The 57,671-nt window shown below is 39.8% G+C and carries 52 protein-coding genes (2 of these 52 cut by a window edge); 22 read left to right on the top strand and 30 right to left on the bottom strand.

Annotation, left to right across the window (positions count from 1 at the left end; all coding sequences use genetic code 11):
- The 4 genes in view from HCZ11_RS11800 to HCZ11_RS11785 are tightly spaced (at most 54 nt apart) and all read left to right on the top strand, a layout consistent with a single transcriptional unit that may run on beyond the window.
- Positions 1 to 1,124: the 3' portion of a M48 family metalloprotease gene (locus tag HCZ11_RS11800; RefSeq protein ID WP_167658490.1), read on the top strand. 337 nt of this gene lie to the left of the window's left edge; only the last 1,124 of its 1,461 coding nucleotides appear in the window; its start codon lies off the left edge, out of view; it ends in the stop codon at positions 1,122 to 1,124.
- A gap of 54 nt (positions 1,125 to 1,178) precedes the next feature.
- Positions 1,179 to 1,526 carry an arsenate reductase (glutaredoxin) gene (arsC, locus tag HCZ11_RS11795; RefSeq protein ID WP_167658489.1) on the top strand — a complete coding sequence of 116 codons (348 nt, stop codon included), beginning with the start codon at positions 1,179 to 1,181 and terminating at the stop codon, positions 1,524 to 1,526.
- The gene (wrbA, locus tag HCZ11_RS11790) at positions 1,526 to 2,080 is read left to right on the top strand and encodes an NAD(P)H:quinone oxidoreductase (protein WP_130051893.1); all 555 of its coding nucleotides are present in this window, start codon (positions 1,526 to 1,528) and stop codon (positions 2,078 to 2,080) included. The genes arsC and wrbA overlap by 1 nt, the downstream gene beginning before the upstream one ends.
- Positions 2,077 to 2,532, top strand: coding sequence for a DUF2069 domain-containing protein (locus HCZ11_RS11785; RefSeq protein WP_130051894.1), 456 nt, complete (start codon positions 2,077 to 2,079; stop codon positions 2,530 to 2,532). The genes wrbA and HCZ11_RS11785 overlap by 4 nt, the downstream gene beginning before the upstream one ends.
- A gap of 82 nt (positions 2,533 to 2,614) precedes the next feature.
- Here the strand turns inward: HCZ11_RS11785 and HCZ11_RS11780 are convergent, their stop codons facing one another.
- Positions 2,615 to 3,952 (bottom strand): ankyrin repeat domain-containing protein, encoded by a 1,338-nt coding sequence (locus tag HCZ11_RS11780; RefSeq protein ID WP_167658488.1) that lies wholly within the window; start codon positions 3,950 to 3,952, stop codon positions 2,615 to 2,617.
- Positions 3,953 to 4,252: 300 nt separating this feature from the next.
- Positions 4,253 to 4,846 carry a phospholipid-binding protein MlaC gene (locus tag HCZ11_RS11775; RefSeq protein ID WP_167658487.1) on the bottom strand — a complete coding sequence of 198 codons (594 nt, stop codon included), beginning with the start codon at positions 4,844 to 4,846 and terminating at the stop codon, positions 4,253 to 4,255.
- Between the two features lie 265 nt (positions 4,847 to 5,111).
- Between HCZ11_RS11775 and HCZ11_RS11770 the strand changes: the two genes are divergently transcribed.
- The gene (locus tag HCZ11_RS11770) at positions 5,112 to 5,618 is read left to right on the top strand and encodes an acyloxyacyl hydrolase (RefSeq protein WP_130052309.1); all 507 of its coding nucleotides are present in this window, start codon (positions 5,112 to 5,114) and stop codon (positions 5,616 to 5,618) included.
- Positions 5,619 to 5,657: 39 nt separating this feature from the next.
- Positions 5,658 to 5,804 (top strand): DUF2897 family protein, encoded by a 147-nt coding sequence (locus HCZ11_RS11765; protein WP_130051897.1) that lies wholly within the window; start codon positions 5,658 to 5,660, stop codon positions 5,802 to 5,804.
- A gap of 33 nt (positions 5,805 to 5,837) precedes the next feature.
- Here HCZ11_RS11765 and HCZ11_RS11760 read toward each other — a convergent pair whose 3' ends face one another.
- Positions 5,838 to 7,205: a YjiH family protein gene (locus HCZ11_RS11760; RefSeq protein ID WP_130051898.1), complete on the bottom strand. Its 1,368-nt coding sequence runs from the start codon at positions 7,203 to 7,205 to the stop codon at positions 5,838 to 5,840.
- Positions 7,206 to 7,276: 71 nt separating this feature from the next.
- The gene (gene bamC / locus HCZ11_RS11755; RefSeq protein WP_130051899.1) at positions 7,277 to 8,338 is read right to left on the bottom strand and encodes an outer membrane protein assembly factor BamC; all 1,062 of its coding nucleotides are present in this window, start codon (positions 8,336 to 8,338) and stop codon (positions 7,277 to 7,279) included.
- 368 nt (positions 8,339 to 8,706) lie between these two features.
- On the opposite strand from bamC, the gene HCZ11_RS11750 reads away from it, so the two are divergent.
- On the top strand, positions 8,707 to 9,240 hold the full coding sequence (locus HCZ11_RS11750; protein ID WP_130051900.1) for a glycine cleavage system protein R: 534 nt from the start codon (positions 8,707 to 8,709) through the stop codon (positions 9,238 to 9,240).
- 10 nt (positions 9,241 to 9,250) lie between these two features.
- The gene (bcp, locus tag HCZ11_RS11745; protein ID WP_130051901.1) at positions 9,251 to 9,730 is read left to right on the top strand and encodes a thioredoxin-dependent thiol peroxidase; all 480 of its coding nucleotides are present in this window, start codon (positions 9,251 to 9,253) and stop codon (positions 9,728 to 9,730) included.
- Between the two features lie 143 nt (positions 9,731 to 9,873).
- Here the strand turns inward: bcp and queE are convergent, their stop codons facing one another.
- Positions 9,874 to 10,539, bottom strand: a complete 666-nt coding sequence (gene queE, locus HCZ11_RS11740; RefSeq protein WP_130051902.1) for a 7-carboxy-7-deazaguanine synthase QueE — start codon at positions 10,537 to 10,539, stop codon at positions 9,874 to 9,876.
- 121 nt (positions 10,540 to 10,660) lie between these two features.
- On the opposite strand from queE, the gene queC reads away from it, so the two are divergent.
- Positions 10,661 to 11,341 carry a 7-cyano-7-deazaguanine synthase QueC gene (queC, locus tag HCZ11_RS11735; protein WP_267894589.1) on the top strand — a complete coding sequence of 227 codons (681 nt, stop codon included), beginning with the start codon at positions 10,661 to 10,663 and terminating at the stop codon, positions 11,339 to 11,341.
- Between the two features lie 87 nt (positions 11,342 to 11,428).
- On the opposite strand, the gene HCZ11_RS11730 is transcribed toward queC, so the two are convergent.
- Together HCZ11_RS11730 and gshA are read right to left on the bottom strand one after the other, a co-directional pair.
- A complete protein-coding gene (locus HCZ11_RS11730) occupies positions 11,429 to 12,037 on the bottom strand; it encodes a transglycosylase SLT domain-containing protein (protein ID WP_130051903.1) in 609 nt (202 codons plus the stop codon).
- A gap of 136 nt (positions 12,038 to 12,173) precedes the next feature.
- Positions 12,174 to 13,748, bottom strand: coding sequence for a glutamate--cysteine ligase (gene gshA / locus HCZ11_RS11725; protein WP_167658486.1), 1,575 nt, complete (start codon positions 13,746 to 13,748; stop codon positions 12,174 to 12,176).
- Positions 13,749 to 14,140: 392 nt separating this feature from the next.
- Here gshA and HCZ11_RS11720 point away from each other — a divergent pair, with 392 nt between their 5' ends.
- Complete coding sequence (locus HCZ11_RS11720; RefSeq protein WP_167658485.1) at positions 14,141 to 15,688, top strand: methyl-accepting chemotaxis protein; 1,548 nt, start codon at positions 14,141 to 14,143, stop codon at positions 15,686 to 15,688.
- Positions 15,689 to 15,746: 58 nt separating this feature from the next.
- Here HCZ11_RS11720 and clpB read toward each other — a convergent pair whose 3' ends face one another.
- The 3 genes from clpB to rluD all read right to left on the bottom strand — a co-directional run bounded on the left by clpB (position 15,747) and on the right by rluD (position 20,127).
- On the bottom strand, positions 15,747 to 18,323 hold the full coding sequence (gene clpB, locus HCZ11_RS11715) for an ATP-dependent chaperone ClpB (protein ID WP_130051906.1): 2,577 nt from the start codon (positions 18,321 to 18,323) through the stop codon (positions 15,747 to 15,749).
- A 98-nt stretch (positions 18,324 to 18,421) separates the two neighbouring features.
- Positions 18,422 to 19,144, bottom strand: coding sequence for a peptidoglycan editing factor PgeF (pgeF, locus tag HCZ11_RS11710; protein WP_130052310.1), 723 nt, complete (start codon positions 19,142 to 19,144; stop codon positions 18,422 to 18,424).
- A gap of 5 nt (positions 19,145 to 19,149) precedes the next feature.
- Positions 19,150 to 20,127 (bottom strand): 23S rRNA pseudouridine(1911/1915/1917) synthase RluD, encoded by a 978-nt coding sequence (gene rluD / locus HCZ11_RS11705; protein WP_130051907.1) that lies wholly within the window; start codon positions 20,125 to 20,127, stop codon positions 19,150 to 19,152.
- Positions 20,128 to 20,256: 129 nt separating this feature from the next.
- Here rluD and HCZ11_RS11700 point away from each other — a divergent pair, with 129 nt between their 5' ends.
- Positions 20,257 to 21,015 (top strand): outer membrane protein assembly factor BamD, encoded by a 759-nt coding sequence (locus HCZ11_RS11700; RefSeq protein WP_130051908.1) that lies wholly within the window; start codon positions 20,257 to 20,259, stop codon positions 21,013 to 21,015.
- Positions 21,016 to 21,083: 68 nt separating this feature from the next.
- On the opposite strand, the gene HCZ11_RS11695 is transcribed toward HCZ11_RS11700, so the two are convergent.
- Positions 21,084 to 21,422 carry a P-II family nitrogen regulator gene (locus HCZ11_RS11695; RefSeq protein ID WP_054551748.1) on the bottom strand — a complete coding sequence of 113 codons (339 nt, stop codon included), beginning with the start codon at positions 21,420 to 21,422 and terminating at the stop codon, positions 21,084 to 21,086.
- Between the two features lie 139 nt (positions 21,423 to 21,561).
- Between HCZ11_RS11695 and HCZ11_RS11690 the strand changes: the two genes are divergently transcribed.
- Both HCZ11_RS11690 and HCZ11_RS11685 read left to right on the top strand, forming a co-directional pair.
- Positions 21,562 to 22,110 (top strand): GspH/FimT family pseudopilin, encoded by a 549-nt coding sequence (locus HCZ11_RS11690; protein WP_167658484.1) that lies wholly within the window; start codon positions 21,562 to 21,564, stop codon positions 22,108 to 22,110.
- 71 nt (positions 22,111 to 22,181) lie between these two features.
- A complete protein-coding gene (locus HCZ11_RS11685) occupies positions 22,182 to 22,709 on the top strand; it encodes a GspH/FimT family pseudopilin (RefSeq protein WP_167658483.1) in 528 nt (175 codons plus the stop codon).
- 3 nt (positions 22,710 to 22,712) lie between these two features.
- Here the strand turns inward: HCZ11_RS11685 and HCZ11_RS11680 are convergent, their stop codons facing one another.
- The 14 genes from HCZ11_RS11680 to murJ all read right to left on the bottom strand — a co-directional run bounded on the left by HCZ11_RS11680 (position 22,713) and on the right by murJ (position 41,361).
- Positions 22,713 to 23,138 (bottom strand): type IV pilin protein, encoded by a 426-nt coding sequence (locus HCZ11_RS11680; protein ID WP_130051911.1) that lies wholly within the window; start codon positions 23,136 to 23,138, stop codon positions 22,713 to 22,715.
- A gap of 159 nt (positions 23,139 to 23,297) precedes the next feature.
- Entirely contained in the window at positions 23,298 to 26,435 is a 3,138-nt protein-coding gene (locus HCZ11_RS11675; protein ID WP_233786798.1) for a pilus assembly protein, read from the bottom strand.
- A gap of 589 nt (positions 26,436 to 27,024) precedes the next feature.
- Positions 27,025 to 30,072 (bottom strand): PilC/PilY family type IV pilus protein, encoded by a 3,048-nt coding sequence (locus tag HCZ11_RS11670; protein WP_239977733.1) that lies wholly within the window; start codon positions 30,070 to 30,072, stop codon positions 27,025 to 27,027.
- A gap of 14 nt (positions 30,073 to 30,086) precedes the next feature.
- A complete protein-coding gene (locus tag HCZ11_RS11665; RefSeq protein WP_130051913.1) occupies positions 30,087 to 30,569 on the bottom strand; it encodes a pilus assembly protein PilX in 483 nt (160 codons plus the stop codon).
- Positions 30,557 to 31,552 carry a PilW family protein gene (locus tag HCZ11_RS11660; RefSeq protein ID WP_167658482.1) on the bottom strand — a complete coding sequence of 332 codons (996 nt, stop codon included), beginning with the start codon at positions 31,550 to 31,552 and terminating at the stop codon, positions 30,557 to 30,559. The genes HCZ11_RS11665 and HCZ11_RS11660 overlap by 13 nt, the downstream gene beginning before the upstream one ends.
- A gap of 1 nt (position 31,553) precedes the next feature.
- The gene (pilV, locus tag HCZ11_RS11655; protein WP_167658481.1) at positions 31,554 to 32,108 is read right to left on the bottom strand and encodes a type IV pilus modification protein PilV; all 555 of its coding nucleotides are present in this window, start codon (positions 32,106 to 32,108) and stop codon (positions 31,554 to 31,556) included.
- A gap of 175 nt (positions 32,109 to 32,283) precedes the next feature.
- Complete coding sequence (locus HCZ11_RS11650) at positions 32,284 to 32,994, bottom strand: LytTR family DNA-binding domain-containing protein (protein ID WP_175580442.1); 711 nt, start codon at positions 32,992 to 32,994, stop codon at positions 32,284 to 32,286.
- Positions 32,991 to 34,016 (bottom strand): sensor histidine kinase, encoded by a 1,026-nt coding sequence (locus tag HCZ11_RS11645; RefSeq protein ID WP_130051916.1) that lies wholly within the window; start codon positions 34,014 to 34,016, stop codon positions 32,991 to 32,993. Before HCZ11_RS11645 ends, HCZ11_RS11650 begins: the two co-directional genes overlap by 4 nt.
- 37 nt (positions 34,017 to 34,053) lie before the next feature.
- Complete coding sequence (gene ispH / locus HCZ11_RS11640; RefSeq protein WP_130051917.1) at positions 34,054 to 34,983, bottom strand: 4-hydroxy-3-methylbut-2-enyl diphosphate reductase; 930 nt, start codon at positions 34,981 to 34,983, stop codon at positions 34,054 to 34,056.
- Positions 34,983 to 35,423, bottom strand: coding sequence for an FKBP-type peptidyl-prolyl cis-trans isomerase (gene fkpB / locus HCZ11_RS11635; protein ID WP_130051918.1), 441 nt, complete (start codon positions 35,421 to 35,423; stop codon positions 34,983 to 34,985). Before fkpB ends, ispH begins: the two co-directional genes overlap by 1 nt.
- On the bottom strand, positions 35,420 to 35,920 hold the full coding sequence (lspA, locus tag HCZ11_RS11630) for a signal peptidase II (protein ID WP_130051919.1): 501 nt from the start codon (positions 35,918 to 35,920) through the stop codon (positions 35,420 to 35,422). Before lspA ends, fkpB begins: the two co-directional genes overlap by 4 nt.
- A 9-nt stretch (positions 35,921 to 35,929) precedes the next feature.
- Entirely contained in the window at positions 35,930 to 38,755 is a 2,826-nt protein-coding gene (ileS, locus tag HCZ11_RS11625; RefSeq protein ID WP_130051920.1) for an isoleucine--tRNA ligase, read from the bottom strand.
- 25 nt (positions 38,756 to 38,780) lie between these two features.
- Entirely contained in the window at positions 38,781 to 39,707 is a 927-nt protein-coding gene (ribF, locus tag HCZ11_RS11620; protein ID WP_130051921.1) for a bifunctional riboflavin kinase/FAD synthetase, read from the bottom strand.
- A gap of 73 nt (positions 39,708 to 39,780) precedes the next feature.
- On the bottom strand, positions 39,781 to 41,361 hold the full coding sequence (gene murJ, locus HCZ11_RS11615) for a murein biosynthesis integral membrane protein MurJ (protein ID WP_276319779.1): 1,581 nt from the start codon (positions 41,359 to 41,361) through the stop codon (positions 39,781 to 39,783).
- Positions 41,362 to 41,605: 244 nt separating this feature from the next.
- On the opposite strand from murJ, the gene rpsT reads away from it, so the two are divergent.
- Positions 41,606 to 41,866 carry a 30S ribosomal protein S20 gene (rpsT, locus tag HCZ11_RS11610; protein WP_054561913.1) on the top strand — a complete coding sequence of 87 codons (261 nt, stop codon included), beginning with the start codon at positions 41,606 to 41,608 and terminating at the stop codon, positions 41,864 to 41,866.
- Positions 41,867 to 41,966: 100 nt separating this feature from the next.
- On the opposite strand, the gene HCZ11_RS11605 is transcribed toward rpsT, so the two are convergent.
- Positions 41,967 to 42,350 (bottom strand): response regulator, encoded by a 384-nt coding sequence (locus HCZ11_RS11605; protein ID WP_054561914.1) that lies wholly within the window; start codon positions 42,348 to 42,350, stop codon positions 41,967 to 41,969.
- Between the two features lie 151 nt (positions 42,351 to 42,501).
- Here HCZ11_RS11605 and HCZ11_RS11600 point away from each other — a divergent pair, with 151 nt between their 5' ends.
- The 3 genes from HCZ11_RS11600 to smrA all read left to right on the top strand — a co-directional run bounded on the left by HCZ11_RS11600 (position 42,502) and on the right by smrA (position 44,021).
- Complete coding sequence (locus HCZ11_RS11600) at positions 42,502 to 42,945, top strand: hypothetical protein (protein WP_130051922.1); 444 nt, start codon at positions 42,502 to 42,504, stop codon at positions 42,943 to 42,945.
- Between the two features lie 100 nt (positions 42,946 to 43,045).
- On the top strand, positions 43,046 to 43,291 hold the full coding sequence (locus tag HCZ11_RS11595; protein ID WP_036969134.1) for a hypothetical protein: 246 nt from the start codon (positions 43,046 to 43,048) through the stop codon (positions 43,289 to 43,291).
- 148 nt (positions 43,292 to 43,439) lie between these two features.
- A complete protein-coding gene (gene smrA / locus HCZ11_RS11590; RefSeq protein ID WP_167658480.1) occupies positions 43,440 to 44,021 on the top strand; it encodes a DNA endonuclease SmrA in 582 nt (193 codons plus the stop codon).
- A gap of 223 nt (positions 44,022 to 44,244) precedes the next feature.
- Here the strand turns inward: smrA and HCZ11_RS19725 are convergent, their stop codons facing one another.
- Both HCZ11_RS19725 and HCZ11_RS11585 read right to left on the bottom strand, forming a co-directional pair.
- Positions 44,245 to 44,379: a hypothetical protein gene (locus HCZ11_RS19725; RefSeq protein WP_256854724.1), complete on the bottom strand. Its 135-nt coding sequence runs from the start codon at positions 44,377 to 44,379 to the stop codon at positions 44,245 to 44,247.
- Positions 44,380 to 44,472: 93 nt separating this feature from the next.
- Complete coding sequence (locus tag HCZ11_RS11585) at positions 44,473 to 45,393, bottom strand: glyoxylate/hydroxypyruvate reductase A (RefSeq protein WP_167658479.1); 921 nt, start codon at positions 45,391 to 45,393, stop codon at positions 44,473 to 44,475.
- A 123-nt stretch (positions 45,394 to 45,516) separates the two neighbouring features.
- On the opposite strand from HCZ11_RS11585, the gene HCZ11_RS11580 reads away from it, so the two are divergent.
- Positions 45,517 to 47,235 carry a lysophospholipid acyltransferase family protein gene (locus tag HCZ11_RS11580; RefSeq protein ID WP_167658478.1) on the top strand — a complete coding sequence of 573 codons (1,719 nt, stop codon included), beginning with the start codon at positions 45,517 to 45,519 and terminating at the stop codon, positions 47,233 to 47,235.
- A 52-nt stretch (positions 47,236 to 47,287) separates the two neighbouring features.
- Here HCZ11_RS11580 and dapE read toward each other — a convergent pair whose 3' ends face one another.
- Positions 47,288 to 48,466 (bottom strand): succinyl-diaminopimelate desuccinylase, encoded by a 1,179-nt coding sequence (dapE, locus tag HCZ11_RS11575; protein WP_167658477.1) that lies wholly within the window; start codon positions 48,464 to 48,466, stop codon positions 47,288 to 47,290.
- A gap of 70 nt (positions 48,467 to 48,536) precedes the next feature.
- Positions 48,537 to 49,955, bottom strand: a complete 1,419-nt coding sequence (locus HCZ11_RS11570; protein ID WP_167658476.1) for an MATE family efflux transporter — start codon at positions 49,953 to 49,955, stop codon at positions 48,537 to 48,539.
- Between the two features lie 234 nt (positions 49,956 to 50,189).
- Between HCZ11_RS11570 and HCZ11_RS11565 the strand changes: the two genes are divergently transcribed.
- The 4 genes from HCZ11_RS11565 to HCZ11_RS11550 all read left to right on the top strand — a co-directional run.
- Positions 50,190 to 50,843: an OmpW family protein gene (locus HCZ11_RS11565; protein WP_130051927.1), complete on the top strand. Its 654-nt coding sequence runs from the start codon at positions 50,190 to 50,192 to the stop codon at positions 50,841 to 50,843.
- A gap of 329 nt (positions 50,844 to 51,172) precedes the next feature.
- Positions 51,173 to 53,386, top strand: a complete 2,214-nt coding sequence (locus tag HCZ11_RS11560; RefSeq protein WP_167658475.1) for a CapA family protein — start codon at positions 51,173 to 51,175, stop codon at positions 53,384 to 53,386.
- Between the two features lie 9 nt (positions 53,387 to 53,395).
- Complete coding sequence (locus tag HCZ11_RS11555; protein WP_167658474.1) at positions 53,396 to 55,291, top strand: hypothetical protein; 1,896 nt, start codon at positions 53,396 to 53,398, stop codon at positions 55,289 to 55,291.
- Positions 55,291 to 57,671 carry the 5' portion of a poly-gamma-glutamate biosynthesis protein PgsC/CapC gene (locus tag HCZ11_RS11550; RefSeq protein WP_167658473.1) on the top strand. Its footprint extends 733 nt past the window's final position, so only the first 2,381 of its 3,114 coding nucleotides appear in the window; it begins with the start codon at positions 55,291 to 55,293; the stop codon falls past the right edge of the window. The genes HCZ11_RS11555 and HCZ11_RS11550 overlap by 1 nt, the downstream gene beginning before the upstream one ends.

Raw genomic sequence — 57,671 nt, 5'->3', positions numbered from 1 at the left:
ATGTAGGTGTGCATACAGGCCTCATCGCACAAGCCGATAACGAAAGCCAATTTGCCTCAGTACTTGGACACGAGATAGCTCACGTCACACAACGCCACTTAGCGCGCCGTATTCAACAGCAACAAGACAACAGCGCATTAACCATCGCAGGCATGATTGCTGGTATTTTGGCTACAGTTGTTGCACCTGATGCCGGTATTGCGATTATTTCAGCGAACCAAACACAAGCGGCATTTAGTCAATTAACGCATAGCCGTGCTGCTGAGCAAGAAGCTGACCGTATTGGTATGCAAACCCTTAATAACGCAGGATTTGACCCCCGCCAATCAAGTGAGTTTTTAACTAAGCTTGCTGCACAAATTCGTTATAAGTATAAGCCGCCAGCATTTTTACTGACTCACCCATTACCAGAAAGTCGTGTATCTGATGTACGCTTACGTGCCGAGCAATACCCAAAAAGACACTATGCTGACAGCCTAGAATTCAATTTGGCTAAAAGCCGAGTGATTGCTCGTTATCAGCAAAAGTCAAAAGCAGCGGAAGATTTGTTTCGTAAATTAATGCGTGCAAATACTGTTCACAACGACACAGCTCTCAAATACGGTTTAGGTATTAGCCTGTTGGATCAGAAAAAGCTTGATGAAGCGGCCGACGTATTGAATCCATTGCTTGAGCAAGATCCAAAAAACTTATTTTATATCGATACCCATACAGACTTACTAATTGCTCAAGGTAAAGCTAACGAGGCTGTAGAATTTTTAGCTAAGTTAGATATCGATAGACCTAACAATCAGGTGATTGCCTTAAACTATGCAAATGCCGCTATTGAAGCAAAACAATTTGACCTTGCGGAGCGTATTCTAAAATCTTACTTGTTAGCAAAACCTGAGAACAATCTAGCCAAAGAGCTCATTGCTGATGTCTATAAAAAGCAAGAAAATATGGCTTCCTACCATGAAGCTCATGCCGATGTGCTCGCTCAATATGGCGCTTATTTAAAAGCAGCCGATGAAATTCAAAAAGCACTAAACTTTGTTGAGCCTGAAGAATTAGTAAAACAACAACGTTTAAAAGCCCTACTTACACAATACCGTCAATTACAAAAAGAGCTTGCGAGACTTTAAGTCTCGCGGCGCTTGCCCTAAAATAAGCCAAAATATTAAATGTGAGAACACACCATGTCTGTGACTATTTATCATAATCCACGTTGTTCAAAATCGCGTGAAACACTTGCCCTATTAGAAAGCAGTAATATTCAACCAAGTGTTGTTGAATACCTAAAAACACCGCTTAATGAACAACAAATTGCGACTTTAATTAGTCAGCTAGGTTTTACTTCAGCGCGTGAATTAATGCGTACTAAAGAAGACATCTACAAAGAGCTTGAGCTTAAAAACGAACAAAATGAAGATAAGTTAATTGCTGCGATGGCTGCCAATCCAAAACTAATCGAGCGCCCAATTGTTGAAAATAAAGGCAAAGCTGCTCTAGGTCGTCCACCAGAAAACGTATTAAGCGTGCTTTAATGGCTATAAACATTGTTGTGCTATACCACTCAAGCCATGGCTCTGTAGAAGCTATGGCTCATGAGATAGCCGAGTCGATTGAGCAACAAGGTGCAACAGCCTTGTTGCGCACTTTTGTTAAGCGTCAGTCACACGATATTGTGATCAGCAAAGATGATCTTATTAATTGTGATGGCTTAGCCTTTGGCACTCCTACTCGATTTGGCATGATGGCCTCGCAAGCAAAGAGCTTTTGGGAAACCACCAGTGATCTATGGCTTAAAGGTCAGCTGATAGATAAACCCGCTTGCGTTTTTTCGTCATCAAGCAGCATGCACGGTGGTAATGAAGCAACCTTGTTAAATCTATCACTGCCACTATTACATCACGGTATGATGTTGCTAGGTGTGCCTTATGAAGTACCTGAATTACTAGCGACTGAAACTGGCGGTACGCCATATGGTGCGACTCATGTAGCCGGTAGCAATAACAGTAATGTGTTAAGTAAAGACGAAATTAAAATATGTCAAAGCGTTGGTAAGCGCCTGACACTAATTGCGAGTAAATTACAATGAGCTTGGAACCTGAGTTAAATCAGCCTGTTGCCAAAAAACCAATTACAAAACGATTCCAACGTTTCGCACTGATTGGTTATATCGGCTTATTAGTTTTAATGCCAGTTTGGTTGTTTTTAATTGCCCCAAGAGAAGGCCATAGTAATGCCTTTATCTTTGTTGTATATATCCTGCCTCTGCTGCTACCGCTAAAAGGTATCATTCAAGATAAGCCTTATACCTATGCATGGGCGAACTTTATTGTCATGTTTTATTTCATCCATGGTTTTACATTACTTTGGGTCGCGCAAGAACAGCTGATTTGGGTATTACTTGAATTAACCTTTGCGAGCCTAATGTTCATTGGCTGCACCTATTATGCACGCCATCGCGGACAAGAACTTGGCCTTAAGATACGTAAATTAAAAGAAGAGCTGGCTGAAGAAAAAGCGGCACATGAGCACGACAAATAAACACTTTTATTTAGAAAAATGAAACAAAAAACGGCAACCTAGGTTGCCGTTTTTTATGTCACTTTATATAGTTTTTATGTCTTCACACCAACTCAGCTAAGGTGGCTAGCGCGACAATACTTGCTAGACCCACTTGGCCAATTAAGCTAAACAACGAAAACAATCTTAAAATAAAAAGTCCCCGAGGATGGCGTATATGTGGGTAAAGCGCACATCGTTTCAAGCTTGTCGCAAAGAAAAAACATAAAATTGAAATTAGCGTAAAGCTAAGTGTTAGCTCACTTTTAATCGAAATACTGTCATCAAAAAAGAAGAACAGCTGCACAGGAAGTAACAAAGTTACAATCGCATGTAATAAATGTACCTTTTTAATGCGATCAAACTGCCCTTCAGGTGAAAGCTCTTTGATGCCAAAGTCATGTTCAAGGCACTTCACTAAGCTATCCGCTTTGATGCTTACTGCTAATCGGTAGCAACTTAAACCATCATTGTTACGAACTCTAAAGTCATAACCTGCTTTTAGAAGCAGCACAAGTAACGGTCCATTCTCGGCTAAAACTGCATAATGTAATGCCGTATTGCCTTTGTTGTCTTGGGATTTTTTATCTTGATACTCAAGCAAAGTCTCAACAACATTCACATAGCCTTTTTCGGTAGCCCACATAAAGGCTGTTTTACCGTTTGCGTCAGCTAATGCACCGGTTGCACCTTGCTCAATAAACCGCTTTGCCATTGTTTGTTTAGCATTTTCATGGCTTAAGTGAGCAAGTAAAGCTTGTTCAAGTAACGATGCAGAATCAACGTCTGGTGACACAAGCTTAAGCAGCGTGAAATAATCTTCGCCATGGGCTACCTTTTCTGCTGCTAGCACAGTTAAAGGTTCAAGATCTGCAACAGACTCTGGAATAAAACCACTAAAGCGTTCTCTAAAGTCAACTTCAGTCCAGAGCTCCAGCACATCGTCCGCAGACATTTTCGCACCTTGATTAAGTACATGCTCTATCACCGTGAAATAGCGACGATTAAATAACTGGTGAATGAGTGTAATAGGTGTTTTAACTGCCGACTGTGCAAATGCGCTGGCGTATTTCTCTAAGCGCTGGCACAGCATTAACACAAGACTCTCAGGGGTGTAATCGTTTTCTAAAAAGTGCGATTTCATAGCATTAACATAATGCAACGCAGCTTCATCAAACTCAGAAATGTGTTGGAAATAACACTCTTCAAACGGTTCAAGAGGAGTCAACCAAGTGAGGTAGTAAATAGGCGGAAGAACCGTCGTACACACACCGTCATCTTCATTAGTAGAACGACATGCCGGCCAAGCTTCTAAAGCATCTAAAATATAGGCCCCGTTTTGCTCAGCTAATCCTTTGATCAGTAACGGGTATTCCTTTGGCCAAATCAGTACATTTTCCATTAAAAAAACACAACTCCGCTGCACATTATTCGATGTCTTATTAAGCACTCAGTTATAGCAAAATTTAACTGACAGTTTGCTTAATATTGCAACCAATAACACAGTATCTGAACAGATACTTTGGTAAACAAGAAAAGTAGCATGATTCTACCACAGAGGGTTACAGGTGCTAGCGCAAAGTAGGTGATTTTTAAAGAAAATAGAAAAGCAGCGGCACATGGACGGTGCTCACTGCTTGGTTGGAGACTGAAAGTAGCTAAAATGCTCGATGAGGTGAAGGTAATCGAGCTTTAAGCTAACTTACTTACTTGCTAATTCGCTTGTGACTTCGTCGATACCCACTTGACTGATGCGTTGCAATACTTCTTTTTGCTTCGCGCTTAACAGTGAAATGCCTTCAGCAACGATATCGTATACTTTCCACTGCTTATCTTTGCCTTGGCGTAATTTAAAGTGCAAATCGATGGCTGGCGCATTGTCATCAACAATTTGCGTTTTAACTGTTGCATAACCACCGTCAATGAGTTGTGATTGATCAAAAATAACTTTTTGGCCTGTGTATTTCATCAGTGCGCCGGCATAAGTTACTGTTAAGTAATGCTCAACTGCAGCAATAAAATCAACAGCTTGGTCACGGCGTAGGCCTTTAATGTGCTTACCTAAAAGCTTATACGATACAAACTTAATATCCATGTGCGGCAATAAACGTTTTTCTACAATGCTTGCCATTGCTTCTGAACTTGCATCACCCTTCGCATTTACATTTGCGATATCAACAAATAAATCTGCTGTGACTAATTCTAATAGTTGCTTAGGCGAGCGGTCTTCACTGGCAAAAGCAGTTGCAGTAAAAAGCGCAGCTATAAGCAAAAATGAGTTAACTAGTTTGGTCATCGTATTCACCTCTCAACGAAAATTTTCGCTAATATACCGATATTAAATCCATAAAAAAAGAAACAATCCGACACCGTTTTAATGCCAATTAAGCACCAATCGGTTTTTCCCATAGTTTTCAGTCAATTGCTAAAAAATATGAAAATGTGCACAGCTTCTGTGTTTTTACGCACATTGAAAAGCCCCTACCCTCACCCTTATCTACTTGCTCACAGTCATAATGAGAAGTACCGAGATGAAACTAAAGCACCCACTAAAAGCACTTATGTTAAGTGTAGCCGCCCTACTAGCAACACCGACTTATGCCGCTTCAAACCATGGCTATGCGGTTGATTACATCCAAGGTGAAGGTGATGTGAAAGGCTTAAAGCTGGCCTACCAGTACCATATACCCAATGAAAAGCTGCCTTTTCAACACGCCCGTTTGTACTTCGAGTCTAGTTTTAATATTTGGCAGTATGGCAAAGACAACAAACATCAAACTAATATCGTGTTAGCTATGTCTCCGGTGATCCAATACCCTGTATTTAATCTGAAAAACATGCCTGTTTATGTGGAGTTTGGGATTGGTGTTTCATTGTTAGATGACACCCATTTTGCTGGCAAAAACGTTAGTACTCACTATCAGTTCGAAGATAGATTGGGTTTAGTTGCAGACCTAGGTGACGACTCAACCTTAGCAGTTAGATATTTACATTACTCAAATGCAGGCTTCAAAAGCCCTAACCCCGGCCTTGATTTTATTTCACTGTCTTATGCAAAACGATTTTAAGTGCTACTATATCGCTGTGTATATCGGCAGGATTTAAAGATGGAAACTTGGCAAATTATAGCCATTGTTGTTGCCGTATTTGGTGTGGTAGTTGGTAACCTTATGTTGCTAAAACATGCAGCAAAAATGGACTTCAAAGTGCCTAAAAGCGATGATAATGAAGATAAAAAAAGCCCTGATGAATAATCAGGGCTTTTCTATTTAAGTTTTTAGCTTTGTTTACACTAACCAATGTGCCATTAAGACAATCACCGGTAATGTTACTAAGGTTCTTAAAATAAAGATGAAGAACAATTCGATAATATTAACCGGGATTTTGCTACCTAAAAGCAGTGCACCTACTTCCGACATATAAATCAATTGCGTCACACTCATTGCAGCAATGATAAAGCGTGTTACATCACTTTCGATACTACCAGCCGCAAGAATCGACGGAATAAACATATCAGCAAAGCCAACCATAATTGTTTGTGCAGCAGCTTCAGCTTCTGGTACTTGTAATAGCTCTAAGAATGGAACAAAAGGTTTGCCCATATATTCAAAAATTGGCGTATATTCAGCAATAATCAAAGCAAATGTGCCCACAGCCATAACCACAGGTAATACAGCAAATACCATATCAAATGCGTTATGTAAGCCTTCTTTCACTGTACCAGCAAAACCCGGTGCAGTGCGTGCTTTAGCAAGTGCCACATCAAGTGAGTGAGAAACCAATGTTTTACCTTCAGGTACTGATTCTGCGTCTTTATCAGGCTCAGTTCCATCTACATAGAGATCTTTTTTAAAGCGTAGCGGTGGTAAGCGAGGCACAATTAGCGCAGCTGCTAAACCCGCTAAACACACCGTTAAATAAAACGGTGCAAATAGGTGTTCAAGCTTTACTTGACCAATAACAACTAAACAAAAGGTAATTGATACAGCTGAGAAAGTGGTACCAATAATGGCAGCTTCACGTTGTGTATAATGTTTATCTTCATACTGACGAGCGGTCATCAAAATACCTACACTACCATCACCTAACCAAGATGCCACACAGTTAACTGCACTTCGACCAGGAACACCAAAAAGTGGGCGCATAACCTTAGTTAATAACGTACCCACTAGCTCTAGGAGACCGAAATTTAATAATAACGGTAATAATAACCCCGCTAAAACAAACACAGAAAACAATACGGGCAGCAAGTCGTTTAATACTAACGCACCAGTATTCCCTGAAATAATCATTTCAGGACCTTGCTTCGTGTAAGTCAGAATAATAAATATCATGCCCAGTAACCGAACACTCAGCCACAGCCAACTAACATCAAATAAGTGTTTAATGATAAAAAACTTAAGTAATGGCTGTGGTTTAAACAGCTTTATTATCAAAGATAAAACACCGGTGATACAAACGATACTGGTGATTAAACCCAATGCAAATGGGGCAATCCACTCTTGCACTGCTTTTGCCATAACAGCAATCGGAATAGTCATTGCTTCACCTATGGGTACCGGCGTCATAAACAAAAAGACACCTATAAGTGAAGGAACGAAAAAGGTAAACAAGGTTCGCAAGTCACTGCGATTTGCTGTGTTTAAGTTAGACATATTTTCAACCTGTAAAAACCACAAAAAGAGCGGCGAAGCTCTTTTTGTGGTGGTTTTAACTTTTTTAATTATTAAATATTGATACCGCGTTGACGCAGTGCATTTTCTAATGCTTGCTGGAGGTCATTCATTGTACCAGGCTCTAATGTCGAACCTTCAGAGTCCATCCAAGTTAAACTTGTACCGCCATCATTGGTACGGCTAACAAGAATTTGATATTGGCCTTCTTCAATTGGTAGCTCAGCTAGTTCTTCACCCCAAATTGAATCCCATACGCTTGACTCAGGCTTTTTGTAATCAGCCGTAATCAAACCACGTTCTTGGTCAATCTCTACGATAGTGAAAGATAATCGCTCTAAGAAGCCAGAGAAACGATCAAACACCATGTTGTAATCTTGCTCAGTAACCAGTGCCGCATTACCTTTGTTATCAAAGCCCATTTCTAATGAAATAATGCCTTGTTGTTTACGCATTTCAACTTCAAGTTGACGGTAACGGTAATCAAACTCAGCAATCACTTGGTTTAAAGCACGTACTTCAAGTTGTTGCTGTAGTAATGGTGTTAACGGTACTGAGTCGCTTTTATAATCAGCAAGTTTAGCTGTTAAAGAAGCTGTACGCTGATGCGACTTTTCTTCAATAGTGAATATAAAACGTTGTTGTGATACTTCGGTTTCACTTTCCCAAAACCAACCTTCTTCAGGTTTAATAATCGCATACCAACCTGTTTCAATTGAATTTGATGCTTTATCTTCTTTCAAAGCTGCGGTATTTTTTTCAGCTAGAACGGCTTTTATAGAGTTCCAGATAAATACATCTAAATCTTCTATACCATCGTTTTTATCAAAATAGACCCGTGCTTCTGTATCACCTTCTTCAACCCAAGTACCTTGAGCAATGGTAATAACTTGCGCTGGCGGACGATAGTTTTTAGCTTCAGGATTATTGTCATATTGCGCAACATCCATTTTATATGTTGGATCTAGAGCTGGTTGCGCTAAACCTGCTGGTGCTTTGACCGGTTCATTTGCTCGATAATTACGTTTTTGATGTGCTTCGTCGGTAAATACACCACACCCTGTTAAACTTACCATTACGCTTACAGCAAGCGCCTTTGAGATCCAATACTGCACAGATATTTCTCCTTAGCAAACCCTTAATTTTTTTAACAAATATATGAGTGGGTAATGCCGATTTGGTTCACTGTAAAATCACTTTTAACTTTACATTTATAGTTTTTATGCAAAAAACCCGAATAGATTCGGCTAGCGTAACGTATTTGTTTGCTTGTCGCCTTGCAAAATTTTAACTATGGTACTTTCAGATGCCCCTAAAAACAAGAAAGAGCGCACTTTATTCACGGCTTAATTAATCGTCGCTATCGTTAACGATGCAAATTATGTTAAACTTCGCCGCCGTGCGGTATTAAACTCACGTGAAATCAAAGCTTACTCAAGCTTATATCCATTGGTATTGTTAATTACTAGGTATTTAAAATTCCATGACTGCTTTTACAAATCATCAGATAGTGCTCACTGCGATTGGCGAAGATAGACCCGGTATCGTTAGCGAATTAACTCAGTTAGTGAGTGATTGCCATTGCAATATAATTGACAGTCGCATTGCTATTTTGGGCAACGAGTTTACCTTTATCATGCTGTTAGCAGGTGATATGTCGGCCATTAGCCGCATTGAGCATACATTGCCAACTAAAGGCATGGAACTTGGCCTTTTAACCATGATGAAACGCACAGCAAGTCATGTTGCATGTGAATTTTGCGCCGGTTACACCCTCGAATACACAGGTATTGATACACCTGGAACATTAAGTAAAGTTACGCGCTTTTTTGCTGACAATAACATCAGCATTTGTTCACTTAAATCTGATACGTACGACGAAGGTGATGAGCTAAAAATGCGTTGTGAGCTAGAGTTTAATATTCCCGTTGAAGTCGATATTGATAACTTTAAAGTGAGCTTTGAAGATCTTTCTCGTAGTTTGAACGTAGATTATATTTTCAGACGCATTCGCTAAGGAGCAAAGCATGAAAACAATTAATCCATTACAGGCCGGTGATACAGCCCCTGCTTTTAGTTTACAAAATCAAAATGATGAAACAATCACACTCGCTGAGCTATTAAAAGAGCAGCAAGTGCTTGTTTACTTCTATCCAAAGGCATCCACTCCAGGGTGCACCGTACAAGCTGAAAACTTACGTGATGAAAAAGCTGAGCTTGCTAAATTAAACACACGTGTCGTGGGTATCAGCCCAGACCCAATAAAGCGTTTAAAGAATTTTGAAACCAAAAAAGAGCTTAATTTTGACTTATTAGCTGACGAAGATCACGCGATTGCTGATGCGTTTGGTATTTGGGGCTATAAAAAGTTTATGGGTAAAGAATACGAAGGAATTCATCGTATAAGCTTTCTTGTAGGCCAAGACGGTAAAATCAAGCATGTGTTTGATAAATTCAAAACCAAAGACCATCATCAGGTTGTGTTGGATTATTTAGCGCAGAATTAGTAGCGATAAGCTAAAAAGTAAAAAGCGTTGCCATGGTGCAACGCTTTTTTTGTTTTTAACTGGAAATATTAAACCCAGTGTCTACTTTATCGGGGTCAGATCAGACGGCTGACGGCTGACGGCTGACGGCTGACGGCTAAACCCTAACTAATTCCCAAATACTTATGTACTTGAACTGATAAACGCCAGTTCTTTGCAATACAGGTTTCAATGGCAAGTTTAGTTGCTGAGGTCTTTTGGCTAATTGGTTGAAGGTACACTAGACGCGGATTAACACCTGTTTTTAAGAATAAATCTTCTAGCTCTTCAACATGCTTTTGCATTGCCACTGGGTGTTTAATTTCATCAGCGCGCTGCATAGCGCTGCGTAATACTTTGTAACCGCCACGCATATTAATCTTCGGTGATACGGTCACCCATGTTTGTTCAGGGACTAAAATCTCAAATGTGCCGCTGGTTTCAATTTGAGTCGAATAACCATTTGCGTGTAATAACTCACACACTGGATTTAGGTCGTACATGCAAGGCTCACCACCTGTGATCACCACATGTTTTGCGTTGTAGCCACGTTCTTTAAATAGCGCTAACACTTGCTCCGCAGTTGCTTCTGCCCAATGATCTGAGTCTGCTTTTTTCTCAACCGTGTCATCAAGTGACACTTTATATACATTATCAACGTCCCATGTTTGTTTTGTATCACACCAAGCACAGCCTACAGGGCAGCCTTGTAAACGTAAAAAGATTGAAGGTGTACCAGTAAAACTTGCTTCACCTTGAATTGTTTCAAACACTTCGTTAATTTTGTACAAAAGAGATCTCACTTACGACGCAACGATATATAATGCATACCATCAAAAAACCAAAAACACGCGCAAAAATTGTTATTTAGGCCCGAGCCGTGTAGTATATCGCGCCCTGAAGTAAACCTCTATCAAAAGTAAGAGCAAAACAGATATGACGCAAAAAGTAGTTGTGATTTATTCCGGCGGTATGGACTCTTTTACCGTATTAAATAAAGCCCTGCAACAAGGCCACGAAGTATATGCCCTGTCGTTCGACTACGGCCAGCGTCATGTTAAAGAGCTTAAAGTAGCTGCTCAAGTGTGTGAAAAATTAGGTGTTTCTCACAAGATTGTTGATATTTCAGCAATCAATCAATTGATTGGGGGCTCATCACTGACCGATGATATCGATGTGCCAGAGGGTCACTACGAAGAAGAAAGCATGAAGAGCACAATAGTGCCAAACCGCAACATGATCTTACTATCACTTGCAGTGGGTTATGCGGTGTCTTTAAAAGCCAGCAAAGTTTACTATGGCGCACATTCTGGTGATCATGCAATTTATCCTGACTGTCGCCCTGAATTCGTTCAAAAAATGGATGATGTTTGCCGTATTGCCAACTACGACGCTGTTGAGATTTTCAGTCCATATTTAAACAATACTAAAATCGATATTTTAACAGACGGCTTAAAAATGGGTCTTGATTACAGCCAAACTTGGACATGCTACAACGGCCGTGACAAAGCCTGTGGCAAATGTGGTGCTTGTCAAGAGCGCTTGGAAGCCTTTGCACTTAATAACGTTACCGATCCTATCGAATACGAATAAACAAAAAAGGCTATCAAAGATTTGATAGCCTTTTTAAAGACACATTTGGTAAAAATTTAAAGTCCAAACGGTTGCGTCAATGCTCTATTAACTAAATAAACGCTCAAACCAGTTTTTATCTAGATCTGCTTCACACTTTTTAAGTTGCGCGCCATAACGGCTAGCTCGATGTTTAACTTTATTTGCAACACTCATTAACCACTTTTTACTTTTATAAGTACCACGCTTATAGCCGCCCCATCCTTCATGGTAATTTAGGTATTGTGCGTACGCGTCCCATTTCGATACACCATTTACTTTATGAGTTTTGTAAACAAACCACGCCATAAAGTCGATAGCATCATCAAAATCATCCCTGTCTGCACCGCTGTTGCCTGTTTCTCGGATGTAATCTGACCAAGTAGGTGTTTTCGCTTGTGAATAGCCATAGGCAGAACTGGCACGACCTATTGGAATAACCCATAAGAAGTATTCCATTGGCGGAGCAGCATCATGACGAAATGAGCTTTCTTGATACATCATGCTCATTAGCACATGTTTAGGCGATCCCCATTTTTCTTGAGCATCGCGGGCATCGTAGTACCAATCAGGCTTTTCTTCAAAAATCTTACAGATATCATGGGGTTGCTCTGGAGGAGCGGTTGCACATCCAGCCAATGATGCGGCCAGCGATAAAATAATTATACTTTTTTTCATTTTTTTTTGGATCTCGCTGAACTTTTTCTTATCAGGTCAGTCTGAACTTATGAATGCAGCAGTATAGCATTGTTTCATCCCTGAAGAATCTTTGACGCAGCCACCATAGGCTGCGTTTTTTTATGTCTTCACCTTACTAAGCTTTAGCAAAATAGTCATCTAAAAAAGCAGTAAACGTTTCGCTATCGGCAGCTTTAACTTCACGCTCTTTAAGCACAGAGTCAGCAGCTTGTTTCGCTAAAAATGCATGATCATAAAATTGATACTGTGACGCAAGATGGCTTTGCTTGTACTGCTGTGCAAGTGCTAATGCAAAATTACCATTATCTAGGTTCTCTTTTGCAAGTGTTGCTACGTATTTGCCAGAGTATGTTTTTCTAGGATCTTGTACCCAGGTTGCAAGCTCAGCAATAGTTTCACTGTAATAACTTACCCCGTATGCATTATCCATATAACGTGCAACGGCAGTTAAATTACTAAAAATTGTTTTAGCCCAATCTGTCAGGCGAACTATTTCGCCTTGCTTGTTAAGTGTTAATTCTGGATCTCGGCCTTCATTAACAACCGCATCGAGGTTGGTAGTGCTCAACTTTTGTTCTTGCCAATCCATCTCTGGAGAGTCATTTAATAAGCAGTAAGTTAGGAATACGTCTAAAAAGCGTATTTGCTGTAAGTCGATACCCGTTTCACTAAATGGGTTAACATCTAATGCCCTTACCTCAATGTATTCTATACCACCACGAAGTAATGCATCTGTAGGAGTTTCGCCTGATGCTGCGTTGCGCTTAGGACGAATTGGTGAATAAAACTCATTTTCGATTTGCAGAATATTTTTGTTTAACTGCTTTGGTTCAGCACTTGTGTAATCATCAATATGGTCATAAATATCAGATGGCGTATGAATCGCTTCTTTTAAACCTGCTACATATTCTTCTAATGAGTTGTACATAACACGCAAAGACGATTGCGCACTGTTGGTATAACCAAGGTTCCCCAAACGCAGCGCAGTGCCAACTTCTAAGTAAAGAGTACCTTTACCTAGTTTTTTAAATGGTAAGTCTGTTTCGCGCCCTTGCAAAAATGAACTACACAATGCTGGCGATGCACCAAATAAAAAGCTGATCAACCAAAGCTCACGTTTAAAGTTACGAATAAGTCCCAAATACCCATTCGAAATAGAATCAGCGAGTGTGCCTTGGCTGCCGTTTAAACTATACAAGCTTTGCCATAAGCTCTCAGGAAAAGAAATATTAAAATGCACACCAGCAATTGCTTGCATCATACTGCCATAGCGATTCTTTAAACCTTCACGATAAAGTGTTTTCATGCGGCCAATATTTGAGTCACCAAACTGTGCCAGTACGATGTCGTCTTGATGCTCAATAAAACACGGCATGCTGATAGGCCATAAGAGCTCATCATCCATCTGAGACAAGGTGAACTTTTGCAGATCTTTTAGCTGAGCTAAGGTTTGCTCTGCAGACGTACTTACTGGTGTAATAAATTCTAATAGCGATTCCGAAAAATCAGTGGTGACATGATCATTAGTTAAAGCGCTACCAACGCCTTTTGGATGACCTTGCTGTGAGATAACACCATTTGGTTTGATCCTTAATGCTTCTCGCTCGATACCACGTTTAATCCCATTAATTGCGTTAGGAAATTGTACTGTTAACGCCTCTAGCGTTTTATTTAAATCATGTTTTATCAAAAATGCTTCCTCGAGCCACGTGGCTGTAATCCTAAGTGTATGGGGGCAAAAAGTAATTACTCAAGTCAGAAAAATCAGTTTCATTTAGTACCCGTTCACTTGATGCTCAATCTTGCCATTGTGAGGGACAATATACAATTGCTTTGGCGGCACTTCATTGTTGCTAAAAACATTTAAAATACTATTTAGACTTATTTCTTGAGGATACTGAGCCTTTTAACTAATATAAAAGACTGAGGCTAAACATAATAATTCAAGCAAGATATTGTTTTAGATCAAAGGGAAGATGAAATTTTTAAAACTTTCATAGTTATCTATATGCACCCCCTTCCCTTACATTTTTCTGAGACTATAATCCGCACACCATAAAAAAGTATATTTCGAGGACTCATATGCGTCGTGGGCAAGAAATCATTAATCAAGAAGTGACATACTCTGATAATCAAGAGCTTGTCTCTACTACAGATTTACGCGGTGTCATCACATACGTAAATAAGGAATTTTGTACGATTGCAGGTTACACCGAGGAAGAGCTACTCGGAAAAAATCATAATATTGTTCGCCACCCTGACATGCCAAAAGCGGCATTTAAAGAAATGTGGGAAAAACTAAAGCAAGGCCATTCTTGGCGTGGCATGGTTAAAAATCTCTGTAAAGATGGTCGTTACTATTGGGTTGATGCATTTGTTACACCCATTTATGAACATGGTCAGTTGGTTGGCTATCAGTCAGTTCGAACTAAGCCATCTGAACAATTAAAAGACCGTGCAACGGCACTGTACACTAAGATTAATAATGGAAAATCAGTCGCGTCATTTCGTGAAAATATTTCGCTGAGACAAATTTTGTCTGCGGTTATTTTATTTGCAGGCATTGTCGGCTTAGCGTTTACTACTTCATGGATGGTTGCCTTAGCGAGCTGTGCCGTTGTAGCACTCCTTTTTGCATTAAATTATGACGAGCTCGTTGTAACCCCAAGCCATTTAAAGCAGCAACGTGCAGAGTTTGATTCAGTATCACGCTATGTGTATTCAGGTTCACACCCTTTTAGTATTGCTGCCTATAATCAGCAAATGCTGTTCGCTAAGCTTAGAACTGTATTAGGTCGTGTTAAAGACTCTACTTACTCATTCAAAGACATTGCTACCAACTTAGATAAACAATCGTCACTAACCGAGCAAGGTATTGCTGCACAAGGTCAACGTTTAAGTGATATTGCTACGGCAATGACACAAATGAGTGCAACTATTGGCGAGATTTCAGCAAATACTCATCACACTGCTGACAAGGTTAAAACAACTTACCAAAGCTGTAACGATATCAAACTGCATATTGAAGATAATAGCAGCATGGTGTCTGATCTAGCTAACCAAGTAGAGCAAGCAGCCACTACCGCTAACTCTCTTGCTAGTGAAGCTGACAAAATAGGCCAAGTAATGAGTGAGATTGAAGGCATTGCTGAACAAACAAACTTATTAGCGCTGAATGCTGCAATTGAAGCAGCACGTGCAGGTGAGCATGGCCGTGGTTTTGCGGTTGTAGCAGATGAAGTACGCGCACTTTCTTCACGTACTCAAAATGCGACAGCACAAATTCACAGCTCAATTAAAGAGATCCAAGATACGTTATTTAGCTGGTCTAAAGTGATGCAATCAACTAAAGCGCAAGCAGATAATTGTGTTGATACTACTGCTCACACTCAAACTGAGCTAGCGAGCATCTTCGCACAAATTGATGAAATATCAGGCCTTGCGACTGAGATTTCGACGGCTGCAGAGGAACAACAAGTTGTCAGCACCGATATACGCGAAAATGTAGAAAGCATAAAAGGACACAGCGAAGAGAACTTAAAGCTTAGCTACAACGTCGCTAAAGATGCAGCGGGGCTTGTTGAAGGCTCGCGCAAAGTTAACGATATGCTGTTAACCTTTAAAGTTTAAACTTAACTGATACAAAAAAGCCGCGTCAAAATGATGCGGCTTTTGTTTTTAGGGCTAATTAACGACTCGAGAAAACAAGTCCATTCTCATCAGCATCAATATGGATGATGGCACCCGGCTGGTAATCCCCACCTAATAATCGCTGTGCTAATGGATTTTCAATGGTATGTTGTATAGCACGTTTTAAAGGCCTTGCCCCATACACTGGATCAAAACCACTTTCAGCGATGCGGTCTAGGGCTGCATCCGTTACTTCAAGAATGTAGCCTTTTTCAGTTAATCGCTCACGTAGCTTACTTAACTGAATGTCAGCAATTTCTTTAATGTGTTCATTAGCAAGTGGATGGAATACCACGGTTTCGTCGATTCGGTTAATAAACTCAGGACGGAACTGACTAACCAATACGCCCATCACTTTTTCTTTTAAGCCTGCATAATCATTTGAACCAGCTTGCTCTTGGATAATGTCAGAGCCTAAGTTAGAAGTCATAATGATAACCGTATTTTTGAAATCAACGGTACGGCCCTGACCATCCGTTAAGCGGCCATCATCAAGTACTTGCAGTAAGATGTTAAATACATCAGGGTGCGCTTTTTCGACCTCATCCAATAAAATGACTGAATACGGACGACGGCGAACTGCTTCAGTTAAATAGCCCCCCTCTTCATAACCAACATAACCCGGAGGTGCACCCACTAAACGTGCCACCGAGTGTTTCTCCATAAACTCCGACATATCAATGCGCACCATGGCATCTTCAGTGTCAAACATGAAGCTGGCTAGTGCTTTGGTCAGCTCAGTTTTACCTACCCCTGTCGGGCCTAAGAATAAGAATGAACCGATTGGGCGATTTGGATCAGCAAGCCCTGCTCGAGAGCGACGAATTGCATTCGCAACCGCTACAACGGCTTCATCTTGACCAATCACTTTATGATGCAGTTCATCTTCCATCTTAAGTAGCTTTTCGCGCTCCCCTTGCAACATTTTGGATACAGGAATACCTGTCCAACGCGATAAAATCTCTGCGATTTCGTCTTCACCAACTTGGTTTTTAAGCAAGCTCATTTCTTGCATTTCGGCCTGTGAAGCAAGGTCAAGTTTACGCTCAAGTTCAGGAATACGACCATACTGGAGTTCAGACATGCGCTGTAAATCACTTGCACGACGCGCAACATCTAAATCAAGACGCGCTTGCTCAAGCTCAGCTTTAATGACTTGTGTGCCCTGTAATGAAGCCTTCTCAGCATTCCAAACTTCGTCTAGTTCGCGGTATTGGGCTTCAAGCTCAGTGATCAACTCTTGCATCTCAGTACGACGTTTTTGGCTCGCTTCGTCTTTCTCTTTTGCAAGGGCGTTATCTTCCAGCTTTAACTGAATAATACGACGCTCTAGCTTATCTAAAGATTCCGGTTTTGAGTCAATTTGCAAACGAATTGAAGAGCCCGCTTCGTCAATTAAATCAATCGCTTTATCTGGCAATTGGCGATCACTAATGTAACGGTGCGACAGCTGCGCCGCAGCAACAATGGCCGGATCGGTAATATCAACTGAGTGATGAAGCTCATAACGCTCTTTTAAACCACGTAAAATCGCAATGGTGTCTTCAACCGATGGTTCATCAACAAATACTTTTTGGAAACGACGCTCTAAAGCGGCATCTTTTTCAATATATTGACGATACTCATCGAGAGTTGTGGCACCCACACAATGTAACTCACCACGGGCAAGTGCTGGTTTTAGCATATTACCTGCATCCATTGCGCCGTCTGTTTTACCTGCGCCTACCATAGTATGGATTTCATCAATAAAGAGGATGACTTGCCCTTCTTCTTTGGCTAGTTCATTCAACACTGACTTTAAACGCTCTTCGAATTCACCACGGTATTTAGCACCAGCAACTAAAGCACCTAAATCAAGCGATAATACTCGCTTATTCTTTAAGCCTTCAGGTACCTCTCCATTGATGATCCGCTGTGCTAAACCTTCGGCAATCGCCGTTTTACCCACGCCCGGCTCACCAATTAATACCGGATTATTTTTAGTACGGCGTTGTAATACTTGAATAGTACGACGAATTTCGTCATCCCGGCCAATTACAGGGTCTAGCTTGCCTTGCTCTGCTCGCTCAGTTAAATCGATTGTGAATTTTTTTAATGCCTGACGGGTTTCTTCAGCATTCGGATCATCAACCTTTTGACCACCACGAATAGCTTCGATTGCTGCTTCAATTTTGCTAGAAGTAATATTTAGCGCTTTAAAAATGTCGCCTAATGGGCCTTTATCGTCACACGCGGCAAGAACAAATAACTCACTCGAAATGAATTTATCTTTTCGCTTTTGAGCATATTTATCACACAAGTTAATTAACGAAATCAGGTTGTTTGACAGCTGAACATCGCCACCAATACCTTCAACTTTAAACAGTTTTTCGATTTCTTGAGATAACTTGGTGTTTAACTCATCAGCACTCACACCGGCTTGTGCAAGTAGCGCACGCACACTCGAGCCATTTTGTTGAAGCAATGAATACATTAAATGCACAGGCTCAATAAATTGATGATCTCGCCCAAGTGCTAATGACTGCGCATCTGAAAGCGCAGATTGAAATTTACTTGTAAATCTATCTAAACGCATAAGGGTTTACCTATTAAAAAATCTAATTGCTTAATTAATGGGTATGGTTAGTGATTTGTTCAAGTAAGAGAAGAAAATTTAATCACAAAAAAGGCGTATTAATTGCGCCAGATCAAGCTAGCCATGCGACCAGTTTGTCCGTCGCGGCGATAAGAGAAAAATTGTGACTTATCACTGACTGTACAGTATTCACCACCTGAAATATTGGCCACGCCTAATTGCGCTAATTGCTGACGTGCTAATAAGTAGATATCAGCCATGTATTTTTCATGTTTGGCTGTAAATGCCAGTTCGTGAAGCGGGTTTTGCGAACAAAAGCAATCTTTAACCTCTTGCCCAACTTCAAATTGTAAGGGACCAATAGCAGGGCCTAACCAAGCAATAATATCGCTTGTAGGCACTTTGAAATGCGAAATGGTTTTTGCCAATATACCTTGTGATAAGCCACGCCAGCCACCATGCACTGCTGCAATTTCATTGCCAGAATTCGAGCAAAGTAACACAGGCAAACAATCAGCTGTCATTATCGCAAGCGGCTGTTTTACTATATTGGTATACAGCGCATCAGCAGAATGAACTAGGCTTAAATCACACCTTTCATCAACCACAACCACATCACTGCTATGAACTTGGTTTAACCAAACCGCGGGGTTTGGTAAGTGACTTGCTAGTAGCGCACGATTTGCAAGTACAGCTTGTTCATCATCACCAACATGTAAACCCAAATTGAAACTATCAAACGGTGCGAATGAAACACCCCCCTTTCGAGTGGTACTGATTGCGCTAACAGTTTTGGGTGCAGTCCATGCTGGTGTGATCATCACAATTAAAGCTCGATATTTGGGTTTGCTTTGGTATCTGCGCGTAATGCTTCTGTCATGGCAGCCATATCATCTGGAATTGGAGCTTGCCATGTCATCAACTCACCCGTAATTGGATGCGCAATAGAGAGCTTAACGGCATGTAAGGCTTGACGTTTAAAATCACGTAGCATTTGAAACAGCTCAGGTGTCGCCCCTTTTGGCGGACGCGGGCGACCTCCATATAGTTGATCACCAACCAATGGATGGTTCAAGTAAGCCATGTGTACACGAATTTGGTGAGTACGACCAGTTTCTAATCGTAAACGTAAGCGTGTATGAGCACGGAATTTTTCTGCTACACGGTAATGTGTTATCGCTGGTTTGCCCATTTCATGCACGGCCATGTGAGTACGTTTTGTTGCATGTCGACCAATTGGTTTTTCAACCATACCACCAGCAGTCATTGTGCCATTACAAATTGCTTCATATTCACGGGTGAAGTTTTCACGCTTTTGCAGTGCAGATACTAAATGTGTTTGTGCCGGAATAGTTTTAGCCACCACCATTAATCCTGTGGTGTCTTTATCTAGACGATGGACAATACCTGCACGGGGTACATTGATGATCTCTGGGTAATGGTGTAATAAAGCATTTAATACTGTGCCATCTGGGTTACCTGCACCAGGATGTACCACTAACCCCATAGGTTTATTAATTACCAAAATATCATCGTCTTCATAAACGATGTTTAATTTGATATTTTGTGCTTCATATTCACGAGGGGCTTCGATGGTTGTTTCAACACTCACCGTTTCGCCACCGAGTAGTTTTTCACGTGGTGTGTTTAAAATTTCGCCGTTCACAGTGATTTTATCATCCAAAATCCACGTTTTTATACGTGAACGAGAATAATCAGGGAACAATTGCGCTAATACTTGGTCTAGACGTTTACCGCCAAGGTCAATTGGAACCTCGGCTTGGAGAGAAATTTGCTCTGACATTAGTAACTTTACCCAATTTACCAGTGCAAGCTGTGCTCGACTGGGTTAGAATCGCTTTAATATAATACGTATAGTTTACTCGGTTTTCCTCACTTGGCCTAGCCGAAGACATCGAAGGTAAGAAATAAAATGATAAATAAAATAGGGAAACGTGCGTTCGCCATAGTTTTTTCAGTATCTGTACTTGGCTTAGGTGCCTGTTCATCAGCACCCGACCAAGAAGATATCCAACGCGTTCCTAATAAATCTGCGCAAGCTTTATATGAAGATGCCAAACAAACATTAGATTCTGGCTTATATGCTCGTGCAATTGAGCTATTAAGCGCTATTGATTCTCGCTACCCTTTTGGTCCTCTATCAAAACAAGTACAAATGGACTTAGTGTATGCACATTATCAAGCAGGTAATACTGAGCAAGCACTGGCAACTATCGACCGTTTTATTCGCTTAAATCCAAACCACAAAGATTTAGACTATATGTACTACATGCGTGGCTTAGTGAATATCAAAGCGGATGAAAACGCCTTCCAAGAATATTTTGGTGTAGACCGTGCAGACAGAGATGCAAACCGTACTCGTGTTGCATTTACTGATTTATCAACACTATTAAAACGTTTTCCTAATAGTGTTTATGCACCAGAGGCAAAAAGACGTGTTGTGTGGTTACTCAATAAAATGGCACGCTACGAGTTAAAAGTTGCTGAGTACTACTATGAGCGTGAAGCATACCTTGCTGCTGCTAACCGTGGCAAATATGTAGTTGAGCACTACTCACAAAGTAGTTACCTTGATCAAGCGCTTGAGATCATGGAAAAAAGCTACAATAAACTTGGCTTATCTGAGCTAAGTGAACACGCTAAAGCAACGCGAGAAGCAAACAAGCGTTAAAATAATTTAAAAAGCAAAAAAGGCGCCTAGGGCGCCTTTTTAATGTTTGCGATTAATCTAATATTTTATCAAATCGCGTCTTCATCTTCTTCCGCGGTACGAATACGCACTACTCGCTCAACATCAGTGACAAAGATTTTACCGTCACCAATTTTTCCTGTCTGCGATGTTTTAACGATAACATCAATTGCACGGTCAACATCTTCATCGCTTAAAACGATGTCTAATTTTACTTTAGGTAAAAAGTCCACCATGTACTCAGCGCCACGATAAAGCTCGGTGTGTCCTTTTTGACGGCCAAAGCCTTTAACTTCACTTACCGTCATCCCTGTGATGCCAACATCTGATAATGCTTCACGCACGTCATCAAGCTTGAATGGTTTAATAATTGCTTCGATTTTTTTCATTTTAAGGGTTACTTATTATTTCTCGATTGACTCGATTTTAGACAATCCAATTGCTGATGGCAAACAAAGCTATGAATTACGGTGATTAAATCAGCAATCATGATATTATTAAACAAAGTGATTCAGAATAGAGATAACAATGAAATCATTACAACGGGGTTTTACATTATTGGAACTAATGGTCACGATTGCCATTGTTGGCATCGTTGCTGTCATTGCGCTATGGGATAGCTCAGATATGTTAGAAAGCGACCGCGCCGAAAGCTACTTGCTTGAATTAAAAAGCACGCTCAGCTTTGCACGAGCAAAAGCGACGAGTAGTGATGAATTAGTCATTGTTTGCGCAGGCGATACAGAATCAATTGAACAAAATAAATCTATATTTTGTTCAAGAGACTGGAGCCTGGGAAGTATTTTTGTATTTGTAGATAAAAGCCCTAACGGTACTTTTAATCCTGGCCAAGGGGATATCATTTTGCGCGTAATGGAAGAGATACCCAATAATAGCTCGCTCAGTTTTTCTGGTGCAAGAGTTATAAGATTTGAAACTAGCGGTATGATTAGAACTGATCCAGGCACATTCGTATATTGCCCTTCAAGTAGCAATAATGATAACAATAAAGCCTTATCTATTTCACAGTCTGGCACCGCAATGTATGAAGGAACAACAACAAAAACATGTAATTAACTCTATTTAATTGACAAATACAAAGCTCCTATTACATTTTAATAAATAGTCGCGATTTGGAGTCTTCAAGGATGAAGACAAATAATTACTTGCGTAGCCTTAAAGGTGCTATGTTAATTGAAATCCTAATAGTCTTATCAATTTTTTCGTTTTTACTGCATTTCGCTTTATTTGAATATAAGCCACTCCTCGCCAATAACCGCTTAGAAAGTAATATGCATACAGTTAAAAGAGCACTACAATTTACTCGCCTCAAGGCACAAACTAATAATGCCTATGTGACATTTTGTGCTTTAGAGCTTAACCGTTGTAACAAGGCGATGTGGCATAAATCTTTAACTGTCTTTGTCGATAAAGGCGAGCTTGGTGTGTTTGAAAGTGGCGATACCAAATTATTGGAAGTTGAAGCAATAAATAAATTAGATATGCTGACTTATCCACGTCACTCAGTAACATTTAGCCCAACAGGTATGCCTGTGGGTTTAAACAATGGCACTTTTATATACTGCCCAGAATACATAAAAGCAAGCCTCAAAGGGCTTGCTATTAGGGTCAGTACAATAGGTCGAGTCAGAATGATTGATACTGATAAGTGCTAAAGCCTATTTCCCCCAACAAGTGCTCGAATCAGCAGAACCTTGAGATTTTTTAAGGCCTGTGTCTGTAATTATTAATTTAGTGCATTCTGAATCTTGTAGTGGCGGACCTGATACTGGTGTTGCCTCTAATTCAAAGGTACCGGCATTATTATTGACAGTCGCCTTTAACTTATAAAAATTGTTTTCTGTTGTTTCTGCAACACCTAGAGCAGAAAGTGAAGTTGTATACTCACGATTATCAACAAAGTATTGTTCTTGTTTATTAGCCGCGTCTAATAATGAGGTTATTGCCTCTGTTCTTGCTGTACGTTTTACATGTTCAAAATAACTTGGGATAGCAATGCTCGCAATAATTCCTAAGATTGCTACAGCAATCATCAGCTCGATTAATGTAAAACCTTTTAGGTTTTTTTTCTTTATTATATTCATACAATTAATACCTATGCTTTTGTTAATTCAGAGCATTCTTCGCTTTAAACTTATCATAGGTTTAGAGTCGCGATTATGCAATTAGATAAATACTCAATTCCATCATACAACGCTGCCTAAGTTAGTTTTAAACTGTTAAGCAGAGTCTTTGAACGGGAATTAATTACTGTTATCGTTTATTTCTTGCTTATAAATAAATGTCTGTTGTGTTTTAAATCCAAAGCCAATTGGCACTGCATCACTCACTAATTTGATTTTACCATCTTCAATTGTAAGCCCTGGACCTAAAATTTCTTGAACCTTAAACGGGTTTTGCTCACCTTTAATACCTGGTCCTATAGACAAGAATTGGCTTTGCTCTTTTACCTTTTCACTTGTATTGTCATCGCAGAAACCATCACTATTACCATCGACACAGCTATCGCCTATACCAAAGTAGAGCTGAGGTGTGTCAGGCACATCATTAGAAGTAGTGAATTTTAAGTTATCATATACCTTAGTGCCGTAATGTAAGTGGAAAGCATACAAGCTACCAGAGCCCCCGGTAAGTGAACATTGATTTACTAAATCAGTAGTGGATGCTGGTGAAAAACTTGTAAAGTAAGCAACGCCACCTATTACGGTACTTGCCGCTAGTGACTTTTCACCGGTAGTTGGTAGGTTATAATACCAACCGCTAAATTCACCCAGTTCTACTTCAAGCTCAGTAAATTTATCCAGGTCATCTAGTGCATTACCGAATGGATCTGACCCCACATCCATTAAATCAGCTTGAGTGATAGGCGCTGGTACATCCGTTCCCATAAATGACTGAGTTACCGTATTGATATCGCGTATCATAAAAAGCTGATCATTTGTTGCTGTTGATAACGGTTTTGAGCGATTCCCGCTACCTATTAATACGGCATCAAATGGAGTATCAATACGTGTTGTAATTGATTCACCTTGATAAGTTGTTTTAGATACTTTGCTAAACATGGTCCTGGCAATCATAGGCTTATAGAAAAAACGACGATCTTGGGTAGCTAATGTACTGCCTAAACTAGCTAACTTAAAATGTGTCCATGGCTCTGTTGAATCATTATAATTCTCAGATGGCATATCAATTCGCCAAATATCTCCACCTGTATCTGTTGCGTATAAACGATCAACATAACCATCGTAGTCAGAATCTAAAACCGTTATATCTGAGGCAATACTGTGATTACCTGTAAATCCATTTTCATTTGGCGTTAAGGCCCATATTTTCTTTCCTGTTTCGGCATCAACAATAAAAACGCCTCGTCCTTTACTATCGTTTGTACGAATAACATTATCTTTGTTGGTATCATAACCTGCACCAAATATAAGCACAGGTTTATCTTTGTATCCACTTAAGTTAATGTACGTCACCGTTGGCTTAGACCATGTTTGTGCCAGCTCTGAAAAGTCGCCTGTTCCACCTGTAATAGGCTCATCCCATAATAATTTGGGAGAATCAGGATTAGTAATATCAAGGCCATAATACTTGTTACCACCTCGTCTTAGGCCAAAAAATGCCCAAACACGATCTGAGTCATTAACTATCCCATCATTATTTTTATCATCAAAAAATATTGAAATTGGCCCGTCAACACCATAGACCTTTGTATCTGCTTGATTCTCACGAAGTGGCTTTATAATTTTATATAAGCTTCTAGGGATAAATGCCCAGCTTTCACTTAGTACATCATTTTTATCTTGAAACATATGCAAATAACCTGCATTAGTTCCGATTAAAATACGGATATCATCATTTCCATAATCAATCGTTACAGGTTTTGAATGTAGTGGATCACCAAAGATATCTTTGCGCGAATCAGTTGTTGAACCATCTTTATCTTCATCATCAATATCAAGACCTCTTGACCAATTTATAAGATCCTCAACTTCATTGGCGTCCGCTTCAAAATCGACTGCTGCTTTTGCTATTGTTCCATAATGAAAAACAACTCGGTAACGTGTGAAATTAAGTAATCGGCCATTAACATTGGTGATAACCTTTCTGCCTTGATTAGGAACGCTTGAAGAATTAGAAAGATATAAGTTCACGCCACCTAGCTCTACTGAATTGCCATCAGCATTTTCACCACTTGGTAACCAAAATGTTTTTGCATTTTTATCTATAAGACCATCTTCATTTAGAGCCTGTTTACCATCTTTATCAATAATTTGGTCACCAGACACTTTTAACTTTTTCAAGTTACCACGCCAACGAGCTCCTGTTTTAGGATAAAACATCGCATAATAAATTGATTCTCGGCTGCGTGTTTGATCTACGTTGTTACTCGCTACAGAGGGAGCTGTAAAACTGTCATTGACCTCTCGAATTTGAGTTATGGTATTTTTTAAAGCCTCTGATAATTGATCAGAGGTATTGGCATGAAGGTACTTACCACCTCCAAGGCGAGCGGTTTCAGACAACAAACGTTTACCATTGTCGCTCATTCCAGAGCCAAAACCTATGGTGTAAACCCGACCTGTTTCATGAATTTCGGAAGTATCTGGACGTAGATCAACTTCAACATTGTCAGTTCCATGGATAATTTTTGCAAGCTTGTGCAAATACACACCAGCAATTTTATCGCTATCTGATAGAGAGCTACCGAAATACGACTTGTGTAAACTGCTTATGTTTGAGTCTTGCTCATTATCAGAGCCCGCAGATGGGTCACCATCAGTCATGTAAATTACATTAACTGAGTTATCACAGCGCTTTACTTCATCAGGGTTATCAAAAGGAGAGATATAAGTGTAATTAGTAACTGTTTCATTTTCCCACCAGCACCCCCACCAGTTACACTTCCTGACTCTATTTGTTGTTGATGTTTTACTTTCTACAGAAGTATCGCGAAATAGCTCATTAACTTTCTCGCCATAATATAAACTTTGCCCAGTAATATATAGATACGCTTCCCAGAGAGTTTCAGTTAGCGGTGTCCCTCCATCAGCAGGTAAATTGGCGATCGTCGTTTTCAGCGTTGACATTGGCGAACCAATACCCGCTAGTACATAACCACCGCTAGTACTATTAAAACGCATAAGACCAAAATCAATATCATCATTACCATCTACAAGTTTAGTTATCGCATCTTGTGCAACGCCTAACCGGCTATCGCTGCACAAAATGTAGCCACCAGAATAACCGCAACTATTACCTGAGCTGGTTGAAAACGCCATACTACCTGAGGTGTCAAAAACAATGAGTACGCGTGGTTTTTCATCTAAATCAACATTGTGATTAACATACAATTCGATGTCTTCCGCATGGGTCATCATACTGAAAATCACAGCACAATTTAGCAAGAGTTTGCTAATTAATTTTCCTATTTTCATTACAAAACCCAACTCGATGCCAATGTTAAAAAAAAGAGTACAGTTCAAGTAGCCCGATGCTTAACTTACTTGCCTGCAATTGTTCATAGTACTAAGTTATTTTTCAAACTTAAAATCTAGTTACTCTTTGATAAAGATATAACTTAATATGTATAATTAAAACTAAAATCTAGATCACATTAATTATAACCAATTATATTGAATTAAAACATAAGTACTGAAATTTGTTTATAAAAACACCATTTTTTAATACAGATATTCACTACAATAAACATTTAACCATTTGAAAAAGTATTCATTAGCTATAAGTAACATTCAAAGGGTTAGTTAACACCTTAAAAAAGCAGTAAAAAACAACCAAAAAACAAAACCCAAACAACCTAAAAGGATTATTTTCATATTCCAGTAGATATTAATTTATAAACCCAAAGGTCTCACAAAAATATTATAATGGTATTTAACATCCTAAAAAGAGAGAAATAACATCACAAATAAAGGTTATCATCAGCAATCAATTATAAACCATTAATTTTCACTGACTTTGGTCAAACCTTTCTTGTTTATATATATAAGTTTGTTGAACTTCAAATCCAAGCCGATCATTACTGACTAATTTGACTTTACCATTTTCAATATTCAATCCGGGACCCAAAACCCCTTTTGCCACAAATGGCGCTTTTTCACCAATGATTCCAGTTCCAATCAACATGAACTGGCTTTCACCTTTATCATTTTCACCGAAAAATAATTGCGGTGTATCAGGTACATCATTCCCAGTTTCGTACTTAAGTTCATCATATACTTTTGTTCCATAATGCAAGTGAAAAGCATAGAGCCCCCCACTTCCCCCGCTTAGACTACATTGGTCTGTAATATTACTTGTCGAACCCGGTGAAAAACTTGTAAAGTAGGCGACACCACCCACAACAGTACTTGCGGCTAACGATTTCTCTCCTTTTATCGGCAAGTTATAATACCAACCATGAAAACGAGATAACTCAATTTCAAGGTTAACAAAGCCTTTAATATCATCTAGTTGCTTGGCAAATGGATCAGAACTTACATTCATTAAATCAGAGTGAGTAATTGTAGTAGGGACATTATTCCCAGTGAAAGACTTAGTCACAGTATTTATATCCCGGATCATAAATAACTGATCTTTTACCGATGTCAAAGTCGGCTTTGCACGGTTCCCACTGCCTATTAAAACCGCATCAAACGGAGTATCTAAACGTGTTATTGTTGACTTACCATTAACAACAACCTCAGAAACTTTACTGTACACACTTCTTGCAATAGTTGGTTTATAGAAGAAACGCCGATCTGTACTAGCATAAGTACCTCCAAGGCTCGCTAACTTGAAGTGTGTCCAATTATTGGAGTTATCTGTAGCCATATCAATTCGCCAAATATCTCCACCTGTGTCGCTCGCATACAAACGATCTATATAACCATCATAGTCAGAGTCAACAAGAGCAATATCAGAAGCTATACTGTGCTTTCCTTGGAAACCATTTTGCGATGGAGTCAGCGCCCAGATTTTTTTTCCTGTCTCTGCATCAACAATATATATTCCCCTTCCTTTAGAGTCTGATGAACGTTGTCTATTATCTTTGTTGGTATCATAGCCCGCACCAAAGATGAGTACAGGACGGTCTTTATAGCCTCGCAAATTTATATAGGCTACTTGTGCTTTAGACCATGTTTGAGCTAGTTCTTGAAAATCACCAGAACCGCCAACAATTGGTCCCCCCCACAATACTTTTGGTGAATCAGGCTTTGTAATATCAAGTCCGTAGTAATTATTACCGCCTCGCCTTAAACCAAAAAATGCCCAAACTCGATCACCTTTACCAACAATACCATCCTTATTTTTATCATCAAAAAATACCGAGATAGGCCCATCGATACCATAAACTTTATTATTTCTCTGGTTATCTCTCAGCGGTTTTATAATTTTATATAGATGTCTAGGAATGAAAGCCCAACTTTCACTTAACACATCGTTCTTATCTTGAAACATATGTAAGTAGCCAGCATTTGTACCTATTAAAATACGAACGTCATCGTTACCATAATCAATAGTGACAGGCCTAGAGTGAAGTGGGTCACCAAAAATATCTTTTCGTGAGTCAGATGTTGAGTAATCATTATTCTCATCATCTACATCGAGACCTCTTGACCAATTAATTAAATCTTCAACTTCTTCTGGTTTTGCTTCAAAAACTGCAGCAGCCTTTGCAATTGTCTTATAGTGATAAACAACACGGTAGCGGGTAAAGTTAAGCATACGCCCACTAAGGTTACTTAAAACTTTGCGTCCACCTTTTGGTAAACTTGAAATACTTGATAAGTAAAGGTTGACCCCACCTAATTCAACAGAATTACCATCAGGGCTCTCTTCATCTGGAAGCCAAAATGTTCTTGCATTCTTAGCAATTAGTCCTTGAGTATTCAATGCAGACTTACCAGTTGCATCAACGATTGAATCACCCGACACTTTCAATTTCTTTAGGTTTCCTCGCCAACGAGCGTTAGTGCTTGGATAGAACATCGTGTAATACAAAGCATCTCTACTACGAGTCTGATCTCTATTATTCGAAGTAATAGCGGGTGCAGTAAAATCTCCACTATCCTCTCTAATGACTGCGAAGGCCTTATCGATTGCTTCAGATAACCCTTTCGCATTATTTGCAAAAAGATATTGGCCGCCACCAAACTCAGCAGTTTTCGTAAGCAGTGCTTCATTGTTATCAGTGATACCACTGCCAAAACCTACGGTATAAATTACCCCTTGGTCATTTACAGATGATGTTTTGGTATACAAATCAACCTTTACATTCTTTGTTCCATGAATAATTTTTGCTAATGCAGCTAAATGGCTATCTGGTTCATAATCATTCACAGGATAAGAAGGCGCTGTTGTACCAAAATAGTTTCGGTAAATATTTTGTATATAAGCATCACGGCTATTATCCCACTGAGGCTCACCATCAGAAATAAGAATAATATTGACTGTATTATCACACCGTTTATTTGGAGAACTAAAAGGCGACACATATTGCTGATCTTTTTCCGCTGTCGTATCTCGCATTGAAGGATCAATTAGTTTCGCAAAATCAACACTTTGCCCGGTTAAATACCGATAAGTTTCCCATAAAGTCTCTGTGACTGGAGTAGATCCCCCAGCTGATATGTTACTAATAATATTTTTTATTGTTTTGTGATCTGTTCCTAACTTTGCTTTTAAATATCCACCTTCATTCGCTGAAAAACGAAATAAACCAAAATCCATATCGGGGTTGGAGTTAATAACTCTTGTAATTACATTTCGGGCTGCATTTATTCGGCTATCTGGACACTCTAATAAAAAGCTAGTGTATGGATCACGACATTGTAAACCAGTTTCTGCTGAACGGAGCATACTTCCTGATGTATCTAACACAAATAATACTCGTGTCTTTTCAGCTAAATCTTTATCGTAATTTACATATAGCTCTGTATCATCAGCATACCCTGGCACGATAAATATTAAGGCAAATATACACATAAAAAAAAGTAAAATAGTACTGGCTTTCATTTTGCTTTCCTTCTCTAACCACCCGTATTTAGGCTTGCCATTTCTTGGGCAACCCCCGTAGTTATTGTCAGAACATGAGTACTTTTCTTGCCATAAGTTATTGTGCTATTAACCTGAATCATGTTGCATGCTACGCCTGAGGTGAAATTATATTTTCGAGGACAAGGTAAATCTAAGGCACCATTATTTAAGTTAGTCATGGTGTTAGTTGTATTGCCAACCCTTCCAATTACAAAGCCCCCCTCAGGTATTTCTGCAGCTTTCATCAGAAAAGCACTATCGCCGCCTTTTGTGGCCTCTGCTGCAATTACTTGCTGAACATTACCAAATAACTCATTTTCAGCGACTTCACGTTCTTGTACTGCGTTTGTTATTTTTATATCAATAGAACTACTATTCATTAAAGTAACAGCAATCCCTGTAACAGCTACCACCATTATCAATGCTACAATTAATACAACGCCTTGTTGCTTTTTTGCTAAGGTTACATGCGCCATAAATTTGCCCCCACATTGTTAAGCCTAATTGTTGTTGTAAAAAGAGCTCGCCTGTAATTGTCATTAAATTTAAGCACCCTACCGCTAGTACCTTCTCCTAACGTGTATGTTTGATTAGTAACCTTTAAATTTGCATCAGGCATTAGCGTTCTGGCTAATAAAAACACCTGAACCGTTAAAATTCCTCGGCGATTTTCCCAGTCACTTTCTGTCATATCAGTAATACTTTTATAAGTGTCTACACGACTGTTATTAGTCGTATCCAAGCCAAAAACAAAATGTAAATTCTCAACCCCTTCCATGATGGTTTCTTTTCTCATACCTGCATTTACTGTTAGCCTCATTCGTTTTAGAGCGGGTACTTTGACTGTCTTTTTGTTAAAACTAAACGTTTGCTCTGAAATGTAGTAGACATGGTGCCTGTAACGCCAAATTGTTGCATTCCCATTTATTGCGCCTGCAGCTATCGGTCCTCGAGAAAAAAGCCCAAACTCTTGCTCAGCAACAAAATAAAATTTTCTGTTATTAGTACTGTTAGGTTGGATTTGTAGTCCTTCTAAAAACTTAACCTGTAAAATATCGGAGTTTTGATTAGCATCGTTAATACAGCCTAAAGCATTGGCTGAACTTGCTTCTATTGCATAAACCGAGCGAAAGTTTGTATTTGCATTAGCATCTGGAAAGCTTGCATTGTTCAAGCCTGCTGAACAGTCATTACCTGGGTTATTAACCCGTGTGGTATCAGTGTTATCACTCGAAAACGAGTCTTCATAAAAGGTGCCCCAAAAGCCGATTTGTTCTATATCTCGTTGCATTATATTTAATGCTAAACGACCTGTTTCTTGTAACTCACCAATAGCCATTGTATCTTTTGTAGTTACTTTCATACTGATATAAGTAAACATCACGCCACCAAGAACCAGGCCACCTATAAATAAAGCGACCATTACCTCAACCAGCGTAAATCCATTATGTTTATTCATATCAAGACCTTAAATAGATATAACTATCAAGAACAACCAAACGACGCTTATCAGTAGCAGCGCCACATTTGACAGCATTATTTTCTTTGCTAGCTGATAACTCTTGTCTACCTCGCCAACTGATCACAACTTGAATATTGAACTCATTTGCACTCCCTGCAGCGACAGGGGTGCTACTTATACACACTGTTGCGTCATCTAAAGCACCTGTATTTTCACGGGCTTGAATGGCTCGTATCCACTGTTGTTTATCGAATGCTGCGATTTGTTGCGCAGAACATCTAGCGTTAAGACACGGTTGTACTGCACCAGCCGAAGATTCACTGCTAAATTCTCCATTATACAAACCTGCAAAGCCTGAAGAATCATTAGCTCGCATGCGTTGAATAATGTCATTGCCTAACGCAATTGCAGCAGAGCGTTGCAATGCATCGAAGCTTGCTTGCTTAGCTTTTGCTTGGAGGGCCACAGCGCCTAATAAACCAAAACTTAAAATAACAAAGGCAATAAGTACTTCGATTAAAGTAAAACCTTGCTGGTCAGGATGTTTAAACATGATGAAATTACGGATACTTTTACATACCGTAAGAATAAAAGAACACTAATAAATCACAATCTGAATATGGATAAGCGGTCAAAATGCTCGATAAGCGGTATTCCTCCCTCATTGAAGCTAATACCATTGACCCAGAAAGAGCCAAAACTAATAGGAAAGACTAATTAGGTGACTTTTACTTACCCATCGCAGCTTTAACATTTTTAAGCTCTCGACGACTAACAGCTAACGGCTCTTCAAATTGCTTCATAATCACGGTATGACCACCCGTCAACGAGTTATTAAGACTTACAATATGCTGTGAATTCACAAGCGTGTTGCGATGAATTCGCAGTAACTGTAACGGATAGGTTTGCTCGAGTTGCTTTAAACTCTGTTCAATAAGCGCTTCACCTTTGAAAAATACAACTCGAGTGTATTTTTGTTCAGCGATACAGCATATAACATCATCCACATTTATCCTTCTCAATACGCCAGCAAGTTGATAACTAATATAGTTATTTTCAAGTGGGCTTACTTGAGTCCGGTTTAATTTACTAAGTTGAGCCATTGCTTTGGTTAATGCTTGCTCAGAAACAGGTTTAACTAAATAACCATCAACAGCGAGCTCAAATGCAGTTAACGCATGCTCGGCATGTGCTGTTAAAAACATAACTGCAGGAGGGATAGAAAACTGCTTTAGCTCTGCTGCTACCTCTAACCCAGTCAGCTTAGGCATATTAATATCAAGCATGACTAAATCAGGTTGCAAGCACTTACAAAGCTCTATCGCTTGTTCACCATTACTTGCTTCACCAACCACAGTATAACCCTCATTAGTAGATAATAAACGTTTGATACGTGCCCTTGCTAAAGGCTCATCATCAGCAATCAATACTTTTATCATGCGCCCCTCTGCTTTGGTATAACTAGCTTCACTCTAAAAATTCCATCACGAATAGTAGTCGTAAGTTGCGCTCTTTGATTATAAAACAGCGCCAAGCGCTGACGAATATTATCAAGCGCCATACCATTACCTGTTCGCGAATGGCTCACTTGTGCTGCGACTGGGTTAGTTATAATGAAGGTATAAGCTTTGTCTGATTGATGCATTTCGACCGAGATATTTCCCAGCTCAGCGGGCTCCACACCATAAAATACGGCATTTTCAATAATTGGTTGAATTGTTAAACAGGGAATATCAATATCTGGCAGCGCCTCAGGTAATTTCCAACTTAAAGCTAACCGTTCACCGTAGCGCCAACGTTCAAGTGCTACATACTGTTGGCACAAGGTGATTTCGTCAACAAGCTTAATCGCTTTACCGCTTCGCATAGCTGCCTGTGATAGCGCCGCCAGTGCTAAAATTGCCTGCTCTGCGGCGTCAGCATCATAATGTGTAAGCTCAGCGGCCGTATTTAAACTATTAAACAAAAAATGGGGCCGAATTCTTGCTTGCAATGCATCTAGCTCAGCCTGAGCTAACGCTTTAGTTTGCAGCTCTTTTTGATTATGAATATGCAAAAACTGACCAAATAGTGCCGCTACTAAAAACACAATTAGTAGGTTACTGCCAATAAAGTTTGCTCTCGACTCCATAGAAAAAACATCTGAAAATAGAGTCAAAAACAGCCAGCTATAAACGTAAGTTAATCCAAGTAAGGATAAAATTAAAATGGTCAGCTGATGCGTCTGTGATAGCTTTATGAGTATAACTCGACTCAAATAAAGTAAAGATAAACTAGAAAGAAAGATAAGGTGTAAAAAGCAGCTAAATATTGCAAGACGTGACCACACATCACCTAAACTCATTGGCGAGAAAGCGAGTAAAATAGCAATGACTTGGCTGACGATCAGTGTGGCAAGGACACCACGGGATTGAAAAAGAGCCGCAATCAGCAAGCCGTTTGAATTTGGCTGTTTGCTCATGGGCTCCTCTTTTATTGTTGTCTACTAACTGTTTAGATTAGCGTAGCTCAACGGGAACAGCAAATACTATGTTCTCTTCTTCACCTGGATTTTCAACAACTTGATTACCACCTAATTCTTTTAGACGGGCAATTACCTGCTGAACTAAAACTTCTGGTGCAGATGCGCCTGCAGTGACACCGACAGCATTTACATTGTTAAACCAATCAGCTTCAACATTACTCGCATCATCGATTAAATAAGCGGTCGTTCCCATTTTGTCAGCAAGCTCACGTAAACGATTTGAGTTAGAGCTATTTTTAGCCCCCACAACAAGCAGTACATCTACTTTATCTGCCAAGTCACGAACGGCATCTTGACGGTTTTGCGTAGCATAACAAATGTCATCTTTACGCGGACCATCAATCGCCGGAAACTTAGTACGAAGTGCATCAATCACATCTGCCGTATCATCAACAGATAAGGTTGTTTGGCTACAGTAAAACAGATTTTCAGGGTTTTTAACCGTTAAGCTAGCAACATCCTCAGGGGTTTCTACTAAATAAATACCACCCTTTTCGTTGTCATACTGCCCCATTGTACCTTCGACTTCAGGGTGCCCATGGTGACCGATTAACACGCACTCAGTCCCTTTGCGGCTTGCACGTGTTACTTCCATATGTACTTTTGTTACTAGTGGGCAAGTTGCATCAAACACTTTGAGATCACGACGTTTTGCTTCGTTGCGAACAGCTTGCGATACACCATGAGCGCTAAAAATGACAATGCTGTCGTCAGGCACCTGATCTAGCTCTTCAACAAATACTGCACCACGATTTTTAAGTCCATCAACAACATATCGATTATGAACCACTTCATGGCGCACATAGATAGGTTTTTCAAAGATATCAAGTGCACGTTCCACAATACTAATTGCACGATCAACACCGGCACAAAAACCACGTGGATTTGCTAATAAAATATCCATTAACCTGTTACCTCTAAAATATCGACTTCAAAGGTTAAGCGTTGTCCCGCAAGTGGGTGATTAAAATCAATCGTGACAGAGTCACCTTGCACTTCACGAACAAGTCCTGGTAATTCAGTACCATCAGGCTGAGTAAAAGCTATAATATTACCTACTTCAGCAGGGGTCTCTGCACCAAACTTGCTGCGGTCTACATAATAAATGTTATCTGGATTTGGCTGACCAAATGCATCCTCTGGCTCCAACGCAAATGACTTACTGTCACCAGCAGCTAAACCTAGTAAACATTTTTCAAAGTTTTCTGTCAGGCTACCATCACCCATTCGCAATTTTGCAGGTTTATTATGCACCTTAGTTGAATCGGCTGCTGAGCCATCCTCTAATTTAATTGAGAAATGAAAGATCACCTCAGAGTTTTCACCAATTACAGCTTGGCTCATGCTTGTTGCTCCTTAGGACTTTCGCCTGTGAAGGCATCAAATAAAAGTAATGCGGCACCGATGCAAATTGCACAATCGGCAATATTAAAAACAGGAAAGTGCCAATTTTCATAATATACGTGTAAGAAGTCAATAACATAGCCATAAGCGATGCGGTCGTATAAATTGCCAATCGCGCCGGCTAACACTAACGCATAAGCAGAACACAAGACCTTGTTCGTCGCTGGTAAGCGTTTAAGCCACCACACTAATAACACACTGATCGACACAGCAATCAAACTAAAAAACCAGCGCTGCCAACCACCAGAATCACTTAAAAAGCTAAATGCTGCACCATAGTTATGTACATAGGTGAAATTAAAGAACGGCAGAATATCTATCGACTCTTTGTAGGCCATGGTATTAACGACAAGTGTTTTTGTCGCATGGTCTACTACTAAAAGTAGTAGACTCAGCCATAACCAAACCAAGCCACTTTTTCCGGCTAGTTTGCTCACTAACAACTCCTATGCGAACTGACGCTGTTCACCATCGCCGTCAACATTACTTACACAACGGCCACAGATTTCAGGGTGTGCTGGATCAGCACCTACATCATCACAGTAATGCCAACAACGCTCACATTTTTCAGCAGTTGTTGCGGCAACTTTAATGAATAAACCATCAATCTCAGTCGCCTGAGTACCTTCAGGCTGCGCTGTCACTGTTTCAACTGTCACGCCTGAAGTTAATAGTACAAAGCGCAGCTCATCACCTAATGCAGCTAATTTCGAGCTTAGCTCTTCACTAGCGTAGATGCTTACGTTTGCTTGTAGTGTTGCACCAATAACGTCTTCTTTACGAGCAGCTTCTAGCACACGGTTTACTTCATCACGAACATTAAGGATTGTTAACCAATCATCATTGCTGAACTTACCTTGTGAAGAGGCTTGCAAGCCATCGTACCATACTGAGGTGAATACAAACTTGTCACGCTCACCTGGTAATGCTTCCCAAATTTCTTGCGCGGTGAAGCTTAAAATCGGTGCCATCCAACGCGTCATTGCTTCGGCAATGTGGTAAAGCGCAGTTTGACATGAACGACGCGCGTGGCTGTCGCTTTTCGCTGTGTATTGACGATCTTTGATTACGTCTAGGTAGAACGAACCAAGCTCACCAGTACAGAAGTTCATTAGCTTTTGCGTTACAAGTAACATTTGGTACTTGTCATAAGCCGCTAAGATTTCATCTTGCAGCTCAGCTGCACGACCCACAATCCAACGATCAAGCTCAACCATGTCTTCAATTGCAACTTGATCCGTTTTAGGATCAAAACCATTAAGGTTCGCAAGTAAGTAACGGCTGGTGTTACGGATACGACGGTAACGGTCAGCTGAACGTTTAAAGATTTCATCAGATACAGTCATTTCGGCTGTAAAGTCAGTTGATGCAACCCATAAACGTAAGATGTCAGCACCTAGTTTGTTCATCACGTTTTGTGGCGAAATTACATTGCCTAATGATTTAGACATCTTGCGGCCGTTTTCATCAACTGTGAAACCGTGTGTTAACACTTGCTTATATGGCGCATGACCATTGATAGCAACCGAAGTCATCATTGACGACATGAACCAACCACGGTGTTGATCAGAGCCTTCTAAATAAAGATCTGCCGGACTCGTTAAATCTTCACGAGCATCAACCACACATGCGTGAGTCACGCCTGAATCAAACCATACATCTAGGGTATCTTGTACCTTCATGTATTGCTCAGCGTCATCACCAAGTAAGGTTGCAGGGTCTAAGTCATACCAAGCTTGAATACCTGATTTTTCAACCAGTTTCGCAGCTTCTTCGATTAGCTCTTGCGTATTTGGGTGAAGAGCACCAGTATCTTTATCAACGAATAGTGCAATTGGCACACCCCATGTACGTTGGCGTGAAATACACCAATCAGGACGGCCTTCAACCATGTTAGCAATGCGGCTCTCGCCCCACTCAGGTAACCACTCAGTCTTTTTGATTTCATTTAATGAATCTTGACGAAGGTTAGCTTGATCCATACTTACAAACCACTGTGGCGTAGCACGGAAGATAATTGGTGTTTTATGACGCCAGCAATGTGGGTAGCTATGTGTAAGCGCATGATGGTGTAATAACGCATTGTTTTCAGTTAATACGTCAATCACGCTCGCATTTGCTTTAAATACGTGCTGACCAGCAAACATAGGTGTGTCTGGTAAATAAACACCGTTTGCACCTACAGGGTTAGCAACTTCTAAACCATAAGCAAGACCTGCTGCAAAATCTTCTTGACCATGTCCAGGCGCTGTATGAACAACACCAGTACCAGAATCAGTTGTTACGTGATCAGCAACAATTACAGGTACTGTGAAGTCATAAAATGGGTGAGCAACCTGTAAATTCTCAAGTGCCGCACCTTTTACGTAACCTAGTACGTGATAATGTTTGAAGCCGTAACGGTCCATTGCATCTTTTACTAGCTCAGAACCTAAAATTAAACGCTGCTGTGCACCTTCGTCGTCAACTTGAACAAGGGCATATTCAAGCTTTTCGTGAACCGCTACTGCACGGTTAGCTGGTAATGTCCAAGGTGTTGTCGTCCAAATGGCGGTACTAACAGCACCAGTGCCATGATGGCCCTCTGCTAGTTCGAACGCATCAATAACAGCGTCTTGATCAGCAAATTCAAAACGAACATCGATTGCTGGTGACTGTTTATCTTGGTATTCAACTTCCGCTTCAGCAAGCGCTGAACCACAATCTGTACACCAGTGAACAGGCTTAGCACCTTTATGTAAGTGACCATTTTTAATGATGCGACCAAGTACGCGAATTGCGTTCGCTTCAAAGTCAAAGTTCATTGTTAAGTAAGGCTTGTCCCAGTCACCAAATACACCAAGACGTTTAAAGTCTGTTTTTTGACCTTCAACTTGTTTTTTGGCGTATGCACGGCACTTTTCACGAAACTCAGCGGCAGACACTTTCACGCCAGGCTTGCCTACTTTCTTTTCAACCATTAATTCAATTGGTAAACCGTGGCAGTCCCAACCCGGCACATAAGGTGCGTCGAAGTCAGACAAGGTTTTTGACTTAACAATAATATCTTTAAGGATTTTGTTTACCGAGTGGCCTAAATGGATATCACCGTTTGCATACGGAGGGCCGTCATGCAAAATGAAGGTTTTTTTACCTTTTTTAGCGCTGCGAATTTGACCATATAGATCGTCTTCATACCATGTCTTAAGCATCTTTGGTTCACGTTGTGCCAAATTGCCGCGCATTGGAAACGCTGTTTCCGGTAAATTCAAAGTATGTTTGTAGTCGCTCATTAATCCTACTTTCCGTATCGGCTACCTAATTTAAACCAAAACACTGCTTAGCGGCGGTTACATCATCTGCAATCTGCGCCGTCAGTTGTGTTAATGTCTCGAATTTTTTCTCATCGCGAAGCTTCTTGATTAGCTCCACGTGCATGAATTGTCCATAAATGTCTTGCGCAAAGTCGAAGAGATGAACTTCTAACAATGCACGTGTCCCATTAAATGTGGGTTTGTTGCCAATATTTGCAACCCCAAATAATTCTTTATTACCAACTTTTGCTCGCACCGCAAACACCCCATTCACAGGGCATACTTGGCGTTTCAATGCAATATTGGCGGTTCTGAACCCTAATTCACGGCCTTTTGCCCAACCATGAATAACGCGCCCAGAAATTGCGTATCCATGACCTAACATGGTCTTTGCATCTTCTAATTGCCCTGCAGCAAGCGCATGACGAATAAGAGTACTGCTCACCCTATCATTGAGTCTGCGAAAACTTGCAGTACTTTTCACATCCATGTTTAACTCAGCGCCCATAGTTTTCAGTAGCGCAAAATCACCACGGCGACGTTTACCAAAGCAAAAGTCATCGCCCACGGTTAATGCTTTGACACCTAATTTTTCAACCAGTACATGACTAACAAACTGCTCGGCTTCCATATTGGCAAATTGCTGATTGAAACTAATGCAAATCACCCGCTCCACTCCTAATTTAGCAAGTAAGCTGAGCTTATCACGAAGTCGAGTCAAACGCGCTGGTGCATTATCTTTGGCAAAAAACTCTTGTGGCTGAGGCTCAAATAACATCACGGTACTTGGCAACTGATGTTTTTGTGCGTCTTGAAGCAAGCCTTTAATCACTTCAGCATGACCTAAATGCACGCCATCAAAATTACCAATGGTCAACACACAGCCATAGTGCTGCGCGCGAATATTGTGAATACCTCTAATTAACTCCATGCCACCTTTTTGCCTTTATAAGCGAGCCCAAAACATTGATATCGAGCTTGAAACGCCGATTATAATCTTTTTTTTAGTTTGATTCAGTAGTTGCAACACTTTTTATCGTATTTAGTCGCACACCTAAAATGAATAAGGCCGCAAAGTACACAAAAACCGCCAACACTAATAACCCGCTCAACAGCAGCACTTGCTCAGTAAAGTGCCATGTTCTCCACGCAAATTGCTGACCAACAAACCACACCGAAGCAGCCATTAATATACTTGAAAACAAACACTTAAATGTAAAACCTAAACTCATCACTGAAAACTGATAGACCCCTTCTTTACGCAGTTGATGATACAACAAATAAGCATTACAACTGGCCGACATCGCTGTTGCCAACGCTAACCCCAAATAACCGATAAATGGTGCTAGCATAATATTAAACACCATATTCAACACGAGTGTTTTAATGCCTATTTTTACGGGGGTTTTAGTATCTTGGCGAGAGTAAAAGCCGGGTGCTAACACCTTGATCAACATGAAACTAACCAATCCCACAGAATAGGCCATCACACCGTAACTTACCGCTTTCACATGATCAATTTCACCGTCCTGAAACGCGCCATGGTCAAATAAAACCGTAATAATTAGCGGGCTTATCACCATTAAACCAAACATGGCAGGCAAACCTAAAAATATAACAAACCGTACTCCCCAGTCTAAGGTCAGCTGAAAATCTCTAGTACTTTTGGTGCTATGCAACTTTGACAGTGCCGGCAAAATTACCGTTGCGATACCGATACCAAATAAGCCAAGAGGAAACTCAATTAAACGGTCTGAGTAGTAAAGCCAAGCGATAGAGCCTGTCATCAACATTGAGGCAATCATGGTGTCGAGTAACAAATTTATTTGACTGATAGAAACACCAAACAACGCAGGAAGCATTAGTTTTCGGACTTTTTTAACGTTTTCATCTTGCCATCCCCACTTTGGGCGGCTCAGCATGCGTGCACGGTATAAAAATGGCAATTGAAATAGCAACTGCACTAAACCACCGACAAACACGCCGATAGCAAGCGCATATGCCCCTACCGAAAATTTATCATGAAGTAAGATAGCGCAACTAATGATCGATATATTCAACAGCACTGGAGTAAACGCCGCAACAGCAAAACGATTATATACGTTCATTACCGCACCACTAAGGGCAACTAAACTTACAAAAAATAAATACGGGAAAGTCAGTTTTAAAAGCGCACTGGCAAGTACGAACTTTTCAGCATTTTCGCCTCCTTGCCACCAATCGATAAACCAGCCAGTGCCAAATAGGGCTGCTATGACAGGGGAAGCAACGACCCCAAACAAGGTAACAATTAATAAAATAGTTCCTAAAGTGCCAGCAGCTTGAGCAACAAACAGCCTGACTTTGTCATCACCTTGTTGCTCTTTTATTTCAGATAAAACCGGCACAAAGGCTTGTGCAAATGCACCTTCGGCAAACAAACGTCTTAAAAAGTTAGGAATACGATTGGCAAACAAAAATACATCTGCAGCGGCACTGGCGCCAAGCAGGTTCGCTACAACAGCATCTCGCACTAATCCTAAAATACGCGAAATCATTGTCATTGCACTGACAATCATCCCAGAACGAAATAATCCTTTTGCCACCTTAAACCTATTATCAAAAAAACCTCTAAGATGGGTGATTATGCCTAAAATATCTTTAAAGCACTAGGCTCGAACCCGACCCTTTGTTACAATGGCGATATTAACTGCTAAAGCGGCAAATTGATGTTCGTTATAAGGAGCAGTTTTTCTTGAGATGTCAAAATTTCGTTGACATTCATGATAAAAACAGGCATATTCCACGGCCTTTAAATTAAGCTTATTTTAAGATTGTTAGGAGCAAACCTTGGCTAACATCAAGTCTGCAAAAAAACGCGCTATTACGAGCGAAAAAAATCGTCAACATAACGCAAGCCGTCGTTCAATGATGCGTACTTACTTCAAAAAAGTAGTTACTGCTATTGAAGCGGGCGACAAAGAAGCTGCACAAGCAGCATTCGCTGTTGCAACACCTATCCTAGACCGTTACGCAACTAAAGGTCTAATCCACAAGAACAAAGCAGCTCGTCATAAGAGCCGTTTAGCAGCTAAAATCAAAGCGCTATAATTTGTTTTTGATGAATATATAAAAAACCGGCTTATGCCGGTTTTTTTTTATTTAGAATTTAACAAAGTAATCGCTCAATTTACCTCATTAAATTAATTAGCTAGACAATTTCCAGCTCAGGGTAAAACTTCTTCAGCATCGCTGCAATTTTCTTAGGTGTAAAAGGTTTAACAACAAATCCTTTAGCCCCCTTTTCGATCGCCTCTTTAACATTTTCTACTGTCGAATGGGCCGAAACCATGACCACATTTGCTTCAGGCGAAATTTCATTGATTTGTGAGATAATCTCTTTACCGTCACCATCAGGTAATTCAATATCTAAAAAGATAATATTGAATTCTTTTTCTTTGCATGCGCTTAAACATTGCGCGGCCGTAGAAGCCTCACGCACATTGTCTATACCTAGGTGCATTAATGTTTGATTTAAAAAACTGCGAACCGTGCCTACGTCGTCCACAATAAGAATTGAAAGCTGCGTATCCATACTATTCCTCTTAAACTATGAAGATAAACACTCATTGCACTCAAGAGTGTAACGCATTTAACCTATAAGTGATTTGAATTTGACTATTATATCAAAAACTTCGTTATAATCTCATTATAGATACCTACATTTAAAAGGCCAGATAAGCTTTATGTCTAATAAAATAAAAAAACAATCTTTGCTTGGTAAAACACCTGAACGAAAAAAACCAACGCAAGCCAAGCGTCAAAGACCGTCAAATCAACAACAAGCTCGCGCACAAGTAGCGCAACAAACAGCCCCTGAAGTAGAACTTAAAAAAAGCAAAACACGTTGGTACGCACTCGCAGCTGTTGTATTAATTCTATTAATTACACCAAAACCGATGTTAATCACTTATGAAAAGCTTGGTATGGTCTCACAAAGTGTATTTTGGCCAGGTGTTTTTGGCTATGGTGCAAACTTATTTGATTCAAGCCTCAGCCCGCGCGCAGACCTAAGCCGCAACACTATATACTTATGCCAAGATAAGCATAAACCAGATACTTGTCAGAAGTATCGTGTAACAGAACAAAGCGGTTTTATTGCAGCAATGAAAAAGCTATTAATAGATTAAAAAATCTAATCCGAAAATTAAAAATTACTTGGTTGAAAGCTGTGTAAAAGATCACCATAATGGCGCTCCTTTTTCAACACAGACACGATCAGATACGACCATGCTAAACGAGCTAGATTGGCTTTTAAACTTTACATTACTTGCACTAGGGCTAGGTGCATTTTTTATTAACCAGCTCACATTACTGCGTTTTGCGGCAATTAGCGCGTGTAGTTTATTATTTTTATCGTTTAGTTTAGATCTGATGTCATCAAGCGTTATCTCGAATATGAGCTTGGTGTTGATCAACACATTTTATTTATTCAAGGTCTACACATTTGGCCAATTGAATATCAATCAAGGTTAATCTTCTCCTAAGATAAATTGATAGAAAAGGCTATCCCATCTATCATCTTTTATGCCCAAACAGCCTTCTGTTTGGGCTTTTTTTTACTTACAAAATAATTGAACTGAGATACCATAAACGGCGTATATAAATAATTTGGAGGTACCTTATGTCATTAAACGACTTCGACTTATTTCTCTCATCAATGGAAGACGTCAAACCTCTTGAACATGACACAGTTCAATTTGATTCCAAAAAGCAAGGTCCTTCGTTAGCACAACAAGAAAAACGTAAAGCCGCAGAGTGTGATTTAGCAATTGATGAAAATTATTTACGTAGTGAATACGTCGAGCTGTTAGATCCTCATGCCATATTGGCATTTAAAAAAGATGGCGTACAAGGCCAAGTATATAAAAATCTGCGCTTAGCTAAATATCAACTTGACGCTACCCTTGATTTACATGGTCAGCCCTTGCAACGAGCTCGCAGCACACTATTTAACTTTATTGATGACTGCCATAAAAGAAATATTCGGGTTGTACTAATTCGCCATGGCATTGGCATTAAAAATAAATCACAGCCGGGTATTTTAAAGAGTTACACCAACAAGTGGCTGCAAGAAATTCCAGCCGTTTTAGCGTTTCATAGTGCTCTTAAACATCATGGTGGTAGCGGTGCAACGTATGTAATGATTAAAAAGTCAGACGAGAAAAAACACGAGAATAGAGAAATACATTCAAAAAGAAGTTAGTTGAATAAGCGATTGAAGTGCAGCATTTATACCAATACGCTTAATTTATTAGTCTATTTTGAGGCAACATAGCCTCGTTGATAACAAGGCAAAAATTTCGTTATTTAGTTGTTCTAAATGAAAAATTTTAACCTAGTTAGCGACATGTTTAATCCCTCAAAAAGATTAAGTATTATTACGGATTGGTATTATACATGCTGCACTAGCTGACAATGATTTGTGGTTATGATTGGCTAATATCAATGGCCTGAGCTGGTTGCTCAGATGCATTAGCTTGATTGAACCATGCTGACACACCTAGAACGATAACTGACACTACGACTAGGCTAAATTTAGCCCCACCTTGATTAGATTTCATAACGCCTCTTTTTATTGTTTTTTTATTGAGCAACAACAGAATAGCAAAGTTACAGATGTTAACAAGGTGTTTATTAAACTAATTTGTAATGCGTCAATAACCTTTTGTTCTATCAACCTGATTTATTAGATTTTTACCCTCAATTAATCTTTTAACATTACCCGCAATTTGCAAAGTGACTGACTCTAAATCTGATAATGCAGCGCAATGAGGCGTTAAGGTTATCTTTTCATGAGACCAAAATGGATGTGTTTTAGGTAAGGGCTCTTCACTAAATACATCAAGCGTTGCACCTCGTAATTGCTCACTATCAAGTGCCCTCAGTAAATCTTCATCAACCACATGTTTGCCTCTGGCCACATTAATTAGCACTGCATGGGTTTGCAGTTTACTAAGAAGTGATTTATTGATAATGCCCTGAGTGTGTTGATTAAGTGGAAGTAAGCAAACGAGAAAATCAATTTGACCAAGCATTTCATATAAACCCTGCTGCGTGTAATACGTATTCACCTCAGAATCATGTTTTTCACTATTAGACCAAGCACTTACTTGAAAACCGTTGCGAAGTAAACGCTTAGCGCAGGCTTTACCTAGTTCGCCATAACCCAAGATACCCACATGTTGATGTGAATACGCTCGCTTTGGCTTCCAAGTGCAGGCTGATTGTTTTAAATAATATTCTTTAAGCCTAAGCTTGTGTGCTAACACATGAGTCAACACATACTCTGCCATGTCATTTGCAAGGTTATCATCAACAATTCTAACAACGGGAACATGCGCTGCTATCTTCGTTAAGTCGATGCTATCAACGCCTGCACCGAATGAAGAAACCGCTTTTAAATTTACCAGCTTAGGCCATAAATCAGCAGGGGCATTCCAAGCCAGTACAAACTCAACTGCTTCGTAGTCAGTACACTCAGACCAAAGCTGCACGTCAACCTCTGGTAATAACGCTTGTAATCGGGCAATTAATTGGCTGCAATCTCGGCCAGTTACAGCTACAAGTAAAATCATTGTCTTCTCCATTTTGCTTCGTACTCGAAGCGCTCTTTAAAAAGTCACACAACTGCAACCTAACTGTCACAGCGAACTCTTACCCTAACCTCATCGCTGAATGCGTTTATGTTTGAGGTTTGTATGATCAGTGTTGATAAAGTAATAGAAGCAAATTTACCACAGTTAGAAAATTCACCAAAAGTAAAAGGCTTAGTAAAGAAAGGTCTGGGTTATTTATTACATGAGCAAGAGTTTGTTGCCTTTGGTGATGCATACCCACACTTACAAGGACTAGAGTTTGTAGAGCAAGTACTTGATGAGCTGGACTTTGACACGCGCTACAAGCCTAAGCAAATGGAACATATTCCGAGTGAGGGTAATGTCGTCATTGTGGCTAACCACCCTATTGGTTCACTCGATGCATTAGCGCTGATAAAAGTATTATCAAGTGTGCGTCCTGACTTAAAAGTCGTTGCAAACCGCATGCTGATGTCAATCACCCCTATGCACTCGTTACTTCTTCCCGTTGATAACCTCTCTGGCACAAGTAAAAAGAAAGAGCTTGCTAATATCCAACAGCATTTAAAATCAGACGGTGCGCTATTAATCTTCCCTGCCGGTGAAGTTTCAAGGTTAAGTCCAACCGGAATAAAAGACTGTAAATGGAACTCTGGCTTTTTAAGGATGGCAAAAAAAGCCAATGCACCTATTTTGCCAATTTATATCAAAGCGAAAAACAGCCCGCTATTTTATGGTACTTCAATGATTTATAAACCATTAGCTAGTTTATTATTAGTCAAAGAAATGTTTAAACAGCGACAGAAGTCACTAGAGTTTGAAATTGGGGCATCCATCCCTCCTGAGTCATATTTAATTGAGAATTTAAAAGATAAAGAAATAGCCCAGCTTATAAGAAAGCAGCTGTATCGACTTATCACTAAAAAACCTCTGCCGTTAAAGACGCAAACCCCCATTGCAAGCCCAGAAGCGACAAAAGATCTAAAAAAAGCCATTGAAGAGTGTGAGTTATTGGGTGAAACCTCTGATGGTATGAAAATTTACCTATATCAATACTGTGGTAGCTCACCAATTTTCCGTGAGCTAGGACGACTTCGTGAAATTGCGTTTCGTGCAGTCGGTGAAGGCAGTGGTAAACGCCGAGATATAGATAAATACGACATGGATTATCAACACCTCGTACTGTGGGATGCTAAGCAACTTGAACTAGTCGGCGCATACCGACTTGCCTGCGCACAAGATATTATAGAAAAACATGGCCGCAAAGGTTTATATACTGATAGCCTATTTAGCTACAGCGATGATATGGATCCGTATTTTGAAAAAGGCATTGAGCTCGGTCGCAGCTTTGTGCAACCCAAATACTGGGGCAGAAAGAGCCTAGACTATTTGTGGTTCGGCATCGGCGCCTTTGTTAATCGTTACCCACAATACCGCTACTTGTTTGGTGCAGTCAGTGTATCTAACGCACTACCCGAGCAAGCTAAATCGCTACTCGTTCATTATTACCAGCATTATTATAGTGCAAAACAAGTGTTAGCAATTCCAAACAATGAATATCGTCATACCGAATCACAAAAAGAACAATGTGCTCAGTTATTCGCTGGGGATGATATTAAAGAAGATTTTGTTGAACTTAAGCATGTACTCGCCAATATTGGCGCGCAAGTCCCTACCTTATTCAAACAATATACAGAACTTTGTGAGCCAGGTGGCGTACAATTTTTAAGTTTTAGTATCGACCCTGAGTTTAATAACTGCATTGATGGTTTAGTGCTTGTCGACTTAGATAAAGTGAAAGCGAGTAAAGCCAAACGCTACTTAGGACAGATACGCGAATAGTCGTTATAAAATAACTAAAAAAAGTCGGCAAGCGCGCCGACTTTTTCTTTTTTTAATTAAATATATTTCTAAGCGCAGCTAAATATATTTGCTCAATGGCTTTTAAATCTGCAATGGGAACGTGTTCATTAACTTGATGAATAGTATGGTTTCTCACGCCACATTCAATCACTTGCGTGTGCTCATTAGCAAAAAAGCGGCCATCAGATGTGCCACCACTGGTACTAAGCATAGGAAAGCTGCCAGTTACTTCATGCACAGCTTGTTCAAGCTGCTGCAATAAGCAATTGCTTGCTTGATGCATGGTATAAAATGATTCGCACGGGCGCTCCCAAACAAGCGTTAGCTGTGATGCTAAATCTGCCAATGCAAACTGAATTTCTTCTTTAACGTCTTTACTTTTATAGCCATGACTATAACGCACGTTAAAAGTGAGCTCACATTGAGCAGGAACAAGGTTATCTACCACATTAGCAATATTAATTCCGGTCACTTGCAGTGTTGTTGCCGATCCAGCTTCATCTTTGTGCCAGCAAATTGCCGTTAAGCGCTTCACAACCTCTGCACTTAAATGCGCTGCGTTTATGGTGTTTTCTGGATAGGCAACATGTCCAGCTTTACCTTGAATAGATAATCGAGCAGACAATGCGCCACGTCTGCCATTTTTAATGGTATCACCAACATGCAAGTGACTCGTCGGCTCGCCAACTAGGCAACCATCAAGCACGACGCCTTGTTTGGCTAGACGCTCAGCAATCAATAAAGAGCCGTATTCAGCCTCGCCCTCTTCATCTGAGGTTATTAACCAGTAAAATGTGCCTCGTTTATTGCTATTTTGCGCTAAAAAGCGTTTGGTTGCGCAAAACATTGCAGCAACACCACCTTTCATATCTGCCGCACCACGGCCATAAATATTGCCTTCAACTATTTCGCCGCTAAAAGGGTCAACTCGCCAATCACCTTGAGCGGCAGGCACCACATCAATATGACCCGAAAAAGCAACAACAGGCCCATCACCAAAGGTTACTTTAGCGATTAAGTTAGTAACGTGATTAAAGCTAAACACCTCACATTCAAAGCCCAATTGGCTTAACTTGTCCTCAAGCCAATCAATCGCGCCTGCTTGAGCAGGTGTTACCGATTTAAATCGAATCAAGGTTTGTAATGCTTTTACCACCTCAAACTGTGCTGATGGGTGTGATACTAATTCAACATTTGATACCAAACTCATAATAACCCTAGTCATTTAGAAAGCTTGGGTTATTACAACGAGAGATTATGACCGCAGTGTGAAAGTTAAATTAATGATTTCCTTCTTCGATGAGTGTTTCTTGGGTCACCTTAGCAATCTCTTTGTCTTCTTTCGTTAATTGTGTTCGTTGCCAACGACCTGCTGCGAACCAAAGATAAGTAATTAGCGCCACGAGTACATTGGTGATTGCAAAGGAATACCATATGCCCTGCGGTCCAAGTGAGGTATGTTTAGACAAAATATACGCTGTTGGAAATTGGATAACACACTGTGAAAGCAGTGAGACAACCATAGCATTAAGCATGTTACCTGAAGATCTAAATGCAGCAACCACGCAAAGCTGTACGCCTATTCCGCCCCAAGTTAAACACATAACGCGGATAAACTCTGCACCACCAGCAATCACAGATTCATCATCGGCAATGAAAAAAGCCACCAAGTATTCAGCGAATACATAAGCTATAACGCCTACTAATGTCAGGCCTAGCAGCCCCCAAAGCGAGGCTAAACGTGTTATTTGTGCAGCACGCTGTGGGTTTCTCGCTCCCATATTTTGACCAACCAAGGTCGAAACAGCCATTGAAAGACCCATTGCTGGGATCATCACCATTTGCAAAATATTAGATCCTACACCATAAGAGGCAATGGTATGCGTACCAAAGCTAGCCACCAAAAACGACATAATGATTAAACCAAATGCTCTCGCTGATAGTTCAACCGATCCAGGAGCCCCTAAAAAGAAGGCTTGCTTCATATATTGCCAGTCTGGTTTAAAACTAGAGAGTTTAAGTTGAATACCATGACGGCCACGTAAAAACACCCATACTCCGATTGCAGCCGCTAAGCTTTGCGTGATAAGTGTAGCTAATGCAGCCCCCATTACGCCAAAGCCAGAGAACTCACCAAAACCAAAAATCAGTAAGGGATCGAGCACAAAATTGAGTAATACAGTACCGCTTACTATATAAAGCGGCACCTTGGTTTGCCCTATGCCACGCATTAGAGCTTGAAACATGGCATAAATAAACACAAACACAACGCCAATAAATGATACATGCATAAATTTAAGGGCATCACCAAACACTTGCTCTTCAACACCTAATAAAGTCAAAAAGTAAGGTGATAGCACATAGCCAATTAAGCCAAGTAAGGCTGCGGTTATTGTCACCATTAACATGGTTTGCGCAGCAACATGATTTACCTTATCTTGCTGGCCAGCTCCCATATATTGAGCAGATAAAATAGCGCCCGCCATAGCCAACCCAGAGCCAATAGCAATCACTAAAAAAGTAACAGGCATACTGACAGAAACAGCAGCTACTTGCTCTGCCCCTAAACGTCCTACCCAAAATGCATCGGTCAGCTGATAAGCCGACTGCAAAATATTGATTAAGATGATCGGGATACCTAATTTAAGTAGCGCTTTTGAAATCGAGCCATGAAGAAATAAATGCTGGGGATCAGCCATGAAAAACACCTAATAAGCAAATAACAACGTTAGTTTACCAGCCGTAAATGAATATAGAGTCAATAAGAGTCAATCTTTTTTTTGCTGTACCCGCTTAAAAACTTAATCTAAATCAATAAATGCCTTCACTTAGTTCAAACATTTTTGAAACTTTGATCTAGAACAGGTTTTGTCCGCTTCAACTTGGTAATAATAGCGTCAACCAAATAAGACAAGTAGTTCGCGGAGAACAACATGAAAACTAAATTAAGCATTGCATTACTTACTTCACTATTAGCACTCTCTCCTGTTGCAAACGCAAACTTAAGCGTGAACGTAGGTGCAATTAATGTAAACCCTGATAACGACAGTTCAAAAATCAATGAAGCACCAACATTAGGTCTACGTGCAGATGATGATACTCAATTAGGTATTACTGTAGATTATGCGCTTGATGACAATTGGGTAATTGAATTAGTAGCAGCAACACCTTTTAGTCATGATGTTCAAGGTGCTGGTGGTTTAGCAGGTAACAAAATTGCGACAATCAAACATTTACCACCAACACTTTTAGCGCAATACCACTTCTTAGACTCAACTTATAAGTTCCGTCCATTTGTGGGTGTTGGTCTTAACTATACAACTTTCTTTGATGAGAAACCTTCAGCAGCTTTAAAAGCAACACTAGGTACTGACGATGTAGAAGTTAAACTAGATGATTCATTTGGCTTTGCAGCTCAAGCTGGTTTTAACTACATGATGAGTGAAAACTGGGGCCTTCATGGCATGGTTTCACTAATCGACATCGATACAGACGCTACAGTTTATGCTGACGGCGCAAAAGCATTAACTTCAACTGTAGAAATCGACCCAGTTGTTGCTATGTTCGGTGTTAAATACAAATTCTAACTTTCATTTTGTGAAAGCCCATACGCACAAAAAGGCCATATATTGGCCTTTTTTATTTAATTCTCATAGCCAATTCCATATTAAAAACTAGCTTAGTGTATCCTCTCTGACCAACTAATGAATTTAGGTTGCACCTCAAAAATAAACCATTTTATATCATTAGTTTTTAATTTTTATTTAGTTAACGCTTCTCATTTTTACCGTTTTTGACTGCAATATCTGAATTTTCAGAGCCCTAGACGTGTTGTTCCCACCCCTACGCAATTATAAAATGACCGTAATAATTTTGACCTATTTAAACTAAACTAGGTGTCAGCTTGAGGTGTTAATTGAGAATAGTTATTAATTCTTTGGTGTTAATTCTTTGCGCAACTTTATTATCATGTAAAGTAAAAGACCCCAATGAAGATAAACCACAACAACAAAAGCAAGATTCAATTAGTGACCGTGAAGCATTAATTGCTGGTTCTACTGACGTCGAATTTACTATAACAGATGAGAATCAAGCGCCTCTTAGTCATGTAACTGTTTCTGTAGCAGCTAAAGAGTATCTCTCTGATGTAAATGGACGAGTCTCTATCAATAACCTTTCATTTGGTAACCATGCAATTTTCATTACACAACTAGGCTATTTCCCTAAAGCGAGCATTTTAGTAAATCAGCCTAACTTTTTCACTTCCCATATTCAGTTAGAAACAAAGCCTGCTAACTCAAAGAGTTTGCTATTTGCAGGTGATACAATGTTTGGTCGACGTTTTCTAGACCCCAAGTTAGACACCATGGGTACATCAGTACCTGATGTTAGTAATGCGCTAATTAGACCTGACTCAGCGCGAGAAGACAGTATTGCGATTACCAACCAAGTGGCAGCACTGTTTAGGGCTGCTGACTTTTCATCAGTCAATCTTGAGTCGCCAGTGACGACAATGCCAACGAATGTACACCCAACCAAAGAGTTCAGTTTCTTTTCATTACCAGAATCATTGCAAAGCCTAACTGAAATTGGCATTGATTATGTCGGCCTCGGTAATAATCACATCTATGACTATTTGCAAAATGGCCTTGAAGATACCTTGCTTGAAGTCTCAAGTGCAGGATTTCTTAATAGCGGTGCAGGCCTTAACGACTCTGAAGCATTTAAAACTGTCTCACATAACCTTGAAGATGTTAACTTAACACTTTTTGCAGCAACCACAATTACGGGAAAAGAGCACCAATATACGTATGTCGCTGATGCGAATAAAGGTGGGGCTGCGGATTTGACTAACTCAGAAGAAGTTAGAGCAGTACTTGAGCAACTTGATCCTAATGATTTTGTAATCGCACAAATGCATGGTGGCGATGAATACTCATATACGCCTTCACCCTATATAGGTAGCCGATTTAAGGTTCTTTCTTCGCAGAACACCGATTTATTAATTGGCCATCATCCTCATATTGCTCAAGGGTTTGCTGTATATAATAAAATACCGGCCATATTAGGTTTAGGTAATTTTGTATTTGACCAGCCTAGACTTGACACCTTATTGGGTCTTGCTGTCATGCTCGATCTTGATACCCAAAGCCAAACTATTAATCGCGGCTTTGCCTACCCAATATATTTAGAGGACTATAAGCCTCGATTCACAAACGGTTTTTTAAGTCATTATTTATTGAGAAGAATCGCTGAGCTTTCTGATGATAATATTACCCTTATCCCCCGTGAAAACTACGCAGAGATATACTTTACAGCTAATCAAGCAAGTAAAAAATCTCAGCAAGTGACCATTGATATTGACGCGACTACAGACATCATCGATTTAAGACAGTATTCGCCATCTTCAGCAGCCTATGTTTCATCTATTGAAGTGAACAATGAAGCGCTTGATAACCTTTTACTTGGCCGTGATATTATGGTGTTTGGTGATTTTGAAGATTGGGACAATGACACCGAAGCGTTTGAAGTAAGTCGATGGGATCACAGCAGTGAAAGTGTTTTACCTTGCACTGATAAGCCACTTAATGGCTTGCAGGCTCTGTGCTCAACGCGTGATAGATTTGATAATACCCCTTCTATTATTCCATTTAGACATACAATGCGAGTCATGGAATTAACCGATGAAGCAGGCGAGCTTGATCTCAGTAAAGACTTTTCATTACTAACCTATTTACAGTCTGAAAATGGTGGACAATTCGAGGCATTACTGACCTATACCACTGAAATCGATGACCTTACCTTTGCAGAAAACATAGTTCCAGTCAGCGAAGGAGGCGATCAGCCATGGCACGCTTTTAGCTATGATTTTAGTTTACCTTCAGATGAACTTACTCTTGGGCCTAAAGAACTCCCACCTCGTGGTGTTAAGTTACAGTTTAGGCACTATCCACCCAATACAGGTGAAGCTATCATTCGCCTAGATGATGTCGCTATGATTAGCTGGCAACAAAAAATTAATCTAAAAAACGGACAATGGAAGACCGATAAAATGCACGGTTTCGACTTTTTAAAAGTCAATTCAAGTGGTGAGGTAAGTTTAAAGCTTACATTCACTGTACTTGATTAAGGAGGAATTTTGGCTGCATTACAACAGTTGTTGCGATTAACGCAGCAAAGAGCCTTTTGGTTCACTGTTTTCTTATTTGCGATTGTGCTTTTTAGTAACCTGCTGAACATATTTCAAGCGAGTGATGCTTTTTTCTATAAAAAAATAAGCTCGTTTAGTAGCACTCAGAAAACAAACGTTGTGCTCATCACAAGTGAAAGTCTCAGCACTAATCATTCAGACTTAGTCACTCAGCTATCCGAGTATCAGCCAAGAGCAATCATCATGTTAGCTGATGAGCCACTACAGCCTGCAACCAAGGAAGGGGTTTTCTATCCTTATGCTAGTAGTGAGTATTGCATGCCAAAGGTAGAGATTTGGGCAACCTATCAAATGCGTATCCCCGCTGCTGATAATCTTGAATGTGAAAGTGTATGGCAAGCTGTTTTTAATTATAACCATGACAAATCTAAACTGATTAATTTCAGATTAGACGTATCTGCGCTTCCAAAATTTACCGCTAAGCGAATACTTAACTTCGACGTTATGAGTGAACAACTTGAAGATAAAGTGCTCATTGTTGGTCAACAAGCTGCTGAATTTAATGTAAATATACATGCTCCTAAACTTGAAGGCCTAAATGATCCTTTACTTCTTTTTGCTTACATCGCTGATAGTATTGAGAAAAACAGCACTATAAATGAGCTTAATTTTGCTATATCGGTAGTATTTGCACAGGTTTTTGTGTTTACTTTGCTGTTTTTCTATCAAAAAATATCTATAAGTTATTCATTTCTAGTCGCTTTCGGCATAACTATATTTTGGTGTGCTGCCGGCTACTTTTTAGTGAACTTTACAAAACTTTTCATTCCAATTGGTCAATACATCACACTGACCTTTGCAACTTTAATTTGGGTTGTAGTTGCTCGAAAAATTTCTGAAGACAAAGAGCTCACAGCTGATGTAAATAACATTCAGCAGATGATGATGGGCCGTTATATTCCTCAAAGTTTTATTGAGCACCCATCCCCATGGGATCCCATTATTCAATTAATAAGTCAGCAATTAGATCTGGAGAAATCAATCTTTTTAGCCCGTAAAGAAGACGACCACCGAGTAGTTGAAATTCGCGCAATAAATTGCCAACTCGATGATATCCAAGAAATGAGAAGAGACTATCAACGCACACCTTATAGTAATGCGTTAAAGTCATTAGGCATTGTGAAAATAAACCGTCCTTTTTTTAAACAGGTCATTAAAGGTGAAATTGAATTCATTGCGCCACTTGTATACGCTGGTGATGTACGTGGCTTTTGGGCTCTATCAATTGTTCCTAACCAAAGCTTTCATCAGCAAGCGTTTGAAAAAAACGTTAATAAGTTTGCTGCCCAAGTTGCTGAGCTCCTATTCCATTACCATATATTTAAAACAACACAGGCTAAGAATCGAACTCTAATTAATAGACTACTTACATTTAAGCTTCACGAATCGGTTAGCCAGAAGGTTAAAAGCTCACTTAATGAAATGGAGCAAAAGCTAACCACCTTAGAAATGGTATTTAACCATACCAGTCCTGCTACAGTGTTATTTAATTTGTTCGGTCAAATTATTCAAACCAATGCTTCTTTAGAGCACTTTGCTAAGCAGCACCAAATTGCTATTTTTGAAACGACAGCCCTTGATTTACTTTGTCGAAGTTGCGCACTTGATATCGAAACTGCAAAAGGGAAATTACGCTACATAACTCTAAATAAAGCCACTGTTGAGCTACCTGCTAACCTAGATAAACATAGTTATACGCTTATTATTAGAGCACTTCATTCCGATAACTCGCAAACCGCATCCGGTGCGCCTTTTCAAGTGTCTGGAATATTATTTGAATTTATTAAAGACACTCCAGAAGTAATTCCGGAGGCTAGACTTTAATGGACTTCGTTTTAGCGCTTTTTCCTGCAGGTAGCGGACTGGGTCAATCCGTTATTACAACTGTTTGGGTCGGGACTTCCGTTGTATGCCTACTCAATTTGCGCTTTGGATTTCCACTTACAGGCCTTGTAGTTCCGGGTTATCTTGTGCCATTACTCATAATTAGCCCCACCTCAGCAGCAGTTATCATTATAGAAGCTATTGTTGTATATGGGTTTATGCGTATAAGTGCAAGTTACTTGATGGAGCGCTTTGGTTACAGTGAAATGTTTGGCAGAGACCGCTTTTTTGCCATCATCTTAATCAGTATCTTAGTCCGTGTTTGTATGGATACTCTATTTTGGCCAATCATAGCTGACCAGTTAAGCCTATGGGATATTACTTTTGATTATGCATCTCAGCTTTATTCTTTAGGTCTTATTATTATCGCATTAACAGCTAACGTAATGTGGAATGGCGGTTTTAAGTATGGTCTGAAAGTAAGTTTTATTCAGTTATTCATCACTTATATATTGGTGCGATTTGTACTCATGCCGTTTACCAATTTTAGCATCGCTAATTTAGGTATAATGTATGAAGCTGTTGCCGCATCTATTATTGCTGCCCCTAAAGCCTATATTATTTTGGTTATTACAGCCTTTTTGGCCTCTCGTGCAAATTTAAAGTATGGCTGGGAATTTAACGGTATCATGCTACCTGCGTTATTAGCTTTACAGCTAACGCAACCAAGTAAAATTTTAACCTCATTTATAGAAACTGCCGTTATATTAACGGTAGGAAGCTCTCTGATTCATTATACTCGCCTAAGGCATGCACATATTGAAGGTGCCAGATTACTGATGCTATTTTTTACCATAGGCTTTATTTTTAAGCTTGTTTTAAACTATATCGTCGTTTGGTTCTTTCCAACGGTTAAAGTAACCGACACCTTTGCATTTGGGTATATGCTCGCTACCTTACTTGCCCTTAAGATTTATCAAAAAAATGCACTGGGTCTGGTACTTAGAGCTACATTTCAAACTTCTGTAATAGGTGGAAGCCTTGCCATTATTGTTGGCTTTTTAGTCATGCTTGTGCCTTCTTTACTAATAAAACAAAGTATTAGCCCTGAAGCAGAAAACTTACAAGTCATAACACTTAACCAGCAAGTGAGTCAGTATAAAAGCTATTTATATACCACTCGCTCCAATAGAGTAACGGTAAGTAGCTATAAAGCAAGTCAAGCTGTATCTGACTTCAAATATGCTATTTATCAACTGAACAAAGCCATCGAGAATAAGCAAAAAATGGGGCATCTCAGTGCCATGTTCAATTCTATCGGCTTTAAGCTTGTGAGTGATGATAATTATGTATATCTAATAGATATTGTTGAGAATCAACAACGTGGTTTATTTGTAATTAATAAAAAACCACAGACAAATTTAATAATCACTGTGCCCTACCCTATAACTGAGGGCCTTGCTAGTGACTCTGCAGCTCTTATCTTTCAACACTTAAAAAGCAAAGCACTCGTTTTTGGAGCCACAAGGACGCCTCAAGTAACGTTGACGAAAGAAAATCAACAAAGTCCATTTTACCAAGCTTTCATTAATGCATTGGAAATTAATGAGCTGTTACAGGTTCGCGAATCTAACCGTCATACTGCAGCTTTACTCAAAAGCACTCCTAGTGATGTAAAAAGCCAATATTGGATCTTTAATCGACTTCCAGAATCTATAAGTCAGCGCGAGATCCATGAATTTTTAGGCAGTGAAGCAACTTATTTTGGTAAAGCCGCCAAAAGTAGTTTACCAGCAACAGACTTTACCGGGTCTATGCTTGAGGTCTTTCTTGATGGAGATAATTACACCAATATTTTGGCGTATATTTACCGTGAAAATTATCGCTATAGTAATTTAAAACTTAATATTATCAATGAAGATATGGCTCATATTGTCGATGACTTTTCCGCTTATATCAGCAGTAAAGGCAGTTTCAATTATCAGCCATTAACTCACAGCCAAGTAGCCCTTTGGGAATTTGAAGTCTTAACACCACTTTATAAGTTAATTGAGCAAATTGGCAACTCATCACTTAATGAAGATGTATTAAATCACTTAAAACAGATTAATGGCACAGCCGAATTACTCAATTACCAGCTACAACTTGTACAAAATAGTAATGGGCGATACATACTGCTTAGCCCATTGCAAAGTAATGATGCACAGGCTCTTGGGCAAGGTATATATGCATTTTCACTGAGTAAACATGAAGCAATCAGTTTAAGTGTCCCAAGGCCAATATTCGAAGGGAATACGTTAAGTTTCGCAAGTGAGCTTTTCACTAATTCAAATGCTGCCAACTTATTAATTGCAGGTGCACATCCCTACGCTCACCCTGA

It is taken from the genome of Pseudoalteromonas sp. HF66, from assembly GCF_011806445.1.
In the GTDB taxonomy this organism is placed as follows: domain Bacteria; phylum Pseudomonadota; class Gammaproteobacteria; order Enterobacterales; family Alteromonadaceae; genus Pseudoalteromonas; species Pseudoalteromonas apostichopi.
The sequence above is the reverse complement of the archived record's forward strand: the minus strand, read 5'-3'. Positions and strand labels throughout refer to the sequence as shown.

Excerpts from the sequence above, each read along its gene's own strand:
- HCZ11_RS11595 (WP_036969134.1), top strand. The coding sequence starts at position 43,046 with ATGCTAAACGAGCTAGATTGGCTTTTAAACTTTACATTACTTGCACTA.
- HCZ11_RS11695 (WP_054551748.1), bottom strand. The coding sequence starts at position 21,422 with ATGAAAAAAATCGAAGCAATTATTAAACCATTCAAGCTTGATGACGTG.
- HCZ11_RS11565 (WP_130051927.1), top strand. The coding sequence starts at position 50,190 with ATGAAAACTAAATTAAGCATTGCATTACTTACTTCACTATTAGCACTC.
- HCZ11_RS11700 (WP_130051908.1), top strand. The coding sequence starts at position 20,257 with ATGATAAATAAAATAGGGAAACGTGCGTTCGCCATAGTTTTTTCAGTA.
- HCZ11_RS11665 (WP_130051913.1), bottom strand. The coding sequence starts at position 30,569 with ATGGCGCATGTAACCTTAGCAAAAAAGCAACAAGGCGTTGTATTAATT.
- HCZ11_RS11730 (WP_130051903.1), bottom strand. The coding sequence starts at position 12,037 with ATGAAAAAAAGTATAATTATTTTATCGCTGGCCGCATCATTGGCTGGA.
- pilV (WP_167658481.1), bottom strand. The coding sequence starts at position 32,108 with ATGTTTAAACATCCTGACCAGCAAGGTTTTACTTTAATCGAAGTACTT.
- HCZ11_RS11600 (WP_130051922.1), top strand. The coding sequence starts at position 42,502 with ATGTCTAATAAAATAAAAAAACAATCTTTGCTTGGTAAAACACCTGAA.
- fkpB (WP_130051918.1), bottom strand. The coding sequence starts at position 35,423 with ATGAGCCAAGCTGTAATTGGTGAAAACTCTGAGGTGATCTTTCATTTC.
- HCZ11_RS11570 (WP_167658476.1), bottom strand. The coding sequence starts at position 49,955 with ATGGCTGATCCCCAGCATTTATTTCTTCATGGCTCGATTTCAAAAGCG.
- HCZ11_RS11685 (WP_167658483.1), top strand. The coding sequence starts at position 22,182 with ATGAAGACAAATAATTACTTGCGTAGCCTTAAAGGTGCTATGTTAATT.
- ispH (WP_130051917.1), bottom strand. The coding sequence starts at position 34,983 with ATGGATATTTTATTAGCAAATCCACGTGGTTTTTGTGCCGGTGTTGAT.
- HCZ11_RS11670 (WP_239977733.1), bottom strand. The coding sequence starts at position 30,072 with ATGAAAGCCAGTACTATTTTACTTTTTTTTATGTGTATATTTGCCTTA.
- bcp (WP_130051901.1), top strand. The coding sequence starts at position 9,251 with ATGAAAACAATTAATCCATTACAGGCCGGTGATACAGCCCCTGCTTTT.
- HCZ11_RS11765 (WP_130051897.1), top strand. The coding sequence starts at position 5,658 with ATGGAAACTTGGCAAATTATAGCCATTGTTGTTGCCGTATTTGGTGTG.
- pgeF (WP_130052310.1), bottom strand. The coding sequence starts at position 19,144 with ATGATCACACCAGCATGGACTGCACCCAAAACTGTTAGCGCAATCAGT.
- smrA (WP_167658480.1), top strand. The coding sequence starts at position 43,440 with ATGTCATTAAACGACTTCGACTTATTTCTCTCATCAATGGAAGACGTC.
- HCZ11_RS11660 (WP_167658482.1), bottom strand. The coding sequence starts at position 31,552 with ATGAATAAACATAATGGATTTACGCTGGTTGAGGTAATGGTCGCTTTA.
- HCZ11_RS11680 (WP_130051911.1), bottom strand. The coding sequence starts at position 23,138 with ATGAATATAATAAAGAAAAAAAACCTAAAAGGTTTTACATTAATCGAG.
- HCZ11_RS11760 (WP_130051898.1), bottom strand. The coding sequence starts at position 7,205 with ATGTCTAACTTAAACACAGCAAATCGCAGTGACTTGCGAACCTTGTTT.
- HCZ11_RS11750 (WP_130051900.1), top strand. The coding sequence starts at position 8,707 with ATGACTGCTTTTACAAATCATCAGATAGTGCTCACTGCGATTGGCGAA.
- HCZ11_RS11675 (WP_233786798.1), bottom strand. The coding sequence starts at position 26,435 with ATGATGACCCATGCGGAAGACATCGAATTGTATGTTAATCACAATGTT.
- clpB (WP_130051906.1), bottom strand. The coding sequence starts at position 18,323 with ATGCGTTTAGATAGATTTACAAGTAAATTTCAATCTGCGCTTTCAGAT.
- wrbA (WP_130051893.1), top strand. The coding sequence starts at position 1,526 with ATGGCTATAAACATTGTTGTGCTATACCACTCAAGCCATGGCTCTGTA.
- HCZ11_RS11650 (WP_175580442.1), bottom strand. The coding sequence starts at position 32,994 with ATGATAAAAGTATTGATTGCTGATGATGAGCCTTTAGCAAGGGCACGT.
- HCZ11_RS11770 (WP_130052309.1), top strand. The coding sequence starts at position 5,112 with ATGTTAAGTGTAGCCGCCCTACTAGCAACACCGACTTATGCCGCTTCA.
- HCZ11_RS11785 (WP_130051894.1), top strand. The coding sequence starts at position 2,077 with ATGAGCTTGGAACCTGAGTTAAATCAGCCTGTTGCCAAAAAACCAATT.
- HCZ11_RS11775 (WP_167658487.1), bottom strand. The coding sequence starts at position 4,846 with ATGACCAAACTAGTTAACTCATTTTTGCTTATAGCTGCGCTTTTTACT.
- HCZ11_RS11605 (WP_054561914.1), bottom strand. The coding sequence starts at position 42,350 with ATGGATACGCAGCTTTCAATTCTTATTGTGGACGACGTAGGCACGGTT.
- rluD (WP_130051907.1), bottom strand. The coding sequence starts at position 20,127 with ATGTCAGAGCAAATTTCTCTCCAAGCCGAGGTTCCAATTGACCTTGGC.
- HCZ11_RS11780 (WP_167658488.1), bottom strand. The coding sequence starts at position 3,952 with ATGGAAAATGTACTGATTTGGCCAAAGGAATACCCGTTACTGATCAAA.
- arsC (WP_167658489.1), top strand. The coding sequence starts at position 1,179 with ATGTCTGTGACTATTTATCATAATCCACGTTGTTCAAAATCGCGTGAA.
- HCZ11_RS11580 (WP_167658478.1), top strand. The coding sequence starts at position 45,517 with ATGATCAGTGTTGATAAAGTAATAGAAGCAAATTTACCACAGTTAGAA.
- HCZ11_RS19725 (WP_256854724.1), bottom strand. The coding sequence starts at position 44,379 with ATGAAATCTAATCAAGGTGGGGCTAAATTTAGCCTAGTCGTAGTGTCA.
- HCZ11_RS11690 (WP_167658484.1), top strand. The coding sequence starts at position 21,562 with ATGAAATCATTACAACGGGGTTTTACATTATTGGAACTAATGGTCACG.
- dapE (WP_167658477.1), bottom strand. The coding sequence starts at position 48,466 with ATGAGTTTGGTATCAAATGTTGAATTAGTATCACACCCATCAGCACAG.
- HCZ11_RS11720 (WP_167658485.1), top strand. The coding sequence starts at position 14,141 with ATGCGTCGTGGGCAAGAAATCATTAATCAAGAAGTGACATACTCTGAT.
- HCZ11_RS11585 (WP_167658479.1), bottom strand. The coding sequence starts at position 45,393 with ATGATTTTACTTGTAGCTGTAACTGGCCGAGATTGCAGCCAATTAATT.
- ileS (WP_130051920.1), bottom strand. The coding sequence starts at position 38,755 with ATGAGCGACTACAAACATACTTTGAATTTACCGGAAACAGCGTTTCCA.
- ribF (WP_130051921.1), bottom strand. The coding sequence starts at position 39,707 with ATGGAGTTAATTAGAGGTATTCACAATATTCGCGCGCAGCACTATGGC.
- HCZ11_RS11645 (WP_130051916.1), bottom strand. The coding sequence starts at position 34,016 with ATGAGCAAACAGCCAAATTCAAACGGCTTGCTGATTGCGGCTCTTTTT.